This is a genomic window from Mesorhizobium sp. P2_B11, from assembly GCF_056404855.1.
The window spans coordinates 445,792-501,039 of sequence record NZ_JBFUDF010000005.1 but is presented as its reverse complement, the minus strand read 5'-3'; the positions used below and the strand labels follow the sequence as shown (position 1 = coordinate 501,039).

General features: G+C 64.0%; 53 protein-coding genes and 1 pseudogene (2 of these 54 cut by a window edge). 30 read left to right on the top strand and 24 right to left on the bottom strand.

The window, feature by feature from the left end:
• A protein-coding gene (locus tag AC1DYJ_RS19090) for an ATP-grasp domain-containing protein (RefSeq protein ID WP_477288089.1) crosses the window boundary here: on the top strand, window positions 1–960 show its 3' portion. The gene continues 201 nt to the left of window position 1, outside the view; the window shows 960 of its 1,161 coding nt (coding positions 202–1,161); its start codon lies beyond the left edge, outside the window; its stop codon occupies window positions 958–960.
• A 212-nt stretch (window positions 961–1,172) separates the two neighbouring features.
• Here the strand turns inward: AC1DYJ_RS19090 and AC1DYJ_RS19085 are convergent, their stop codons facing one another.
• The 6 genes from AC1DYJ_RS19085 to AC1DYJ_RS19060 are packed head-to-tail and all read right to left on the bottom strand — an operon-like array spanning window position 1,173 to window position 7,368.
• A complete protein-coding gene (locus AC1DYJ_RS19085; protein ID WP_477288091.1) occupies window positions 1,173–2,177 on the bottom strand; it encodes a Rieske 2Fe-2S domain-containing protein in 1,005 nt (334 codons plus the stop codon).
• The gene (locus AC1DYJ_RS19080) at window positions 2,174–3,307 is read right to left on the bottom strand and encodes a GNAT family N-acetyltransferase (RefSeq protein ID WP_477288093.1); all 1,134 of its coding nucleotides are present in this window, start codon (window positions 3,305–3,307) and stop codon (window positions 2,174–2,176) included. The genes AC1DYJ_RS19085 and AC1DYJ_RS19080 overlap by 4 nt, the downstream gene beginning before the upstream one ends.
• Window positions 3,304–4,560: a F390 synthetase-related protein gene (locus AC1DYJ_RS19075; protein ID WP_477288095.1), complete on the bottom strand. Its 1,257-nt coding sequence runs from the start codon at window positions 4,558–4,560 to the stop codon at window positions 3,304–3,306. The genes AC1DYJ_RS19080 and AC1DYJ_RS19075 overlap by 4 nt, the downstream gene beginning before the upstream one ends.
• The gene (locus AC1DYJ_RS19070; protein WP_477288097.1) at window positions 4,557–5,381 is read right to left on the bottom strand and encodes an MBL fold metallo-hydrolase; all 825 of its coding nucleotides are present in this window, start codon (window positions 5,379–5,381) and stop codon (window positions 4,557–4,559) included. Before AC1DYJ_RS19070 ends, AC1DYJ_RS19075 begins: the two co-directional genes overlap by 4 nt.
• A complete protein-coding gene (locus tag AC1DYJ_RS19065) occupies window positions 5,378–6,376 on the bottom strand; it encodes an NAD-dependent epimerase/dehydratase family protein (protein ID WP_477288099.1) in 999 nt (332 codons plus the stop codon). The genes AC1DYJ_RS19070 and AC1DYJ_RS19065 overlap by 4 nt, the downstream gene beginning before the upstream one ends.
• Window positions 6,377–6,378: 2 nt before the next feature.
• Complete coding sequence (locus AC1DYJ_RS19060; RefSeq protein ID WP_477288101.1) at window positions 6,379–7,368, bottom strand: 3-oxoacyl-[acyl-carrier-protein] synthase III C-terminal domain-containing protein; 990 nt, start codon at window positions 7,366–7,368, stop codon at window positions 6,379–6,381.
• 324 nt (window positions 7,369–7,692) lie between these two features.
• On the opposite strand from AC1DYJ_RS19060, the gene AC1DYJ_RS19055 reads away from it, so the two are divergent.
• On the top strand, window positions 7,693–8,115 hold the full coding sequence (locus AC1DYJ_RS19055) for a hypothetical protein (RefSeq protein WP_477288103.1): 423 nt from the start codon (window positions 7,693–7,695) through the stop codon (window positions 8,113–8,115).
• A gap of 66 nt (window positions 8,116–8,181) precedes the next feature.
• Here AC1DYJ_RS19055 and AC1DYJ_RS19050 read toward each other — a convergent pair whose 3' ends face one another.
• Together AC1DYJ_RS19050 and AC1DYJ_RS19045 are read right to left on the bottom strand one after the other, a co-directional pair.
• Window positions 8,182–8,631: a DNA polymerase III subunit chi gene (locus AC1DYJ_RS19050; protein ID WP_477288106.1), complete on the bottom strand. Its 450-nt coding sequence runs from the start codon at window positions 8,629–8,631 to the stop codon at window positions 8,182–8,184.
• 8 nt (window positions 8,632–8,639) lie between these two features.
• Complete coding sequence (locus AC1DYJ_RS19045) at window positions 8,640–10,130, bottom strand: leucyl aminopeptidase (protein WP_477288108.1); 1,491 nt, start codon at window positions 10,128–10,130, stop codon at window positions 8,640–8,642.
• 373 nt (window positions 10,131–10,503) lie between these two features.
• Between AC1DYJ_RS19045 and lptF the strand changes: the two genes are divergently transcribed.
• The 8 genes and pseudogenes from lptF (at window position 10,504) to AC1DYJ_RS19005 (ending at window position 18,792) form a co-directional block, all read left to right on the top strand.
• Window positions 10,504–11,703, top strand: coding sequence for an LPS export ABC transporter permease LptF (gene lptF / locus AC1DYJ_RS19040; RefSeq protein WP_477288110.1), 1,200 nt, complete (start codon window positions 10,504–10,506; stop codon window positions 11,701–11,703).
• A gap of 2 nt (window positions 11,704–11,705) precedes the next feature.
• On the top strand, window positions 11,706–12,788 hold the full coding sequence (lptG, locus tag AC1DYJ_RS19035; RefSeq protein WP_477288112.1) for an LPS export ABC transporter permease LptG: 1,083 nt from the start codon (window positions 11,706–11,708) through the stop codon (window positions 12,786–12,788).
• Window positions 12,788–15,226 (top strand): LPS-assembly protein LptD, encoded by a 2,439-nt coding sequence (locus AC1DYJ_RS19030; protein WP_477288114.1) that lies wholly within the window; start codon window positions 12,788–12,790, stop codon window positions 15,224–15,226. The genes lptG and AC1DYJ_RS19030 overlap by 1 nt, the downstream gene beginning before the upstream one ends.
• A gap of 75 nt (window positions 15,227–15,301) precedes the next feature.
• A complete protein-coding gene (locus AC1DYJ_RS19025; RefSeq protein WP_477288116.1) occupies window positions 15,302–16,231 on the top strand; it encodes a SurA N-terminal domain-containing protein in 930 nt (309 codons plus the stop codon).
• 14 nt (window positions 16,232–16,245) lie between these two features.
• Window positions 16,246–17,274 (top strand): 4-hydroxythreonine-4-phosphate dehydrogenase PdxA, encoded by a 1,029-nt coding sequence (pdxA, locus tag AC1DYJ_RS19020; RefSeq protein WP_477288118.1) that lies wholly within the window; start codon window positions 16,246–16,248, stop codon window positions 17,272–17,274.
• Window positions 17,275–17,298: 24 nt separating this feature from the next.
• A complete protein-coding gene (gene rsmA, locus AC1DYJ_RS19015) occupies window positions 17,299–18,138 on the top strand; it encodes a 16S rRNA (adenine(1518)-N(6)/adenine(1519)-N(6))-dimethyltransferase RsmA (protein WP_477288120.1) in 840 nt (279 codons plus the stop codon).
• A 63-nt stretch (window positions 18,139–18,201) separates the two neighbouring features.
• Window positions 18,202–18,510 (top strand): type II toxin-antitoxin system RelB family antitoxin, encoded by a 309-nt coding sequence (relB, locus tag AC1DYJ_RS19010; protein WP_477288122.1) that lies wholly within the window; start codon window positions 18,202–18,204, stop codon window positions 18,508–18,510.
• Window positions 18,507–18,792, top strand: a pseudogene (locus tag AC1DYJ_RS19005) (type II toxin-antitoxin system RelE/ParE family toxin). The gene relB and the pseudogene AC1DYJ_RS19005 overlap by 4 nt, the downstream one beginning before the upstream one ends.
• Window positions 18,793–18,825: 33 nt before the next feature.
• Here AC1DYJ_RS19005 and gmk read toward each other — a convergent pair.
• The 7 genes from gmk to fabD all read right to left on the bottom strand — a co-directional run bounded on the left by gmk (window position 18,826) and on the right by fabD (window position 25,601).
• Window positions 18,826–19,500 carry a guanylate kinase gene (gmk, locus tag AC1DYJ_RS19000; protein WP_162712060.1) on the bottom strand — a complete coding sequence of 225 codons (675 nt, stop codon included), beginning with the start codon at window positions 19,498–19,500 and terminating at the stop codon, window positions 18,826–18,828.
• Window positions 19,501–19,506: 6 nt separating this feature from the next.
• The gene (locus AC1DYJ_RS18995; RefSeq protein ID WP_477288124.1) at window positions 19,507–20,397 is read right to left on the bottom strand and encodes a YicC/YloC family endoribonuclease; all 891 of its coding nucleotides are present in this window, start codon (window positions 20,395–20,397) and stop codon (window positions 19,507–19,509) included.
• Window positions 20,398–20,659: 262 nt separating this feature from the next.
• On the bottom strand, window positions 20,660–21,898 hold the full coding sequence (gene mltG / locus AC1DYJ_RS18990; RefSeq protein ID WP_477288126.1) for an endolytic transglycosylase MltG: 1,239 nt from the start codon (window positions 21,896–21,898) through the stop codon (window positions 20,660–20,662).
• Between the two features lie 202 nt (window positions 21,899–22,100).
• Window positions 22,101–23,363, bottom strand: a complete 1,263-nt coding sequence (gene fabF, locus AC1DYJ_RS18985; RefSeq protein ID WP_477288128.1) for a beta-ketoacyl-ACP synthase II — start codon at window positions 23,361–23,363, stop codon at window positions 22,101–22,103.
• Between the two features lie 34 nt (window positions 23,364–23,397).
• Window positions 23,398–23,634, bottom strand: coding sequence for an acyl carrier protein (locus tag AC1DYJ_RS18980; protein WP_006203723.1), 237 nt, complete (start codon window positions 23,632–23,634; stop codon window positions 23,398–23,400).
• 221 nt (window positions 23,635–23,855) lie between these two features.
• The gene (fabG, locus tag AC1DYJ_RS18975) at window positions 23,856–24,593 is read right to left on the bottom strand and encodes a 3-oxoacyl-[acyl-carrier-protein] reductase (protein ID WP_477288130.1); all 738 of its coding nucleotides are present in this window, start codon (window positions 24,591–24,593) and stop codon (window positions 23,856–23,858) included.
• A 60-nt stretch (window positions 24,594–24,653) separates the two neighbouring features.
• On the bottom strand, window positions 24,654–25,601 hold the full coding sequence (gene fabD / locus AC1DYJ_RS18970) for an ACP S-malonyltransferase (RefSeq protein ID WP_477288132.1): 948 nt from the start codon (window positions 25,599–25,601) through the stop codon (window positions 24,654–24,656).
• 279 nt (window positions 25,602–25,880) lie between these two features.
• On the opposite strand from fabD, the gene AC1DYJ_RS18965 reads away from it, so the two are divergent.
• Entirely contained in the window at window positions 25,881–27,809 is a 1,929-nt protein-coding gene (locus AC1DYJ_RS18965) for an LTA synthase family protein (protein ID WP_477288134.1), read from the top strand.
• A gap of 32 nt (window positions 27,810–27,841) precedes the next feature.
• On the opposite strand, the gene AC1DYJ_RS18960 is transcribed toward AC1DYJ_RS18965, so the two are convergent.
• Window positions 27,842–29,488 (bottom strand): TadE/TadG family type IV pilus assembly protein, encoded by a 1,647-nt coding sequence (locus AC1DYJ_RS18960; RefSeq protein WP_477288136.1) that lies wholly within the window; start codon window positions 29,486–29,488, stop codon window positions 27,842–27,844.
• Between the two features lie 477 nt (window positions 29,489–29,965).
• On the opposite strand from AC1DYJ_RS18960, the gene rpsF reads away from it, so the two are divergent.
• From rpsF to AC1DYJ_RS18900, 12 genes are all read left to right on the top strand, one after another.
• Window positions 29,966–30,466 carry a 30S ribosomal protein S6 gene (gene rpsF / locus AC1DYJ_RS18955; RefSeq protein ID WP_023805666.1) on the top strand — a complete coding sequence of 167 codons (501 nt, stop codon included), beginning with the start codon at window positions 29,966–29,968 and terminating at the stop codon, window positions 30,464–30,466.
• The gene (gene rpsR / locus AC1DYJ_RS18950; protein ID WP_006203718.1) at window positions 30,466–30,714 is read left to right on the top strand and encodes a 30S ribosomal protein S18; all 249 of its coding nucleotides are present in this window, start codon (window positions 30,466–30,468) and stop codon (window positions 30,712–30,714) included. Before rpsF ends, rpsR begins: the two co-directional genes overlap by 1 nt.
• A gap of 272 nt (window positions 30,715–30,986) precedes the next feature.
• A complete protein-coding gene (gene rplI, locus AC1DYJ_RS18945; RefSeq protein WP_477288139.1) occupies window positions 30,987–31,571 on the top strand; it encodes a 50S ribosomal protein L9 in 585 nt (194 codons plus the stop codon).
• A 176-nt stretch (window positions 31,572–31,747) separates the two neighbouring features.
• Window positions 31,748–33,082 (top strand): class I SAM-dependent methyltransferase, encoded by a 1,335-nt coding sequence (locus tag AC1DYJ_RS18940; RefSeq protein ID WP_477288141.1) that lies wholly within the window; start codon window positions 31,748–31,750, stop codon window positions 33,080–33,082.
• Window positions 33,083–33,247: 165 nt separating this feature from the next.
• Entirely contained in the window at window positions 33,248–34,216 is a 969-nt protein-coding gene (locus AC1DYJ_RS18935; RefSeq protein WP_477288143.1) for a small ribosomal subunit Rsm22 family protein, read from the top strand.
• Between the two features lie 187 nt (window positions 34,217–34,403).
• Window positions 34,404–35,894, top strand: coding sequence for a replicative DNA helicase (locus AC1DYJ_RS18930; protein ID WP_477288145.1), 1,491 nt, complete (start codon window positions 34,404–34,406; stop codon window positions 35,892–35,894).
• 222 nt (window positions 35,895–36,116) lie between these two features.
• Window positions 36,117–37,520, top strand: coding sequence for a DNA repair protein RadA (gene radA / locus AC1DYJ_RS18925; RefSeq protein ID WP_477288147.1), 1,404 nt, complete (start codon window positions 36,117–36,119; stop codon window positions 37,518–37,520).
• A 48-nt stretch (window positions 37,521–37,568) separates the two neighbouring features.
• A complete protein-coding gene (locus AC1DYJ_RS18920; RefSeq protein ID WP_477288149.1) occupies window positions 37,569–38,243 on the top strand; it encodes a CvpA family protein in 675 nt (224 codons plus the stop codon).
• Between the two features lie 129 nt (window positions 38,244–38,372).
• Entirely contained in the window at window positions 38,373–39,854 is a 1,482-nt protein-coding gene (gene purF / locus AC1DYJ_RS18915) for an amidophosphoribosyltransferase (protein ID WP_112397309.1), read from the top strand.
• Between the two features lie 30 nt (window positions 39,855–39,884).
• Complete coding sequence (locus AC1DYJ_RS18910; RefSeq protein WP_477288151.1) at window positions 39,885–40,640, top strand: SDR family NAD(P)-dependent oxidoreductase; 756 nt, start codon at window positions 39,885–39,887, stop codon at window positions 40,638–40,640.
• 77 nt (window positions 40,641–40,717) lie between these two features.
• Window positions 40,718–41,347, top strand: a complete 630-nt coding sequence (locus AC1DYJ_RS18905) for a hypothetical protein (protein ID WP_477288153.1) — start codon at window positions 40,718–40,720, stop codon at window positions 41,345–41,347.
• A gap of 138 nt (window positions 41,348–41,485) precedes the next feature.
• Window positions 41,486–41,707, top strand: a complete 222-nt coding sequence (locus AC1DYJ_RS18900; RefSeq protein WP_023689120.1) for a hypothetical protein — start codon at window positions 41,486–41,488, stop codon at window positions 41,705–41,707.
• 208 nt (window positions 41,708–41,915) lie between these two features.
• Here AC1DYJ_RS18900 and AC1DYJ_RS18895 read toward each other — a convergent pair whose 3' ends face one another.
• Window positions 41,916–42,422: an OsmC family protein gene (locus AC1DYJ_RS18895; protein ID WP_477288155.1), complete on the bottom strand. Its 507-nt coding sequence runs from the start codon at window positions 42,420–42,422 to the stop codon at window positions 41,916–41,918.
• 146 nt (window positions 42,423–42,568) lie between these two features.
• Between AC1DYJ_RS18895 and AC1DYJ_RS18890 the strand changes: the two genes are divergently transcribed.
• Window positions 42,569–44,074 carry a S10 family peptidase gene (locus AC1DYJ_RS18890; RefSeq protein WP_477288157.1) on the top strand — a complete coding sequence of 502 codons (1,506 nt, stop codon included), beginning with the start codon at window positions 42,569–42,571 and terminating at the stop codon, window positions 44,072–44,074.
• Window positions 44,075–44,116: 42 nt separating this feature from the next.
• On the opposite strand, the gene AC1DYJ_RS18885 is transcribed toward AC1DYJ_RS18890, so the two are convergent.
• The gene (locus AC1DYJ_RS18885) at window positions 44,117–44,587 is read right to left on the bottom strand and encodes a hypothetical protein (protein WP_477288159.1); all 471 of its coding nucleotides are present in this window, start codon (window positions 44,585–44,587) and stop codon (window positions 44,117–44,119) included.
• Window positions 44,588–44,744: 157 nt separating this feature from the next.
• Between AC1DYJ_RS18885 and AC1DYJ_RS18880 the strand changes: the two genes are divergently transcribed.
• Complete coding sequence (locus AC1DYJ_RS18880) at window positions 44,745–45,632, top strand: DMT family transporter (protein ID WP_477288161.1); 888 nt, start codon at window positions 44,745–44,747, stop codon at window positions 45,630–45,632.
• 52 nt (window positions 45,633–45,684) lie between these two features.
• The gene (locus AC1DYJ_RS18875; protein ID WP_477288163.1) at window positions 45,685–46,587 is read left to right on the top strand and encodes a DMT family transporter; all 903 of its coding nucleotides are present in this window, start codon (window positions 45,685–45,687) and stop codon (window positions 46,585–46,587) included.
• Between the two features lie 134 nt (window positions 46,588–46,721).
• Here AC1DYJ_RS18875 and AC1DYJ_RS18870 read toward each other — a convergent pair whose 3' ends face one another.
• A complete protein-coding gene (locus AC1DYJ_RS18870) occupies window positions 46,722–47,585 on the bottom strand; it encodes a LysR substrate-binding domain-containing protein (RefSeq protein WP_477288165.1) in 864 nt (287 codons plus the stop codon).
• A 112-nt stretch (window positions 47,586–47,697) separates the two neighbouring features.
• Here AC1DYJ_RS18870 and AC1DYJ_RS18865 point away from each other — a divergent pair, with 112 nt between their 5' ends.
• Window positions 47,698–48,105: a tautomerase family protein gene (locus AC1DYJ_RS18865; RefSeq protein WP_477288167.1), complete on the top strand. Its 408-nt coding sequence runs from the start codon at window positions 47,698–47,700 to the stop codon at window positions 48,103–48,105.
• Between the two features lie 167 nt (window positions 48,106–48,272).
• Window positions 48,273–50,495 carry an AMP-binding protein gene (locus AC1DYJ_RS18860; protein ID WP_477288169.1) on the top strand — a complete coding sequence of 741 codons (2,223 nt, stop codon included), beginning with the start codon at window positions 48,273–48,275 and terminating at the stop codon, window positions 50,493–50,495.
• A 24-nt stretch (window positions 50,496–50,519) separates the two neighbouring features.
• Here the strand turns inward: AC1DYJ_RS18860 and AC1DYJ_RS18855 are convergent, their stop codons facing one another.
• From AC1DYJ_RS18855 to AC1DYJ_RS18845, 3 genes are read right to left on the bottom strand one after another with little or no spacing between them, the layout of a single operon-like run.
• The gene (locus AC1DYJ_RS18855; protein ID WP_477288171.1) at window positions 50,520–51,335 is read right to left on the bottom strand and encodes a CDP-alcohol phosphatidyltransferase family protein; all 816 of its coding nucleotides are present in this window, start codon (window positions 51,333–51,335) and stop codon (window positions 50,520–50,522) included.
• A gap of 3 nt (window positions 51,336–51,338) precedes the next feature.
• The gene (locus AC1DYJ_RS18850; protein ID WP_477426189.1) at window positions 51,339–52,121 is read right to left on the bottom strand and encodes a phosphatidylserine decarboxylase; all 783 of its coding nucleotides are present in this window, start codon (window positions 52,119–52,121) and stop codon (window positions 51,339–51,341) included.
• A gap of 52 nt (window positions 52,122–52,173) precedes the next feature.
• Window positions 52,174–52,398 (bottom strand): hypothetical protein, encoded by a 225-nt coding sequence (locus AC1DYJ_RS18845; RefSeq protein WP_477288175.1) that lies wholly within the window; start codon window positions 52,396–52,398, stop codon window positions 52,174–52,176.
• Here AC1DYJ_RS18845 and AC1DYJ_RS18840 point away from each other — a divergent pair.
• Together AC1DYJ_RS18840 and AC1DYJ_RS18835 are read left to right on the top strand one after the other, a co-directional pair.
• Window positions 52,382–52,981 (top strand): lysozyme inhibitor LprI family protein, encoded by a 600-nt coding sequence (locus AC1DYJ_RS18840; RefSeq protein ID WP_477288176.1) that lies wholly within the window; start codon window positions 52,382–52,384, stop codon window positions 52,979–52,981. The genes AC1DYJ_RS18845 and AC1DYJ_RS18840 overlap by 17 nt on opposite strands.
• 91 nt (window positions 52,982–53,072) lie before the next feature.
• The gene (locus tag AC1DYJ_RS18835) at window positions 53,073–53,945 is read left to right on the top strand and encodes an SMP-30/gluconolactonase/LRE family protein (protein WP_477288178.1); all 873 of its coding nucleotides are present in this window, start codon (window positions 53,073–53,075) and stop codon (window positions 53,943–53,945) included.
• Window positions 53,946–54,037: 92 nt separating this feature from the next.
• Here the strand turns inward: AC1DYJ_RS18835 and AC1DYJ_RS18830 are convergent, their stop codons facing one another.
• Together AC1DYJ_RS18830 and AC1DYJ_RS18825 are read right to left on the bottom strand one after the other, a co-directional pair.
• Window positions 54,038–54,385 (bottom strand): antibiotic biosynthesis monooxygenase, encoded by a 348-nt coding sequence (locus tag AC1DYJ_RS18830; RefSeq protein WP_477288180.1) that lies wholly within the window; start codon window positions 54,383–54,385, stop codon window positions 54,038–54,040.
• A 160-nt stretch (window positions 54,386–54,545) separates the two neighbouring features.
• Window positions 54,546–55,248 carry the final stretch of an ABCB family ABC transporter ATP-binding protein/permease gene (locus AC1DYJ_RS18825; protein WP_477288182.1) on the bottom strand. The gene runs 1,178 nt beyond the window's last position, so 703 of the gene's 1,881 nt are visible here — the last part of the coding sequence; its start codon lies off the right edge, out of view; the stop codon is at window positions 54,546–54,548.

The following is a 55,248-nucleotide window of genomic DNA, read 5'->3' as shown; positions in this document are numbered from 1 at the left end:
GCCTCTCTTGTCCGCGCGGAAGGTGTCGAGTTGGTCATCCCGACCTGCGAGGAAGTCTTCTATCTTGGCCAGCTCTGGCGCGACCGCGCCATGCCGGCCCGCCTGTTCGCACCCGACATGGCGATGCTTTCCCGCGTCCACGACAAGCACGCCTTCATTCGGCTGGCGCAAAGCCTCGGCCTCGACGTACCGGAGACGACGCTGCTGCAAAGCGATGCCGATCTTGCGAGCGTGCGCGGTCATTCGCGCGAGTTGGTGTTCAAGCCGGTGTGGTCGCGTTTCGCTCGTGACGTGCTGCTGCGGCCATCGCAGGGCGAACTCGACGTCGTCCGCCCCTCACCTGCCGCTCCTTGGGTGGCGCAGCGCTTTGTCGCCGGCGACGAGATCAGCGCCTATGCGGTAGCGCTGAACGGCAAGCTCAAGGCGCTGGCGCTTTACCGGTCGCTCTATCGCGCCGGCAAAGGCGCCGGCATCTGCTTCGAGCCGGTCGAGGATGCGGCCGCGCGACACTTCGTCGAAACCGTCGTCGCCGGCACCGGCTGGACCGGCCAGATGTCCTTCGACCTGATGCGCGAGAAGGACGGCAAGGTGCTGCCGCTGGAGTGCAATCCGCGTGCCGTGAGCGGGCTGCATTTCTTCCGCGATCCGCAGCGCTTCGCCGACGCCATGCTGGATGACGGTCCGGACGTGAAGCCCGATGTCGCCAGGCTACAGACGGTGCGGCTGGCGATGTGGATCTTCGGGCTGCCTGCGGCGCTGCGATCGGATGGTCTTGGCCGCTTCCGCCAAACCATGCGCGAGGCCGATGAGCTGCTCGACTGGCCTGGCGACCCCGCGCCCAAAAAAGCGCAATGGCGCGCGCTGGCCGAGATCGCCGGCACCGCACTGCGCCAGCGCATCAGCCTGCAAGCTGCGTCGACGCGAGACATCGAGTGGAATGGGCCGGCTGATCGTATTTGAGACAAAGGTTGGCGGGTCAGCGCCCCCCTCTGTCCTGCCGGACATCTCCCCCACTTGGGGGGAGATTGGCAGCTTCGGCGCCTCGCTCATCCTACAACGTTGATGATTGGCGAAAGCCGTAGCGACATCTGATCTCGCCCCTTGTGGGCGAGATGTCCGGCAGGACAGAGGGGGGCGCGAAGGAACGCGACGCACCTTTTCCGCAGACACGATTACAGCTCGATCTGGTACGCCCGCGGTTCCGCCGCCGCCGGTGGCATCTTGCCGTCCATGATCGCCGCTATGTCGCGGCGCAGGAAGTCCAGCGGGCCGATCGCCGGCTGGACTTGTGGCGGGATGCGGGCGTTGTCGCTGGCCGATTTCAGCACCCGGCGATCCTGCTGTAAGGCGAAGGCGAAGAGCGGCCGGAAGGCAAGCGCCTTGAGTTCTCCGAACAGGCCCTGGCGTGGGCCGATGAGCCAGCCGACGCCTTCGACGGTCCGTTCGTCCGCCTGGCGCAAATGGAAGGTCGTCGCCAGTGCCAGACCGCCCTTGCCCCAATATTCCAGCTCGACGATGCCTGGATGGCGGTAGCGGCCGATGGTCCTGGCGCGCTCGCCTTCCAGGAGCCGGCTGACCAGCCCCTGCTGGCGGTCCTCGCCGGTGTAGCAGCTTTCGACCCAGCCCTCGCCGCCGGTCACCTCGACGCGCACGAGATGGCGCTTTGCGGTGAGGCCGCGCAGCACGCCCTTGTGGGTGAAGTGGGTGTGGGTGGCGTCGAGAATGTTCTCGGCCGCGTCGAGCACCGTCGATTGCGCCGAACTGCGCACGCGCTTCACGACGACGTCCTTGCCCTGCATGCAATGGAGATAGGGCTCGCCCTCGGGCGTACCTGCCGAGACGAAGACGACGCCGTCGCGCTCGATCGCGGCATAGCGGCGGACGCGATAATGCGGCATGTCGCCGACATGGCCGGGAATGGCGGTGCAGCGGCCTTCGCCATTGTAGCGCCAGCCATGATAGGGGCATTCTATCTCACCGCCGATGACCTTGCCGGTCGACAGTTCGACCAGCCGGTGGGCGCAGCGGTCGAACAGTGCTGCTATGCCTTGCGCCGAGCGGAACAGCACCAGCGGCGCACCGTCGAACAGGATGCGCTTCGGCTTGGCTTTGATATCGGCGGACCGCATCACCGCCTGCCAATAGTCCTTCTGCTTCTGCTGCCTGGCTTCGCTCAAAGTTCAAATCTCCTGAGCAGGGGAATGCCTATCTTCGCCAGCACAAATTCCATGATCCGCACCGCCACACGTTGGCGGCGCGACAGATGGCCGGCATAGACGGCGTTGTATTCCACTGTCGCCACGGCACCGCGCAAGCGTTTGAAGGCGGCCGCACCGGCGCTCATGTTGAAGAACAGGCTATGCGCGGTGGCATGGTCCTGCGCCAGCGCCATCATCATGCGATAGAGCCCCTCATTCACCGGCAGGCTGGTGTCGTAACCGACGATCGGCTGCGTCAATGTCCTGCCATTCTTCGACAATGCGGTGACAGCGACCAGTTCACCGCCGGGACGACGCAGGCCTGCCAGTTGCAGAATTCCGCGACGGTGCATCTCGCCGATATAGCGGGCGGTGTAGTGCGGGTTGAGCGGCGTGTATTTGTCGAGATAGAGCATGCGATAAAGCGCTTCGCAGCGCGCATAGTCGGCTTCGGTGAAATCGGCGTCGCCAACTCTCTCGAAGGACGTGGTGCGCAGCCGCTTGCGGTCGCGCTTCATGTCGCTGGTCATGGCCGAACCGCGCTCAGTGAAGATGTAGATCTGTCGCGCCGCCAGCAGGCGAAATCCTTCCGCCTTCAGCGCCGCGATGGTCGAGGGATCGGCGATCTCGTTCAGCGAACGGATGAGAACAGCGCGGTCGGGAAAACGCGCGGTGAGATCGTCGCGGGTCGCCGCGACCGACTTGCGGTCGAGCAGCGGCACGGGATTGGTCGAATAGAGCCAGTTGTTGACCTGCACCTGATGGTCGAGGCCGCTGGCTCTCACCAGTGGTGCACAGAGGCCAATCAGCATGCGGATCGCTTTTTGCAGCAAGGGCGATGAGACGAAATTGCGGGTCTCGTCGATGGCATAGTCGATATAGGCGCTGGACGGGCAGCAGATGTAGCAGTTCGGCGCTTCGCTCCTGTCGTTCAGCGTTAGCGGAAAGGAGCGGCCGGCGCTCTCGAAGGTCTCGACGGCCACCGTCAGATTGCGCACGAGGTCGCGCACCGGCACCTCGTTGAAAAGCCGCACGAAAGTGTCGACATCGCGCGGGTTGTTCTCCACCCGGTCCACCTGCTCTCGCGACAATGCGGCAGGCCCGTTCACGGCTTCATCCCCAGCCGGCATTCGACGCGGCGCAGTTTACGGCTGGTCTCCAGCGACATGCCCTTTCGCACCAGGCTGACCGAAGCCGTCGCCTGGCGCGCCGCCAGCAGCGTGCGCACGGCCTGATGCGCGGCGGCGGCGGCTTCGTCGGCAAGCCCGGGCGCGAGGCTGAGCTCAATCGCATCGGGCGCGGTCTGGACCAGGCGGAAATCGTCGATGCGCCGGTCGGCCTTGAGCACCGCATTGCGCAGTATGTCGGGGGTGACCAGGATCTGGCCAAGCGGCGAGGCCAGCCGGAAGGCATCGTCCATGCGGCCGACGATCTCATCCACGGTGCGAAGCGGCGAGCCGCAGCGGCAGGGCGTTTGCGAAAGCCGCAACAGATCGTTCATCCGGTAGCGGGCCATGATCTGGGTCTGGCGGCGAAAGGCGGTGACCAGCGGCATGACCAGGCCATCGCCGGCTGGTTCGAACTCGAAGAACACCGAATCCTCGGCCAGATGCAGCCCACCCTTTCGGCAGGTCACGGCGAACAGGCCTTCCGTCGCCATGTAGATCTGGTCCAGCGATCGGCCAAAGAATGTTTCGATGACCGGCCGGTCGATCGGATCGAGCGTCTCGGCGGCACTGAAGATACGTTGCGGCTTCAGCCGAAAACCCTCGGCCGCGAAATGCCGCAGCATCTTTGGCGGCGCGATGATCACCGTCGGTGCGAAATTCTCGAGTGTGGCGCGCCAGCGCTCCGGCCCGCGCGTCAGTCCGAAGAAGCCGAGATCGATGCGCCGCGATTTGCGGGCGCTTTCGTAAAGCCCGGTGTTCTGCGGCAGGACCACCGCCACACGCTGCCGGCGCCAGATGAGATCGGGCACGGCCTTGGCCAGGATCGTGCCCAGCCAGCGATATTTTTCCGCTTCCGAAATGACGAACAGGCCGCGATTGCCCGACGTGCCGGTGCTGGCGCCGACCGTCAGATCACCGATGCGGCCATCGCCGGCCTGCGCCTTCCAGGCCTCGGCGACCGTGACGCTGCGGATGTTGAAGCGCTCGAAATTGTCCATCAGCGTCGCCTTGTCGGTCACCGGCAGGTCGCCGAGATGGCGTGGCGCCTTGCCGTAGAACGGGGCACGCGGCAGGTCGTGGTCGAGAAAGCGGCGCAAGGCATGCGCCTGCCAGCGCTCGAACCCCTCACGGCTCTTGCGCGAGAGCCATTGCGTCAGCGCAAACGCACGAACCGCTTCGGCCGGCCCGTTCATGCGCCCCCTCCGGCCAGATCGTAGGCCGTCATCGCCGGATCATGGCACAGCATGACCTCGCCGCCAGTTGCCAGAAACCGTCGCAACATCGTGCTGGTCGGCTCAAGCGCGGCGGCATCTTCGGCAAGCAAGGTCGCCGGCAGACCGGGCGTCCGGCTTTCGACCAGCGCTTTGATCAGCCATTGCGCATCGACGGCGTAGAGCAGCGGCCGCTCCAGCTTGGGAAACAGCAGGCCGAACTGGCCGTCGGCATGGCCGGGCAGATCGACGACTACAACGCTGCCGTCGCCGAACAGGTCGGCGCCGCCGGGCACATCACCGCGTGGCTCGACACGCCGCTTCGACGACAGCCCGTCGAGCCGTACCTCGAAATCGGCCGGAAACAGTTCTTTGAAAACGCCGTGGCGCAGATTCTGCCGGGTTGTCTTGGCCTTGGCGCGCGCCCAGGCGGCGTCGTCGGCGATGAAGCGGGCGTGGGGGAACAGCGACAGGCCCGACATGTGGTCGGCATGGAAATGGGTGACGATGACCGTGCGCACGTCCTTTGGCGACAGGCCGAAGCGTGCCAGCAGCGGCAGCGGCTGCTCGGCTTCGTTGAGCTGGGGCCGGAGGATCGCACTGTAGAGGCGCAGCGCGGTGCTGCGCTCGTTGCCCTGCGTCACGTGCGGTGTGTAGCCGGTGTCGATCAAGACCGGGCCAGCCTGCGGATGCAGGATCAGCCCGTAGCGGACCCTGAGCCGCACGCTCGCCCAGCTGCCGCCGCGCAAGATCAAGCGCTCGGCGGCGCTGACCCAGGCGCTGTTGGCGAAGACTATCTTCACGCCGCCTCCCGATTTTCCGTCGCCTTGCCGAAGGTGCGATCGAGCCCTTCCTCGAACGACACTTTCGGCGTCCAGCCGAGCATGCGGCCGGCCTTGGCGATATCGAGGCTTTGGGCATAGGCAAACAGGCCAAGACCGTAGCGCGTCACCGGCGGTTCGGGCCGGCCGGGCAGAAGCTCAGCCACCGTCTCGGCCAGCCCTGCCGCCAGCATCGCGGGCAAAAGCGGCATTTTGCGCCAGCGCGGCTGCACGCCGGCGCGGGCGCAGGCCGCCTCGGCGATATCCCGCACCGGCACCACCTCGCCGCCGGAGACGTTGAAGATCTGCCCCTCGGCAGTGCTGCCAGCGGACAGTGCGGCAAGCACGGCATCGACGACGTCATCGATGTAAGTAAGGTCGATGCGCGCCTTGCCGTCGCGAAACAGCGGCAGCGGGCGCTGCCGCGCCGCCTGCAGGAGGCGCGGCAGCAGCGTGCGGTCGCCGGGGCCATAGATGCCGCGGGGCCGCAGCACCAGCGCGCCGATCTCAGGCGCCGCCAGCACGATCTCCTCGCCCTGCCGCTTGGTGCGGGCATAGTGGTTGACCGGCGGCGGCAGGCCCGCTTCCTCGCTGACGCCGAGTTGGTCGCGATAGGCGAAACACACCGTTGGGCTGGAGATATGGACGAAGCGGCGCAGACCCTGCCGGCGGGCAAAATCGACGAGGTTGCGGGTGGCTGTCACATTGGCCGTCTCGAAATCGGCCAGCCTGCCGAAGGGCGCCGAAAGTGCGGCGCAATGGATAATCGCATCGACAGTGCCGAGCGCGCGATCAGCGGCAGCATCGAATGGTTTGGACAGGTCGAGGCGAACGACCTCGTGGCCATCGGCTTCAAGCGCCGCGCAGCGCTTTGCATCGCGGCCAACCCCAAGGGCCGGCGTGCCCGATGCCGCCAGCCGCGCCATGACATGCGCGCCGAGGAAACCGCTGGCGCCGGTGACGAGCACGCGCCCCATGCTCAGGCTTCCAGCGCCATGCCGCCGAACGACACGCCGGCCGAGGTGCCGAGGAACAGCACTTTGGCGCCTGGCGCAATGCGCCGATCACGGCGCGCGAGATCGAGCGCAAAGGGAATGGAAGCGGCGATCTGGTTGCCGTAGCGGGAGGCGATATCGACCAGCTTCTCCGGGGCAAAGCCGGTCTGGCGCGCCATATGGGCAAGCGCGAAGGGGCTCGCCTGATGCGGCACGACGACATCGACATCGTCGCGCCGCCAGCCGGCGCGGTCGAGCAATTCCGCCACGAAGCCATTGAAATGGCGCGACGTCACGCGGAACAGTTCCTTCCCGTCCATATGGAACAGGCTGTGGCCAGCAAATTCCTCGGGCTGGCGATGAAAGTCGAAACGCGTGCCGCCGGCGCCGATGCTGCAGGCGTCATAGGCAGAGGGATAGGTTCGCATCAGATTGGCCACCACCCTGCCCTCGCCGGGTGCTGCCAGCTGCAGGACCGCGGCCGCGGCGCCATCGCCGAACAGGGCCGCGATTTCCGGCTGGTCCTGCCATGGCAAGGCGCGCGAGGCGATCTCGGAAGAAAACACCAGCGCGGTGCGGCATTGGCCGGCCTCAAGCAGGCGCGATGCCGTCTCGAACGCGGTGAGGAAGCCGAGGCAGGTGCTGTTGACGTCGAAGGCGGCGGCCGATCCATCGGCAACGCCGAGGCGTTGCATGACCAGCGGTGCGGTCGCCGGCAACGGCTGGTAAGGCACGCCGCAACCGCCGATCACCAGATCGATGCTGCTGGCCTCCAGGCCTGCATCGGCAAGCGCCAGACGCGCCGCCGCACAAGCAAGATCAACCTGCGATTCGGCCTCGCAGACATAGCGCTCGATAACCCCGGTGGCAGCTTCGAGATGGCCTTCGCCAAGCCCCAGCCGCGAGTCGAGACTGCGCGACGTCACGCATTGAGCCGGCACGGCTCGCCCGGTTCCGATGATCTTGACCCGCATTCTCAGCCCGCCGCGTGAGTTGCGCTTTTCGCAATCCTTAGATCGGATCGTTCGGAGATAACAGCGTCGTTTTCAAGACGCGCCGGCGCTCCCTCCACTATTTCCGCACGTACTAATGCACGAATTATCATGACCGCGCCAAATTAGCGCCTATTCAACGCCGTAGTCTCAACCAACTTCTTTTTGATTTTGACTTGATCAAAAAACTAATGGTTAGAATAGATGCGTCGGTGGCCAATTCTTCTCGCAGTAGTAATCGTCGCCCCCTATGCGGGCTGTAAAGTCCTGGAGCGAAACCACCATTTGAGTTTCGCGCCATGCGGGATGGAAGTCAGCAGTATTGCCTATGTGACCGAAGAATCGTGGGGCATCGGAATGCCAGGCGACAATGAAACCGGCGTCATCGCCTACAACCTTCCGGATCGAGCCATGCAGGGGATCGACGCCCAGGGAATCGGGTATTTTCGTCAGCTGTCCTGTGCCAAGGGCTGGCATGATTGGCATGGCCGTTACGACGAATGGCAAGAAACTCCCATTCTCGCCGATGAAAAATGGGGCACCCCTGGGCCATCAAGGCTTGCCAACTATCTAAACCGCTATGGTTTTGGCATTCCGGTTTCTGGACCAATCGGAGCTGCCATAGATGGCGCGATCTCCGGTCCGGGCAGTTTCTATGCCTATGGCCGGATTGGTATGATCCTCGTCGTTCCCCGCAAACGTCAGGCTTTCTTTGTGTATACAGGTTAAGAACAAATTGCATCGCCGGTGTTCGGCATTCTGTTTCCTGCGGATCCCGCTCTGGGACACGCCAGTCTACGCCTTGCGCTCCCAGCGCCGGTCGGGCGTTTGCTGCCAGTAGGTCACGGCGTGGCCGGCCTCTTTCAACGTCTTCCAATGCGTGCGGGCGCCTTCGACCTGGGCTGCGTCATGGCCGTCGAACAGGAAGACGGCGCGTTCGTAGCCGGCGAGATCCGCGGGGGCGGCACCGTCGACGAGGAAGCGTATCTGCGCCTGGTTGGGATTGGCATCGCTGGTGGTCAAGAGGATCGGCTGCTCGGCGGGATAGGCTTCGCGGTCGGTCGCGTGGGCCAGGAAGGAATCGTCCCGGAATGTCCACAGATGCTGGTCGAGCGCGTCGCGCCGCTCTTCGGTGCCGGTCTGCACCACGGCGCGCCAACCGCGATCGACGCTGCGCTCGAGCAGGCCGGGCAGCGCATCCTCCAGCGTCGATTCGGTCAGGTGGTAGAACAGGACGTCGGCCATATCAGGCCTTATGCCTCGTAATTGTCGCGCACCAGGCGGTCGAGCAGCCTGACGCCGAAACCCGAGCCCCAGGACTGGTTGATCTCGCTCGGCGGCGAGCCCATCGCGGTGCCGGCGATGTCGAGATGCGCCCACGGCGTTTCCTTGACGAAGCGCTGCAGGAACTGCGCGGCGATGATGGCGCCGCCGTAGCGGCCGCCGATGTTCTTCATGTCGGCGTTCTTGGAATCGATCAGCTTGTCGTATTCGGCGCCGAGCGGCATGCGCCACAGCCGCTCCTGCGTCGCCTGGCCGGCCGCCGTCAACCTGTCCGACAGTTCGTCATTGTTGGAGAACAGGCCGGCATAGTGCTGGCCGAGCGCGACCATGATGGCGCCGGTCAGCGTCGCCAGATTGACCATGAATTTCGGCTGGAAACGGTCGTTGCAGTACCACAGCGCATCGGCCAGCACGAGGCGGCCTTCGGCGTCGGTGTTGAGCACCTCGATGGTCTGGCCCGACATCGAGGTGACGATGTCGCCCGGGCGCTGGGCATGGCCGTCGACGGCATTTTCCACCAGCCCGATGATGCCGACGACATTGGCCTTGGCCTTGCGCGCGGCCAACGCATGCATCAGCCCGGTAACGGCGGCGGCACCGCCCATATCGCCCTTCATGTCTTCCATGCCGGAGGCCGGCTTCATCGAATTGCCGCCGGTGTCGAAGGTGACGCCCTTGCCGACGAAGGCGACCGGCGCATCCTTGGCCTTGCCACCCTTCCATTGCATGACGGCCATGCGGGCGCCGCGCGGCGAGCCTTGCGCGACACCGAGCAGCGAGCCCATGCCGAGCTTCTTCATTTCCTTCTCGGTGAGGATTTCGACCTCGACGCCGAGCGCTTCCAGTTCCTTGGCACGGGCCGCGAATTCGACCGGGCCGAGCGCATTGGCCGGCTCGTTGACCAGGTCGCGCGCGAGAAGCACGCCGTCGACCACCGCCACTTCGTCGGCGAAGGCCTTTTTCGCGGCGGCCGGATCGGCAGTGTGGATGGTGACCTTGACCGGCTTCTTCGGCTCGGCGTCGTCCTTGTCCTTCCTGGTCTTGTATTTGTCGAAGGCGTAGCTGCGCAGGATGATACCGGCAGCCAGATTAGCCGCTTGCTTGCCGCTAATTTTTGCGCCCGGGACATCGAGAATGACGGCCACTTCGGTCGCCTTGCGCAGGGACGCGGCAACGGTGCCGCCAAGCTTCAGCCAGGCAAAGTCATCGAGGCTGGAGAGTTTGCCGGTGCCGACCGCCACCAGCCGGTCGAGCGATGTCCCCTGCGGCGCCAGCACTTCGACCACGCTGGCGAATTTTCCGGAAAACTCCGCCACCGGAAACGCCCGCGCCAGCGTTCCCTCCGGATCGCACGCCCTTGCCGGCTCGCCAAGACCGCCATCGTCGGCCGCCAGCACGAAGACGCTGCCCTTTTTGGGCGCGGCAAATTTGGCGAAGGCAATCAACGGTCTCAAAGTCATCAGGTCCTGCTTTCGGAAACGGCTCGGATTTTCAGGGAAGATGCGTTTTCAGGGAAGATGCGCGACATTTGGTCGTTTTCCTTCATTTGGCAAGACTTTGCCGGAATCGGGGCCCATATGCGCTGTGGAATCGATGACGATTCGTCGCGGCACGGCCCCGCTTTCCTGCCGCAACCTGTTGTTAACCATCGATGTTCTCGCTTTCTTATCCATTGCCGCCGACACTCCGGCCCGCGGGGCGGACGATGTGGGACGGAAATCGGATCGATCCGCTGAGATGGAAAGGCTTTGCAGACCCAGTTGTACAGGCGCAGCCGGACGACTACCTTGTCTGCGGGCATGATGCCGTTCGGCAAATCGAGAAAAGCCTTACATGAAGGTCGTTGAACGCTACATCATGCGTCGCGCGCTGGCGGTGTTTCTCGCTGCGCTGATCTGGACGCTGGCCATTGTCTGGACGACGCAGGTGCTCGCCCGCATCGACCTCGTCACCGACAACGGCCAATCGGCGCTGACGTTCTTCGAGGTCGCCGCCCTCATCATCCCCACAATCATCCCGATCGTGGTGCCGTTCGCCCTGGTGGTGGCGGTTGCCCAGACGCTCAGCGTCATGAACTCCGATTCGGAACTGGCTGTCATCAACGCCGCCGGCGCCTCGCGCTGGACGATCGCGCGACCAATCCTTTTGCTCGCGCTGGCCGCCAGCGTCTTTTCCTTCGCCGTCGACAATGGCATCGAACCCTATGCCAGGCAGAAGAACCGCCAGCTGATCGCATCCTCGCGCGCCGATCTTCTGTCGCTGATCATCCAGGAAGGCACGTTCCGCAAGATCGACGACGGGCTGTTCCTGCAGGTCGGCGAGCGGCTGCCGGACAACCGGCTCGGTGGCATCTTCGTCGCCGATTCGCGCGAGGAAGGCGCCAATCTGATCTATTATGCCAAGAGCGGCAGCGTCGTCGAAAAGGGTGACGAGAAGGTGCTGATGATGAATGACGGCGTCATTCATCGCAAGTCGCTGACCGGCGACCTTTCGGTCATCCGCTTCACCTCCTACGCCTTCGATCTGTCCGCCTTCATGTCGGCGGCGAACGATATTCTGCTGCTGCCCAAGGACCGGACGACGCAGTACCTGCTCAACCCGGACCCCAACGACAAGATCTTCCAGCGCCGGCCCGGCGCCTACAAGGCCGAGCTCGACCAGCGCTTTTCCGAATGGTCATACTCGTTGGTGTTCGCGCTGATCGCGCTGGCCGTGGCAGGCGATGCGCGCTCGCACCGTGAGGCGCGCATCCATCCGCTGATCACAGCCATCGCCATTGCGCTGTTCGTGCGCTGGCTGGGCTTCTTTGCCGCCGGGAAAGCCGACAAGATCCCGCAATACGCCTACATGGTCTATGGCGTGCCGATCGTCGCCTCGGCGGTCGCCACCTGGTTCATCGTCACCTCGCGAAGCATGGAACTGCCCGGCAGCTGGGCCGACTGGCTGACGAATTTCGCCGGCCGTGTCAGCGATGGCTGGACGGCGCTCAAGCTGCGCCTGACCCGGCGCTACACATCCGGCCAGGGAGCCTGACGATGGGCTGGACCCTGGGCCGCTACTTCTTCTTTCGCTACGTGTCGATCACGATCTGGTTCTTCATCGGCCTTCTGGCGCTGGTGTTCCTGATCGACTTCACCGAACTGTCCGGCCGCATCACCGGCCTGCCGGGCTTCACCTACGGCACGGCGGTCGCCATCTCGGCGCTGCGGATGCCGATGATCATGCTGCAGACGGTGCCGTTTGTCGGGCTGTTTTCGGCGATGGCGACGCTGGTGTCGCTCAACCGCAAATATGAGCTGGTGATTGCGCGTTCGGCCGGCGTGTCGGCCTGGCAGTTCCTGTTGCCCTGCTGCATCGGTGCGTTGTTATTCGGCGCGCTGTCGGTCGGCGTGCTCAATCCGATCGCCGCGCACGGCTTTTCCTGGTCGGAGCAGTTGGAAAACCAGCTGCGGTCCGGCAATTCGAACACGGTGGCGGCCGATGCCACGCCGTGGATCCGCCAGAAAACCAGCTCCGGTGACACCATCATCGGCGCCCGCGCCATTCTCAACCAGGGCCTGGAAATGGCCGACGCGGTGTTCTTCGTCCTCGATCCGCAAGGCAATATCGTCGAGCGCAAGGACGCGGCGCGGGCTTTCCTGCGCGACGGCTACTGGGAATTGCAGGACGTCAAGGTGTTCAAGGACGGCAACATCCGCTCGGAAGCGACCGACCAGTTGCCGACCAACCTCAAGCCGGAATTCGTGCAGGAACGGCTGGCGCGCCCCGAAACCATCCCGTTTTACGAGCTTCCCGGCAAGATTGAGGTTGCCCGCTCCTTCGGCCTCAAGGCAAATGCCTTCGCCATGCAGTTCGATTCGCTGGTGGCGTTACCGTTCCTGCTTGTGGCCATGACGCTGATTGCGGCAACAGTTTCAATGCGATTTGCGAGGATGGGGCAGTCAGCAACGATGATTCTGGGTGGCGTCCTCGCCGGCTTTCTGCTTTATGTCGTTTCGGTATTGGTCAAGGCATTCGGCGTGGCGGGATTCGTGCCCACAGCCGTGGCTGCATGGGTTCCGGTTGTCGTGGCTATGTTCTTCGGGGTGACATTCCTGCTATACAAGGAAGACGGCTAGTGAGGGAGGCGGCTTTGCGCAGCCATAGGCAGGCCGGTTTGGCGCGCCTTTATTCGGCGAGCGCCTTGGCATGCCTGCTTGCTTGCGGCGTGCTGACGGCCCCTGCGCTGGCGCAGGACGTCACCGACGTGGCAACGAAAGTTCCGTCCGGCACCCAGATGCTGCTGGCGGCAGATACGCTCGTCTATAACAACGACAACCAGACGGTCACCGCCGTCGGCGGCGTCCAGATCGACTATGGCGGCAACAAGCTCGTCGCCCAGCGCGTCGTGTATGATCGCAACACCAAGCGACTCCTTGCCAGCGGCAATGTCGAGATCGTCAACAGCGACGGCACCAAGATCAACTCGCAGCATATCGACATTACCGACGATTTCGCCGACGGTTTCGTCAACGCGCTGCGCGTCGAAACCCCCGAAAAGGCCTATTTCGCCGCCGAAAGCGCCGAGCGCATGGGCGGTGTGCTGACGACGTTCCACAACGGTGTCTATACGGCCTGCGAACCTTGCGAGGACAAGCCGGACAAGGCGCCGACCTGGCGGGTCAAAGCCAGGAAGATCATCTGGAACGGCGAAAAGAAGACGGTTCGCTTCGAGAACGCGAATTTCGAATTCTTTGGCTTCCCGCTGGCCTATCTACCGGCATTCGAGATCGCCGACCCGACGGTCAAGCGCAAAAGCGGCTTCCTGATCCCCAGCATCTCCTTCAACAAGGATCTCGGCGTCGGCGTCCATGTCCCCTACTATTTCGCCTTGTCGCCGACCTACGACCTCACCGTCACCGGCAGCGGCTATACCAAGCAGGGTTTCCTCGGCGAGGCCGAGTGGCGCCAGCGCTTCAACAATGGCCAGTACACGCTGAAGATCGCCGGCATCCGGCAAGAGGATCCCAACGGCTTCATCGACGCCGCTGCCTTCCCCTCCACGCTTGGCCACAATGTCAATTCGGGCGAGCTGGGCGATCCGAACAAATTCCGCGGCATGATGGGCACCAAAGGCCAGTTCGCGATCAATCCGCGCTGGGACTTCGGCTGGGACATCCTGCTGCAGAGCGACAAGAATTTCTCGCGCACCTATACGATCGACGGCTACAACGATTACGTCCACCAATCCAATGTTTACCTTACCGGTCTCAACGGCCGCAATTACTTCGATCTCAGGGCAATGCGCTTCCAGGTTCAGGAAAACGCCCCGGATGGCTACATTTCGGCGCGCAGCGACAAGCAACCCTGGGTGCTTCCGTCGCTCGACTACGCCTATATTCCCGACATGTCTGTGGCCGGCGGCCAGCTGTCGTTCAACGTCAACGCGCGGGTGATCCGCCGCGACGACCTCGATCAGGCCTTCAAAACACCGTATGATGATACCACGCCGGTTCAACGTGTGCGTGGCATTGAGGGAGAATCCGGCCGCCTGACTGCCGAGAGCGAATGGAAACGCACATTCACCACCGATGGCGGTTTGCAGTTGACGCCGCTTCTGGCGCTGCAGGGTGACGTCGACTACGTGAATGCTTCCTCGGCTTCCTTGGCTGCAATCGACGAGATGGCGAACACTGTCGGCACCACGAACGACATGCGGTCCTCCTTTGCCCGCTTCATGGCGACCGCCGGACTTGAAATGCGCTGGCCGGTGTTGTTCTCGATGGCCAGCTCCAGCCACATCGTCGAGCCGATGGCGCAGGTGTTCGTGCGCCCGAACGAGCAATATGTCGGCGGGCTCGCCGTTCCCAACGAGGACGCGCAGAGCTTCGTCTTCGACGCCACCACGCTGTTCGAGCGCGACAAGTTCTCCGGCTACGACCGCGTCGAAGGCGGCAGCCGCGCCAATGTCGGGTTCCGCTATTCCGGCGCCTATGACAATGGCTGGGGCACCAACGCCATCTTCGGCCAATCCTACCAGCTGGGCGGCCGCAACTCTTTCGATTCACCGGATTTGGTCAATGCGGGTGCCGATTCAGGGTTGGAGACGTCGACCTCCGATTATGTCGGCCTCGTCGGCTTCAGCAGCCCGAGCGGCTTCTCCGGCTCGTTCAGCGGCCGCTTCGACGAGCAGAGCTTCGAAGTTCGCCGCGCCGAGGTGAAGGCCGCATATTCCGGCCTGCCGGTTTCGCTAAGCGCCAAATACGCTTTCATCCAGGCGCAGCCGCTCTACGGTTTCACCACCGATCGCCACGAAGTCACGCTCGGCGCCTCGACGCACCTGGCCGAAAACTGGCGCGTGTTCGGCACAGGCACCTACGACCTGCAGCAAAGCGTGCTGGTCAAGGACGGCGTCGGCTTTGCCTACAATGATTCCTGCTTCACCTATCTGATGACGTTCTCGGAATCGCGCGACATCAACACCAGGGAAGTGTCGCAGAATGTCGGCTTCAACCTGTCGTTCCGCACGCTCGGCGATTTCGGCTCGTCACAAAGCTCGATCGACACCATCCAGTAGAGCCGGCTGACGACATCGTTTTGCCGCATAAAGCGGGCACGGCATTCGCTCATCCAGAACCGGGCTAGAATTGGGATGCTTTCGATGAGGAAATACCTGTTTTCGGCAGGATTCGCGCTCCTGGTAGCGGCGACCTCGGTCTCGGTCACCATGATGGCGCCGCCGGCTTTCGCCGTCGAGATCAAGTATGTCGTCAACGGCTTACCGATCACCACCGGCGACATCGCGCACCGGGCTGCCTTCCTGAAACTGCAGCGCAAGAAGGGCGATGCAGGCCAGGAGATGATCGACCAGACGCTGCGCCTCGCCGAGGCCAGGCGCCTCGGCATCCGCATCACCGACGCCCAGGTCGAGGCCGCCTATCAGCGCTTTGCCTCGACCAACAAGATGCAGCTCAAGCAATTGGACGGCGTCATGACGCAGTCCGGCGTGACCAAAGACCATTTCAAGGAATTCATCCGCGCGCAAATGGCGTGGAACCAGGCGCTGAGCGCACGCTATAGCGGCGGCGGCGGGCAGATGAGCGAACAGGACCTGGTCAAGCACATGCTCGAAAAAGGCGGCGCCAAGCCGAGCGCCACCGAGTACATGCTGCAGCAGGTGATCTTCGTGGTGCCGAAAGCCGAGCGCAGCGCCACACTCGCCAAACGCAAGCGTGAGGCCGAGGCCATGCGCGCCCGTTTTAATGGCTGCAACACCACGCGTGAATTCGCCAAGGGCCTCATCGACGTCACCGTTCGCGATCTCCCCCGGGTGCTGGCGCCGCAGCTTCCGCCGGACTGGGCCGAGCAGATCAAGGCCACCAAGCTGGGCGGCGCCACGGCCGTGCGCGAGACCGATCGCGGCATCGAATTCATCGGTATCTGCTCGTCGCGCGAGGTCTCCGACGACAAGGCTGCCCAGATGGTGTTCCAGAGCGAAAGCACCGGCGACAAGAACGCCGACGAACTCTCGGCCAAATATATCGAGGAGCTGAAGGCGAAAGCCAAGATCGTCACGCGCTGAAAACCGGCCTGGCCGTGCGTGACATAGAGCTTCCGCTGGCACTGAGCGTCGGCGATCCGTCCGGCATCGGGCCGGAAATCGCCATTGGCGCGTGGCAGAGCGCCCGCGGTTCGGGTGCGGCGCCCTTCTACCTTCTCGCCGATCCGGCGCTGATTGCCGCGCGGGCGCGCCGGCTCGGCGCCGAGGTCGCAATTGCGGAGACGGTGCCGGCGCAAGCAGCTGATGTCTTTCGGCATGCTTTGCCCGTGGTGCCGCTGGCGGCCCGCTTCACCGACGATCCCGGCCGGCCCGATGCGGCCAATGCCGCCGGCACCATCGAGGCGATCGACCGCGCCGTCGCCGACTGCCTTGCCGGCCACGCCGCTGCCGTCGTCACCTGTCCGATCGCCAAGAAGCCGCTCTACGATGCCGGCTTCGGCTTTCCCGGCCACACCGAATATCTGGCGCATCTGGCCTCTCTGCACACCGGTGGCGCGGTGACGCCGGTGATGCTGCTCGCCGGCCCCGAATTGCGCACCGTTCCGGTCACCATCCACATTGCGCTGGCCGAGGTGCCGAAGGCGCTGACGACGGAGCTGATCGTCGCGATCTCGCGCATCACCGCCGCCGATCTTGCTAGCCGCTTCGGCATCGCCAGGCCGAGGCTCGCGCTTGCCGGCCTCAATCCGCATGCAGGCGAAAGCGGCGCGATGGGGACGGAGGATGAGCGCATCATCCGTCCGGCGGTCGACATCTTGCGCGCGCAAGGCATCGACGCCTTCGGGCCGCTGCCGGCCGATACGATGTTTCATGCGCGCGCCCGCGCCGGCTATGACGTGGCGATCTGCATGTATCACGACCAGGCGTTGATCCCGGCCAAGGCGCTGGCCTTCGACGAGGCGGTCAACGTCACGCTCGGCCTGCCGTTCATCCGCACTTCGCCCGATCACGGCACAGCCTTCGACATCGCCGGCAAGGGCATCGCACGTCCCGACAGCCTGATCGCGGCGCTGAATTTGGCCCGCCGGCTGGCCGATACCGACACAAAGGTCGCAGCCGCATGAGCCCAAAACCATGAGCCTAAAGCCATGAGTATCGATGGGCTGCCGCCGCTGCGCGAGGTGATCGAACGCCATGGGCTGCAGGCGAAGAAGGCGCTTGGCCAGAATTTCCTGCTCGACCTCAATTTGACCGGCAAGATTGCGCGCGTCGCAGGCGACCTGACCAACAGCACGGTGATCGAGGTCGGCCCCGGGCCTGGCGGGCTGACCAGGGCGCTGCTGCTTGCCGGCGCCCGGCGCGTCATCGGCATCGAACGCGACGAACGTTGCCTGGCCGCACTGGCCGAGGTGTCCAACCACTATCCGGGCAGGCTTGAGGTGATCAGCGGCGACGCGCTGAAGACGGACTTTGCCGCTCTTGCCAGTGCCGCGTCGCAAGGCGGCGGCCCGGTAAGGATTGCCGCCAACCTGCCCTACAATATCGGCACCGAGCTTCTGATCCGCTGGCTGACCGTTGCCGACTGGCCGCCCTTCTATCAATCGATGACGCTGATGTTCCAGCGCGAGGTGGCCGAGCGCATCGTCGCCGGCGCGGGCAGCGACGCCTATGGCCGGCTCGGCGTGCTGGCCGGCTGGCGCACTGAAGCGAGGATCGCCTTCGACGTGCCGCCGCAAGCATTCACGCCGCCACCCAAGGTGACTTCCTCGGTGGTGCATCTGGTGCCGCGTGCCAGCCCGCTGGCCACCGACGTGAAAAAACTCGGCCGCGTCACCGAAGCCGCCTTCGGCCAGCGCCGGAAGATGCTGCGGCAGAGCGTGAAGAGCCTGGGGGGCGAGGCATTGCTGATGCGCGCCAATATCGATCCGACCCGACGGGCGGAGACGCTCAGCGTCGAGGAATTCGTAAGGCTGACGAACGCGGTTTGACCGCCGACGCCAGTCTAGCAATCGTCATTCAAACGCATTACATTGATGTTGAAGGAGATTGCCATGCCTGCAAATGCACTGGTCCAGACGCGTATCGACGCCGACATCCGGGATCGGGCTTCGGCGGTGCTCGAAAGCATGGGGATGACGGTCTCGGATGCGGTGCGGATATTGCTCACCCGAACCGCCAACGAGGGCGCGCTGCCCATCGATCTCGTCACAAACAACGAGGCCTATGACGCGTGGTTTCGCGCCAAAGTGCGCGAGGCGCTCGACGACACCCGACCCGACATTCCCGACGATCAAGTCGAGGCGCATTTTGCCGAGAGACGCGCAGCGGCGCGGCGCTCGGCTGGTGAACCTAAACCTTGAAAATAGTCTGGTCGCCATTCGCGCTTTCAGATCGCGACGGCATCTTCACGCATATCGAGGCTGACAATCCTGCGGCCGCGATCGCCGTCGATGAGCGGATCGTGGCCGCGATCAGCCGTCTTCGAGACTTTCCCCAAAGCGGCCGGCAAGGCAGGCTTGCAGGGACACGAGAGCTTGTCATCGTCGGCACGCCATACCTATCAGTTGACCGGCAGCACAATTCGAATCCTGCGCGTACTTCACGGAGCGCAGCGTTGGCCGGACGATCTGCCAGACAGCTGATGTGGCTGGATTACCCGGCGGTGAAGGAGCTACTTACTCCGTCTTCTCGTCCAACAGTCCCGATACGAAATCGAACAGTCCCGGCCGCCTGTCGCGCCGAAGCCGCTCTGCCGTCACGATGCCGCGCACTTCGGCGAAGGCGCGGTCGAGATCGTCGTTGACGATGACGAAGTCGTATTCCTTCCAGTGCTCGATCTCGTTGCGGGCGTTCTTCAGCCTGGTCTCGATCACCTGCTCCTGGTCTTCGGCGCGGCGCTTCAGCCGCGCCTTCAATTCTTTCATCGACGGCGGCAGGATGAAGATCGAGACGATGTCGGCGCGCATCTTTTCCTTGAGCTGCTGGGCGCCTTGCCAGTCGATGTCGAACAGCATGTCGCGGCCTTGCGCCAGCGCCAGTTCGGCCGGCTCGCGCGGCGTCGCATAGCAATTGCCATGCACCTCGGCCCATTCGAGCAGCGCGTCGGAATCGCGCAGCCGCTCGAATTCGCGCATGGTGCGGAAGTGGTAGTGGACGCCTTCGATCTCCGAGCCGCGGCGTGGCCTGGTGGTGACCGAGACCGACAGTTCCAGGCTGCCATCGCTTTCCAGCAGGTTGCGCGCGATCGTCGACTTGCCGGCGCCGGACGGCGACGACAAGACCAGCATCAGCCCGCGGCGGCGAATGCGGGACCCCAGATCCCTGGCAACCATCGGCTCCTTGGCACCCATGTGGGGTTACTCCAGATTCTGGACCTGTTCGCGAAACTGGTCGACCACCGCCTTGAGTTCCAGCCCTATGGCGGTGACGGCGGCGGCGTTCGACTTCGAACACAGCGTATTCGATTCGCGGTTGAATTCCTGCGCCAGAAAATCGAGCTTGCGGCCGATGGCGCCGCCATTTGCCAGCAGCGCCCTGCCCGACGCCACATGGGTCTTCAGCCGGTCGATTTCTTCGCGGATATCGGCCTTGGTGGCCAGAAACGCCGCTTCCATGTGCAGCCGGCCGGCATCGAGATTGGCCGACGCATCCATCAGCAGCCGCACCTGTTCGGCGATCCGCTCGCGGATTGCCGCCGGTTCGCGCGACGGGTCGGCCTCGGCCTTGAGCGTCAGCGCCTCGATGGCAGCGATGTGGCCGGAAAGCAGCGAGCGCAGCGCTTCGCCCTCGCTCTGGCGTGCATGCTCGAGACCGGCAAGCGCCGTTTCCAGCGCCGCCAGGATTGCCGTGTCGAGCGCTGCCCGCACCTCTTCGGTTTCGCTGGTTTCAGGTATATCCAATACACCGCGCAGGGAAAGCAGACCGTCGGCAGTTGCCGGTGCAACACCGAACTGCTCCTGCAGCCGCTTGGCCAGGCCGGCCAGATCCCGCAGGAAGACTTCGTTGACCACCGGCTGCACCTGCTGGCCGGCAGCGCGGCCGACGGTCAGCGTCGCCTGGAAATTGCCGCGCGAAAAGCGCTTCTGCAGCGTCTGCCGGACCGCCGGCTCGAGCCGCTCAAAACCTTGCGGCAGCCGCAGCCTGACCTCGACGCTCTTGCCGTTGACGGACTTGACCTCCCAGGCGATCGAGGCGCCGTCGTGCTCGGCGACGGCGCGTGCAAATCCGGTCATGCTCTGCAAATTCATGATGCGGCTCGTATCTCCCTGATGGCCCGATTCTGAAATTCCGCTCGCGTTCGATATCACGGGCAGCGCGAATGTCAGAATCGCAATACCGGCAAGGTGTTGATTTCCGGTGTCGATTTGATCTCGCTATGCCGAAATCAAACGAAGCAGAGGCAACTGAGCAAGGCCGAAGACGCGTCGAACCGAGCTGCTCGTTCAGAGCAGCCGCGCGGCGCCTGTGTCCGCAATGCGTAAGGTCAATCCGTCAAAAAGCGCCGGCCTGTTACTGGGCGGCCCCCGCATCGCCGCCGGCATCGCCACTGGCGTCACCGCTGTCGTCGTCATCCGCCGGCGCGTCAGTCTGGCCTGGGGTCTTGGCGCCCTTCGCGGCGTCTTCAGCTTGCTTCTTCTGCATTGCCCGGTAGCGAGCAACGTTCTCGTTGTGCTCGGCAAGCGTCGTGGCAAAGACATGGCCACCGGTGCCGTCGGCGACGAAGTAGAGGTCGTCGGTCTTCGACGGGTTGGCGACGGCTTCGAGTGCCGCGCGGCCAGGATTGGCGATCGGCGTCGGCGGCAGGCCGTTGATCAGATAGGTGTTGTAAGGTGTCTGCTTCTCGATGTCCGACTGGTAGATCGGTCGGTCGGCGGGTTTGCCCTTGCCGCCGAACAGCCCGTAAATGATGGTCGGATCCGATTGCAGCCGCATGCCCTTGGCCAGACGGTTGAGGAAGACGGCGGCAACGCGCGAGCGCTCGTCGCCCCGGCCTGTTTCCTTTTCGACGATCGAGGCCAAGGTGACGAAGTCGTCGACATTGGCCAGAGGCAGGTCGGGCGCGCGCCGCTGCCAGACCTCGTCGACGAGCTTCTTCTGGTCGGCGAGCAGCTTGTCGACCATCTGCTGGCGCGTGGCGCCGCGGGTGAAGCGCAACGTATCGGTGGCAAGGCTGCCTTCGGCCGGCTTGGTCGCCGGCATGTCCCCGGTCAGCGCATCCTGCTCGGCGACGCGCTGCAGCGCCTGCTCGACCGTCAGGCCCTCGGGAATGGTCAGCGAGTACATCACCGACTTGCCGCTCTTCAGAAGCTCCATGATGTCGCGCATGGAAGCGCGCGGCTTGACCTCGTATTCGCCGGCCTTCAGCGCTGAATCATTGCCATAGACGCGCACGCCAATGCGGAAGATGCGGGCGTCGCTGATCAATCCACGCCGTTCGAGCTGGTCGGCGATGTCCTGGACGCCGGTGCTCGGCTTGACCAGGAAGGTGTCGCCGGCGACCGACGGGCCCGGTTCGTTGAAGGCCTGCTTGCCGAAATAGAGCGAGACGCCGGCGGCGAGGATCATCAACATAACCGCGGAGATGACGAAGTTCATGAACACCACGACCTGGCTGCGCGAGGCGCGGGAGCGCTTCGGCGGCGGCGTGCCGGCTTCCGGCCGCAAGGCCTCGGCCGCAGTCTTCGGCACAATCGGGCCGGTCTGCTGGTTTTGTCCGAATTGTCCGCTGCCGCCCGGATTGGTGTTCATAAGCGCCCTACCATCTGATCTCTTAGAGCGACCATGCGTCCGGTTGGACGCACAGCGTGCCCTAACATTTCAAGCCTACGCATCGTGCTTTTAAAAAAAGCGCCTTCGGTTTCAGGCCGATGCGACGAATCCCCAGCGGCAGAGTAGGCTCGAATATGGCAAAATTGACGACAGACCGCTGGCGCGCCGGTCGATACCGCAATCAGCCGACATACCGCTGGAAGACCAGCGAAGCGTTGGTGCCGCCAAAGCCGAAGGAGTTGGACAATGCCACGTCGATCTGGCGGGGTCGTGGCGTGTTCGCTACCAGATCGATCGCGGTTTCGCGTTCCGGGTTGTCGAGATTGATGGTGGCGGGCGCGATGTTGTCGCGGATGGCGAGGATCGAGAAGATCGCCTCGGCGGCACCCGCGGCACCCAGGAGATGGCCGATCGACGATTTTGTCGACGACATCGAGATCTTCGAGGCGGCATTGCCGACCAGCCGCTCGACGGCGCCGAGCTCGATCGTGTCGGCCATGGTCGAGGTGCCATGCGCGTTGATGTAATCGATATCTGCGGGCGTCAGCTTGGCCCGGTTCAGCGCCGCCGTCATGCAGCGGAAGGCGCCGTCGCCATCTTCGGCAGGTGCGGTGATGTGATAGGCGTCGCCGGTCAGGCCGTAGCCGGTGACCTCGGCATAGATCCTGGCGCCGCGCGCCTTGGCGTGTTCGAGCTCTTCCAGCACGACCACGCCGGCGCCCTCGCCCATGACAAAGCCGTCACGGTCGCGGTCATAGGGACGCGAGGCCTTTTCAGGCGTGTCGTTGCGCTCGGTGGACAGTGCCCGGCAAGCGGCGAAGCCGGCAAGCGAAAGCCTGGTCACCGGCGATTCCGCACCGCCGGCCAGCATCACGTCGGCATCGCCGAAGATGATCAGCCGGGCGGCATCGCCGATGGCGTGCGCGCCGGTCGAGCAGGCAGTAACGACGGCATGATTGGGGCCTTTCAGCCCATGCCGGATCGACACCTGGCCCGACACCAGGTTGATGATGTTTCCAGGAATGAAGAACGGGCTGATGCGGCGCGGTCCACGCTCGTGCAGGATCAGCGCATTCTCGGCGATGCCCTCGAGGCCGCCAATGCCTGAGCCGATCATGACGCCGGTGGCGCAACGCTCGGCTTCGGTGCTCGGCTCCCAGCCGGAATCCTTCAGCGCTTCGTCGGCGGCCGCAATCCCGTACAGGATGAAGTCGCCGATCTTGCGCAGTTCCTTGGGCTCAAGCACGGCTTCGGGGTTGAGCGTGCCGTTGGTGCCATCACCGCGCGGAATGACGTGGGCGATCTTGCAGGCAAGATCTTCCACTTCAAACTCGGTGACGCGCTTGGCGGCGCTGCGGCCGGTCAGCAGTTCCTTCCAGCTGTGCTCGAAGCCCATGCCGAATGGCGAAACCAGGCCAAGGCCCGTGACGACGACACGCCTCATCGCAGGTCCTCCCTGGTGATGACTGCGGATAGCGTCAGGCCGAAGCCTTGTCGATGTACTTCACGGCGTCGCCGACGGTCAGGATGGTCTCGGCCGCATCGTCCGGAATCTCGACGCCGAACTCTTCTTCGAACGCCATGACGAGTTCGACCGTGTCGAGGCTGTCCGCGCCCAGATCATCGATGAAGCTCGCCTGCTCCGTCACCTTGTCGGCATCGACGCCAAGATGTTCGATGACGATCTTCTTGACGCGCTCTGCGGTGTCACTCATTTGGGGCATCCTCGTCTTTTGTTTGTCTGTCTTCGTTAGCGGGCAGAATGCCGCTAATCAAGCTGAAAGATGGTCCTGCCGGAAACGCAACGGCGCCGGACCGGTTTTTGCCCGAACCGCCGGGTTGCGGGCCGCATTACACGAAAATTGGCTAAGGTCCAAGGCGAAATGGTCACTTTTCACAAGCCGGCCATGTCTTGTCCTAAGCCGGCCCTATCCCCTCAAATCATCGCCATGCCGCCGTTGACATGGATGGTCTGTCCGGTGACGTAAGCGGCCTCGTTGGAGGCGAGATAGGCGACTGCAGACGCCACTTCAACGCTCGTGCCCATGCGGCGCGTCGGAATCGCCGCCATGATCGCGTCTTTTTGCTTGTCGTTGAGCTTGTCGGTCATGGCCGATTCAATGAAGCCCGGGGCGACGCAGTTGACGGTGATGTTGCGGGTGGCGATCTCCTGCGCCAGCGACTTGGAAAAGCCGATCATGCCGGCCTTGGAGGCGCAGTAATTGGTCTGGCCGGGATTGCCGGTGACGCCGACCACCGAGGTGATGTTGATGATGCGGCCATGCCGGCGGCGCATCATCGGATGAGTAAGCTCGCGCGTCAGCCGGAACACGGCCGTGAGGTTGACCTCAAGAACACTGTCCCAATCGGCATCCGCCATGCGCACGAACAGTCCGTCCTTGGTGATGCCGGCATTGTTGACCAGTATGTCGACGCCTTCGAGTTCGGCTTCCGCCTTCTGGCCGAGCGCCTTGACCTCGTCGCGGTTGGCCAGATTGGCCGGGAACAGCTTTACCCGGTCGCCGAGTTCGCCGGCCAGGGTCTCCAGCTTTTCGATGCGGGTGCCGTGCAGGCCGACAATGGCGCCTTGCGCATGCAGCACGCGGGCAATCGCCTCGCCAATGCCTCCCGATGCGCCGGTGACAAGCGCCTTGCGGCCGGTCAGTTCGAACATTTTCGTCTCCTGATCTTAAGAGAACACCCTTCCCACGGGAGGGGTCAAATCGCCAGTGGATTATGCAAGCGCGGCCAGCGCAGCCTCGATATCGGCCGGGGTGCCGACGGCCGATGTGGCGATATGGCGGTTGATGCGCCGCGCCAGGCCCGACAGCACTTTGCCGGCGCCGATCTCATAGAGCGTGGCAACGCCGTTGGCGCCGAACCACTCCACCGTTTCGCGCCAGCGCACGCGGCCGGTGATCTGCTCGACCAGGCGCCGCGCGATCTCGTCGGGATCGCTGGTCGGGGTCACGGTGACGTTGGAAACGACGGGAACCACCGGCGCATGCTTGGCTACCCCGGCCAGCGCCTCGCGCATGACATTGGCCGCCGGCGCCATCAGCGCCGAGTGGAAGGGGGCGGAGACCTGCAGCATCAGCGCCCGCTTGGCGCCCTTTTCGGTGCACAGTTTTGCGGCGAGTTCCACCGCCGCCTTGGCGCCGGAGATCACCAGCTGTCCGCCACCATTGTCGTTGGCGATCTGGCAGACCTTGCCGGAGCCTGTTGCAGCTTCGGTGCAGGCGGCTTCGACATCGGGCTGTTCCAGTCCGATGATCGCCGCCATCGCACCCTCGCCGGCCGGCACTGCCGCCTGCATGGCATTGCCGCGGATGCGCAGCAACCGGGCCGCATCGGCGACCGAGACGAAGCCGGCCGCCGCCAGGGCTGAATATTCGCCGAGCGAGTGTCCGGCGACGAAAGCCACCTTGCCCTTCAGCGAAAAGCCGCGCGCTTCCAATGCTCGCACCGCGGCCAACGACACCGCCATGAGCGCCGGCTGGGCATTGGCGGTCAGGGTGAGCGTCTCTTCCGGGCCTTCCCAGATCAATCTCGACAGCTTTTCACCCAGCGCGTCATCGACTTCCTCGAAGACCCTGCGCGCCTCGGGGAAGGCGTCGGCGAGGTCCTTGCCCATGCCGACAGCCTGGCTGCCCTGTCCCGGAAAGGTGAATGCGATGGCCATTTGGGCGCTCTCCAGCGGCTGATTTTTCCTGCCTGTGACGCAAGGCGGACCGCCAAGTCAAGCCCGCAAGCGGCATTTCGGCCCTTGTCCGAGGTGGAAGCCAGCCTTGAGTCCCTGTTCCGAAAGGCTTTTTGCCGATCACTCCTGATGAAAACCGCTCACGAATCGTTTGCTGGCTCTTCTTATTTTCGCCACAGGCGCTAGCTTTTGGATGACAGTTCTATGACAGAACGGTGACGCGAGTGGAAAAACGCGTTGCTTGGGCCGGGGGAAAGAGAAGTGGCAAGGATCAGGAAGGGCGCGGCAGTACCCGCGCCACAATTCTTGGAAGACGATCCGGCCACCGGCTATCTGCCGGGGCGCAGATGGCCTGTCATCCGCTACGGCCTGGTCACGCTGCTTGCCTCCGCCGTCCTAGTATTCGCCATCGAATGGATCGTGCGCGGCGACTTCTTCGGCACGGTCGACTTCTTCCTGCAGCCGTTCAAGCCGGGCTGGACCACCATCATCGTCTTTGCACTGGTGCTGATCGGACTGGACGCGGTGCTCGGCCGCAGCCACCAGAGCCTGATGATCGTGGCGCCGCTGACACTGGCGCTGGCCTTTGTCGGGCACCAGAAGTCGCACTATCTCGGCGATCCGCTCTACCCGACCGATTTCCTCTATTCGCGCCAGATCATGGCATTGATGCCGCTTCTGGTGCGCGAGCGGCCCTGGACGGCGGTCGCCATGGCGGCCGGTATTGTCGCCGGCCTGTCGCTGCTGGTCTATGGCTGGCGGCAGTGGCGCCGCAAGGTGCCGATCCTCAGCCGCAAGGGGCGCCTGGCGCGGCTGACGCTGGCGGTGCCGCTGCTCGCCTTCTTCGTCTCGATCATGGATTACGCCACCTTCTCGTGGACCCGCGACCGGCTGCAGATCATCCCGATCATGTGGGACCAGAAGGAAAACTATGCCTCCAACGGGTTTGCGCTGGCTTTCGCGCTCAACGTGCCGATGGCGCATGTCTCGGCACCGGCCGGCTATTCCGACAAGGCGATCGATGCGATCGACAGGCCTGATGTGACGGCCTCGGTGCCGGACGAGAAACCCGACATCATCGTTGTCATGAGCGAATCCTTCTGGGATGCGACGAAACTGCCCGGCGTCACCATCACGCCGGACCCGATCCCCAATGTGCGCGCTCTGCGCTCGGGCTACATGTTCTCGCCGGAATTCGGCGGCATGACCGCCAACATCGAATTCGAGGCGCTGACCGGCTTTTCCAATGCCTTCCTGCCGGCGGGCTCGATCCCCTATCAGCAATATGTGCGCACGCCGACGCCGTCGCTGGCGACATTCCTGAAAAGCGAAGGCTATCGGGCGCGCGCCATCCATCCCGGCACCAACTGGTTCTGGAACCGCGGCGCCGTCTATGCCGATTTCGGCTTCAACGATTTCCGCTCGGAAGAGACGCTGCCGCCGCTGGAAAAGCGCGGGCCGCTGGCCTCCGACTCGGCAATGACCGACGAGATCATCGCAGAGGCCGACGCCAGCGAGGACCCGGTGTTCTTCTTCGCCGTCAGCCTGCAGAACCACGGCCCCTACGAGCCGTACCGCTATTACAATCCGACCCACAAAATCGCGGCACCGATCAGCACATGGGCGCGGGAATCGCTGCTCAGCTACGCCGAGGGTTCGGCCGATGCCGACCGTGGCCTCGAACGGCTGATCGAATGGGCAAAGAAGCGTGAGCGGCCGACGGTCATCGCCTTCTTCGGCGACCATCTGCCGCCGCTCGGCCCTGTCTATGTCGAGACAGGCTTCCTGAAAGACAATGTCGCGCCGCGCAGGGAGGCTACGCCGGAGGCGGCACTCGAGCACCACCAGACGCCGCTGATCATCTGGTCGAACCGCACCGGTCCGGCGCAGGATATGGGCGCGGTCAGCCCGGCCTTCCTGCCCTACCACATCCTGACCACGGCCGGCATCACGCACCCTTACTACACCGGCTTCCTCGGCGCGCTGCGCGAACGCTACCGCGTCGTCGACCGCAATCTTCTGCTGACACCGTCAGGCGAAGCGACGCCCGACTGGGCGCGGCAGAAGGACGTCGATCCGGCGATCAACGATTTCCGCCTGCTGCAATACGACATGATGTTCGGCAAGCGTAAGGCCGCGCCCGACTTCTTCCCCGAAACGGTGGACAAGGTCGTCGCCCATACAAGTTGAGCAGACGGGCCGCCTGAGCGGCCGGCGGCCGCTCAATTGGTCAGTTGCAGCTTCGAGAACTTGTTGGCGATGGTCTGGAAGACATTGGGCAGTTTGGCCGGGTCGCTGACGGCATAGTAGTCGCCCGGATCCGAAGCGCAGGCGCTGTAGAGCGTGCGGTTGGCGGCGGTGTCGGACTGCAGCGTCATGGTGTAGATCTGCACGCCCTGGTTCTTCAGCTGCGTGCAGACGCTTTTCGTCCATCCGTCTACATTGCGCGCCGCCGTTGTCTGATTGTCCGAGCCGAAGCGACCGCTGGAAAGATAGCCATAGGATGTGTAGTCGGATTTCTGCTGCGTGTTGCTCGCGCCATAGACGACATTCTCGCCATCGGTGAGAAGCATAACGACCTTGGTCACGCCCGGCGTCTTGTAAGGCGACGCATCGGTATAGGGCGGCTGCGGCGACAACACGCGCTGGCCCCAGGCTAGTCCCTCCGAGACGTTGGTGCCGGAGCCATTCCACTCGGTCATCTGTGCGGCGGCGGCTCGCAGTACGTCGAAATCGTCGGTCAGCGGGACGATAGGCGTCGGACAGGCGCGGTTCGGGCCGATGGTGATCGCGGTGCCAGTCTCGGTGACCAGCTTGTTGGTCGAGGCGACATATTTTCCGATCTTCTTCAGATCCGCGCTGAGCAGCGCGTCAACCAAACCGGTCAGCAGGCCGCTCAGATCGACACCCAATATGTTGTCGCCCAGCTTGCCATTGTCGATGCTGTCGTCGAGATAGGAATTGTTGTAGCCGGTCGACGAGTTGCCGTAGGCGGAGGATGGCTTCTTGGCGACGTCTGGATCGTCCGGCGCGAAATAAGGCACAAACAGCGTGTCGGGGTTTGACGGATCGGGCGGCGTGTCGGCGATGTTCAGCGCGCCGGGCCGCGCTTCGACGCAGCCTTTCCAGCCTGTCCCCTTCCACCCGGTGTACTTCAAGGCCGGGATGTCCTTCTGAAGCTGTTTGAATAGGGACATGTGGTCGGGCCGCTTGCCTTTGACCACCGGGAAATTGACGCCATTGGTCGACGACTTGCCGTTCATGTCGATCCACGACGGATCGAATTCGGAACCGTTGACATTGACGGCAGTGACGAATGGAACCAGCGAGACATGGACCTTGCGCGTCGGCGACTTTACCGCTTCGAGATGGTCAAGCAGCGACTTCGTCGCCGTTCTCAATGACGACATGCGCGCGCCGGCCATCGAGCCGGTGTTGTCGAGCACCAGCACCACTTCGAGTTGGTTGTTCGATTCCATGGCGGAGGCATCGACGGCGATGTGCCGCTCGTTGCCGAACAGGAAGGCGAAGTTCAAATTGACGTCGGCCGAGGCGGTCGCCTTTGTGGTGATGTAGTTGATGCCCTTGTCGACGGTGAGCGTGGCGCGGGCGTTGGACAGTTCGCCATGGGTTGCGACATTGGCCTGGAAATAGCTGTTGAAGACGTCGTTGCGCGAGGCCTCGGCATCGCCGAGATGCGACGAGGCGAGGTTTGCCGCGTCGAGTGCGTTCTGAAGACTGCTCTTGGCCTTCATCAGGGTCGAGACGTCGGTGGCCAGGGCGACGGCCGTCAGCATGGCCGGCACGCCCAGCGCCAGCATCAAGGCGAAATTGCCGCTTTTCGAGCGCCAGAAATTCGTGAGAAGCATTCCAAACCCCCGAGGAATTGCTTAAATCTTCCGCCTGCCACGCGGTCGCCTGGGTCTCATGCGCTCATCATGCTGAATCGATGGTTGATGACCGGGTTGCAACGCCCGGCAACCTGAAGTGGTGGTTAAGGATCGGCAAAAAATCGATAAAATTGCCAACCGTGACATATTGGCGTTTTTCCAAGCGACGCGTGTCAGGCGATCCGCTCATCGGTGTCCTACCCTTGCCTTCCAGCCAAATTGCTGTATAGACGCCCGCAATCTGCCGGTCCTTGCTGGGGGCTGAACGGAGGGCCGGAGGTTTTACCCAAAACCTTCGTGTGAAGCCAGAAGCGCTTCCGCCTCCCGTGTCTCCGCTCTCGACCGTCTCGAAATGCTCCTTTCTTCCCCGCCCCTTCGGGACCAGCGGGTCAGCGAAGTTGCAGAGGCTTTTGCCGCGAGGTCCGGGAGAGAAACGAAGAAAGGCACTGAACCACTATGGCTCTATACGAACATGTGTTCCTTGCCCGGCAGGACCTCTCGCAGCAGCAGGTCGATGCGCTTGTCGAACAGTACAAGGGCGTCATCGCTGCAAATGGCGGGTCCGTCGGCCGGGTCGAGAACTGGGGACTGAAGTCCCTCACCTACCGGGTCAACAAGAACCGGAAGGCTTACTACACGCTTATGGACCTCTCCTGCCCGCCGGCAGCGCTCAACGAGATGGAGCGCCAGATGGGCCTGTCCGAAGACGTGCTGCGTTTCCTGACCGTCAAGGTCGAGGCGCATGAGGAAGGCCCGTCGGCCATGATGCAGAAGCGCGAAGAGCGCTCGGAACGCGGCGGCTTCGGCGACCGCGACCGTGGTGATCGTGGTCCGCGCTCGTTCGGCGACCGTGATCGCGGCGACCGTGGCGATCGTCCGCCGCGCTCGTTCGGCGACGCCGGTGGCGATCGTGGTCCGCGCCGTCCGCGCGAAGGTGTTGAAGGGGGTGCAGAATAATGGTCGACATCAATCAGATCCCGACCCGGCGCCCGTTCCATCGCCGCCGCAAGACCTGCCCGTTCTCCGGCGCCAACGCGCCCAAGATCGACTACAAGGACGTGCGTCTGCTGCAGCGCTACATTTCCGAGCGCGGCAAGATCGTGCCGTCGCGCATCACCGCCGTCAGCCAGAAGAAGCAGCGCGAACTCGCCAAGGCGATCAAGCGCGCCCGTTTCCTCGGCCTGCTGCCCTACGTGGTTCGCTAACACTTTCGAGCGGGCGGTTCGCCGCCCGCTCTATTCTCCCACGGCGACGGGCGCCGCAGGGATATTTTGATGATGCATGTCGTTGTCCCAAAACCGGGACCCACTTTTGGGCGACATGCATTGAAAACCCGAGTTGAGGTGAAAAGCCTCTAACTGCCGCGACAGGCAGGACAGCGACACCGGCGCCAAGGCGCGCGCCCCAAGCTTCCTGACCTGTTCCATTCAATTCGGCGCCGATCCCGCGGTCGGTGCCCAGACGAAGGAACAAGACCATGCAAGTGATTCTTCTCGAACGCGTTTCCCGCCTCGGCCAGATGGGCGATACCGTCAAGGTCAAGGACGGCTTTGCCCGCAACTTCCTCTTGCCGCAGGGCAAGGCGTTGCGCGCCAACGAAGCCAACAAGAAGAAGTTCGAGGGCCAACGCGCCCAGCTCGAAGCCCGCAACCTCGAGCGCAAGTCGGAAGCCAGCCAGGTTGCCGAAAAGCTCGACGGCAAGAGCTTCATCGCCGTGCGTTCGGCCGGCGAGACCGGCCAGCTCTACGGTTCGGTGTCGACCCGCGACATCGCCGAGCTGCTGACGGCGGAAGGCTTCTCGGTCAACCGCAACCAGATCCAGCTCAACCAGCCGATCAAGACCATCGGCGTCACCAATGTGGCGATCGCGCTGCATCCGGAAGTCGAGGTCACCATCAGCCTCAACATCGCCCGCACGGCCGAGGAAGCCGAACGTCAGGCCAAAGGCGAGACGCTGACCACCGCCGAAGCCATCTATGGCGACGACATCAACGACAATGCGCGGCCGGAGAACTTCTTCGACCCGAACACCGAGTTCGAAGGCGGCGAAGACAACGCCTGATCGCTTAACGACAAGCGAAGGAGCGCTCGCTCCAATCACATTGTCGTCATCCACCCGTTGTGGACCAATGCCCGGGCCTCTCGCCCGGGCATTTTTGTACCAAATGGAACTTTTCGAGCCCCTATATATTGAGGCAGAATTGTGCAGCCAGTCTGACCGTGAGGGGACATTTGGTGATGAATATTCTGTTGAAGCGCGTTCTCGACCGCCTGGTGCGCACAGGCAATCTCAGAGTTACCGGCCCCAAGGGCGCGACCGTGGTTTTCGGCGACGGCAGCGGCGAGCCGGTGCACATGCACATCAAGACCAGGCACGCCGAGCGCGCCATCTCCTTCGACCCGATGCTGGCGGTGCCGGAAGCCTATATGGACGGCGAACTCGACATTCTCGAGGGCGGCGTGCTGGGTGTGATGCGCATCGCCTTCCAGAACATGGGCAGCGGCGGCATCGACGCCACCTGGTCGAAGGCGATCGAGGGCCTGCGCCACGCCTTCCGACGCCTGCATCAGATCAACACCGCCTCGCGATCGCGCCGCAACGTGCAGCGCCACTATGATCTGTCGGGCGACCTCTACCGGCTCTTCCTCGACGAGGACATGCAGTACTCCTGCGCCTATTTCGAGCAGCCGGACATGACGCTCGACGAGGCGCAGGTCGCCAAGAAGCGCCACATCGCCGCCAAGCTCAGGCTGAAGGCCGGCCAGACCGTGCTCGACATCGGCTCCGGCTGGGGCGGACTCGGCCTCTACCTGGCCAGGGCCTTCGATGTCGACGTGCAAGGCGTGACGCTGTCGACCGAGCAGCACGGCGTCGCCACCGACCGGGCGCATGCGCAAGGCCTGCAGGACCGCGTGCATTTCGAGCTCAAGGATTACCGCGAACTCAACGAACGCTTCGACCGCATCGTCTCGGTCGGCATGTTCGAGCATGTCGGCGTCAACCACTTCCGCACCTTCTTCGAAAAGTCGGCGACGCTGTTGAAGCCCGATGGCGTCATGCTCTTGCACACGATCGGCCGCTCCGGCGTGCCGTGGGCGACCAGCGCCTTCATCCGCAAATACATCTTCCCGGGCGGCTACATCCCGTCGCTGTCGGAAGTGATGCCGGCGATCGAGAAGTCGGGGCTGGTGGTTACCGATATCGAGATCCTGCGGCTGCACTACGCCGATACGCTGAAGCATTGGGGCCAGCGCTTTGCCGCCAACCGCGACAAGGCCAAGGCCATCTATGACGAGCGCTTCTGCAGGATGTGGGAGTTCTATCTCGCTGCCTCGGAAGCGGCCTTCCGCTGGCAGGATCTGGTGATCTTCCAGATCCAGATCGCCAAGAAGAACGACACGCTGCCGATGACGCGCGACTACATGGCCAAATGCGAAAAGGCGCTGGAAATGCGCGAGATTGGGCATCGCCAGGAGACGGCGGTCGCCGGGCCTGCCGTTACCCGGTCGGTTGCAACAAGGTCTGTGGCCGCCAAGCCGGCGCGCCGCCGCAAGGTGGCGGATCGGGAATAACGCCTCGATTGTGGATTGCCGCTTGCCATTGCCGGCTCTGACACTGAAAAAAGGTCTCGTTTTCGCGAGGCCTTTTTTGATGACCACCCTCCTCTCCATCGTAGCCGTCTCTGCCGGGATCGCCGGCGCTTCGGTCATCCTGCTCGCGCCGCGCGGAGCCTGAGCATGGAACTGCCCGCCGCGCTCAGACAAGGTGTCGAGCGCCTGCTCGAGACGATACCGCTGCCGGCATTGCGCCAGGCGGCGAAGACGCTGTCCGACCGCTACCGCGCCGAACTGCGCGACGGCCGCCTGCACATGGCCGAGGAGATGGCGGTCAAAGCCTATCTGGCGACGCGGCTGCCGGCGACCTATGCCGCCGTGCGCGCCAGCCTCGATGCGCTCGCCGATGCACGACCCGATTTCCAGCCAACAACGTTGCTCGATATCGGCGCCGGCCCTGGCACGGTGCTTTGGGCCACCACGGACCAGTGGCCTGACCTCCAGCAGGCCGTGCTGGTTGAAGCCAGTGCGGCTGTGCGCAAGGTCGGCCAGACGCTCGCTCTCGATGCCATCGCCGCCAGCACCGACTGGCGCGCCGGCGACGTCACCATCGACGTTCCCGACCTCAAACCAGCCGATCTCGTCACCTGCGCCTATGTGCTGGACGAGATCGCGCCGGCGTCGCTGCCGAAGCTTGTCGGCCGGCTCTGGCAATTGACCGGCGACACGCTGCTGATCGTCGAGCCCGGCACGCCGGCCGGCTGGCAGCGCATCCTGGCAGTGCGCCGGCAATTGCTGGAGGCCGGCGCGCATGTGCTGGTGCCTTGCCCGCATGAAGCGCCCTGCCCGCTCGAGCCGCCCGACTGGTGCCATTTTTCGCGCCGCGTCGCCCGCTCGCGCCTGCACCGGCTGGCCAAGGACGCCGACGTGCCGTGGGAGGACGAGAAGTTCATCTACGTCGCGGCGTCGCGGCAGCCCGCCCCCACACATCAGCCGCGTGTCATTGCGCTGCCGAAAGCCGGCTCCGGCAAAGTGCTGCTCAAACTGTGCCAGCCGGACGGCAGCGCCGGCGAGACGCTTTTCACCAAGCGCGACGGCGAGTTGTTCAAGACAGCGCGGCGGCTCGACTGGGGTGACGTGCTGGCGGAATAGTCCGCCGCCGATTTTCTTGTTTTGTTCCGTTTTCAAATCGGCTAGACTCCTCACCCCGAGTCGAGTCAACCGGGATTCTTTCCACCGAAATTTTTTGCGCTGTGAACAGCGTGAAACAATGACGATTCTTCACCCGCCGTTAACACGGTCTGATAGGGCAAGGAGAGGCAGGGCAACCGGGGACATCATGGCAGAGGCAGCACGAAAATTCGGCGTGGCGGAGCAACCGCTTTATCGTGAGGCGCCCAACAACATCGAGGCCGAGCAGGCGCTGCTCGGCGCCATCCTCGTCAACAACGATGCCTTCTACCGGGTCTCGGATTTTCTCAAGGCCGGCCATTTCTATGAGCCGCTGCACCGGAAGATTTTTGAGGTCGCAGCCGAACTCATCCGCATGGGCAAGGTGGCGACGCCGATCACGCTGAAAACCTTCCTGCCGGCCGACGAGAAGGTCGGCGACATGACGGTGGCGCAATATGTGGTTCGTCTGGCGGTCGAGGCCGTCACCGTCGTCAACGCCACCGACTATGGCCGCGCCATCTACGATCTGGCCACGCGCCGCGCGCTGATCACCGTCGGCGAGGACATGGTCAACATCGCCTATGACGCGCCGGTCGACATGGCGCCCTCCGAGCAGATCGAGGATGCCGAGCGGCGGCTGTTCGAGCTGGCCGAAACAGGCCGTTATGATGGTGGCTTCGAAAGCTTCACCGACGCCGTCAAGACTGCCGTCGACATGGCCAACGCCGCCTATATGCGCGACGGCCACCTGTCAGGCCTCGCCACCGGCATGCGCGATCTCGACCGCCGCATGGGTGGCCTGCAGGCGTCGGATCTGATCATCATTGCCGGTCGTCCGGGCATGGGCAAGACATCGCTCGCCACCAACATCGCCTTCAACATTGCCGAGATGTATGTACCGGCGCAGCAGGCCGACGGCTCGTTCAAGGCAGCCAATGGCGGCGTCGTCGGCTTCTTCTCGCTGGAAATGTCGTCTGAACAGCTGGCTACCCGTATCATTTCCGAGCAGACGGAAATTTCGTCGTCAAAAATCCGCCGCGGCGAGATTTCGGAGATGGATTTCGAGAAGCTGGTCGCCTGCTCGCAGACCATGCAGAAGATCCCGCTGTTCATCGACCAGACCGGCGGTATTTCCATTGCCCAGCTGTCCGCCCGCGCGCGCCGCCTAAAACGCCAGCGCGGCCTCGACCTCATCGTCATCGACTATATCCAGCTGATGCAGGGTTCATCCGCCAAGGCCTCGCAGAACCGCGTGCAGGAAATCACCGAGATCACCACCGGCCTCAAAGCGCTGGCCAAGGAACTCTCCGTGCCGATCATCGCGCTATCGCAGCTGTCGCGTCAGGTCGAAAGCCGTGAAGACAAGCGCCCGCAGCTCTCCGACCTTCGCGAATCCGGCTCGATCGAGCAGGACGCCGACGTGGTGATCTTCGTCTATCGCGAGGAATATTATCTGAAGAACCGCGAGCCCAAGCCCGGCACCGACGAATACATCAAGTGGGAACACGAGATGAACGAGATGCGCGGCAAGGCAGAAGTCATCGTCGCCAAGCAGCGCCACGGCCCGACGGGCTCGGTCAGCCTTGCCTTCCATGGCGAATTCACCCGCTTCTCCGATCTCGCCGAAGAGCACCATATTGCGGAGAGGTTTGAGTAGGTTTGGGAAACGCCTCACTCTGTCGCCCCCCTCTCTGTCCTGCCGGACATCTCCCCCTCAAGGGGGGAGATTGGCTGTCGCGTCGGGTTTCGCCAATCGTCGACGTTGGAAGATGTGCGCCGACGACAAAGCTGCTGATCCCCCCCTTGAGGGGGAGATGGCCGGCAGGCCAGAGAGGGGGGCTGTCCCGCCGACCTATCCGGTTGTCGCAGGCCACGCCTGATGGCTAAATCCCGCGTCCAGTTCATCTGCCAGAATTGCGGTTCGGTGCATCAGCGCTGGGCCGGTAAATGCGATGCCTGCGGCGAGTGGAACACACTGGTCGAGGAAGGCACGTCGGGCGGTATCGGCTCGGGTCCGGCCAACACGCGCAATGCCCGCAAGGGCCGCGCCGTGGTGCTGACCAGCCTGTCCGGCGACATCGAGGATGCGCCGCGCATCATTTCGGGTATTGGCGAACTCGATCGCGCCACCGGCGGCGGGTTCGTGCGCGGCTCGGCGCTGCTGGTCGGCGGCGATCCCGGCATCGGCAAGTCGACGCTGCTCACCCAGGCGGCCGCGGCGCTGGCGTCAAAAGGCCATCGCATCGTCTATGTCTCGGGCGAGGAAGCCGTCGCGCAGATCAGGCTGCGGGCGCAGCGGCTTGGCGTCGCCGACACGCCGGTGGAGCTTGCCGCCGAAACCAATGTCGAGGACATCCTGGCAACAATCGCCGACGGCAGAAGGCCGGATCTCGTCATCCTCGATTCGATCCAGACGCTGTGGACCGACATGGCCGATTCGGCGCCCGGCACCGTCACCCAGGTGCGCGCGGCCGCCCAGGCGATGATCCGCTATGCCAAATCCACGGGTGCTGCCATCGTGCTGGTCGGCCATGTCACCAAGGAAGGCCAGATCGCCGGCCCCCGCGTCGTCGAGCACATGGTCGACGCGGTGCTCTATTTCGAAGGCGAAGGCGGCCACCACTACCGCATCCTGCGCACGGTGAAGAACCGTTTCGGGCCGACCGACGAGATCGGCGTCTTCGAAATGTCCGACAAGGGTTTGCGCGAAGTCGCCAACCCGTCGGAGCTGTTCCTCGGCGAACGCCATGCAAAGTCGCCGGGCGCCGCGGTTTTCGCCGGGATGGAAGGCACGCGGCCGGTGCTGGTCGAGATCCAGGCGCTGGTTGCACCGTCGTCGCTCGGCACGCCGCGCCGCGCCGTCGTCGGCTGGGACGGCGCGCGGCTGTCGATGATTTTGGCGGTGCTCGAAGCCCATTGCGGGGTTCGCTTCGGCACCCACGATGTCTATCTGAACGTTGCCGGCGGCTACCGGATTTCCGAGCCGGCCGCCGATCTGGCGGTCGCGGCTGCACTGGTTTCGTCGCTTACCGGTCTTGCCCTTCCCGCCGATTGCGTCTATTTCGGCGAAATCAGCCTGTCGGGTGCAGTGAGGCCGGTTGCGCATGCGCAACAGCGCCTTAAAGAGGCCGAAAAGCTGGGTTTTGGAAGTGCGGTTCTGCCTTTGGGCAGCGAGGAAGTAGTCGGGGGGATCGGAGCCGGCGCTTTCCAGCCAACCGAACTTGCCGATCTCGTGGCGCGCATAGCCGGCTCACGGCGCAGCCGTGTCGACGAGGAAGACTAACGCGGCTCGCCCGAGCCGTGAAAAGAGAATCGGAGTGGGGCGAACAACATGCCGATTACGCTGCTTGACGGAATTCTCGTCGGCTTCACCCTGGTCTCGGCGATGCTCGCCATGGTTCGCGGCCTGTCCCGCGAAATCCTGTCCGTCGTCTCCTGGGCGGCTGCCGCCGCGGCGGCGTTCTTCTTCTACAAGCCGGTGCTGCCTTACGTTCAGCCCTATGTCGAAAGCGACAAGATCGCCATGGCGGCGTCCGCCGGCATCGTCTTCATCATCGCGCTGATCGTCGTTTCCGTCATCACCATGAAGCTTGCCGACTGGATCATCGATTCCAGGATCGGCGCGCTCGACCGTACGCTCGGCTTTCTCTATGGCGCGGCGCGCGGCATCCTCGTCGTTGCGGTGGCGCTTCTGTTCTTCAACTGGCTGGCCGGCGCCAAGGCGCCCGCCTGGATCGCCAACGCCAAGTCGAAGCCGCTGCTCGAGACCATCGGCGCCAAGCTGGAAAGCCTGCTGCCCGAGGATCCGGAAAACGCCATCTTGAAGAAGCTCAATCCGAATCAGCCGGCAGCACCCGAGACGCCTCCGGCAGCCGCCGACGCACCGGCGGCGGATGCGCCGGCAACAGGTGAGGATGCTCCGGCGCCCGACGACGAGACCGACGCTCCGGCCGACAATGCGCCGGCACAGCCCGCCGCTCCGGCGCCGGCCGCACCGGCAAACTGAGCTGGAACGGTATGGCGCCCACTGGGCGGGCGCCATTCATGAGCTGACTATGGTGTGAACGGCGCACGGTGTGCGTTGCTTTCGCGGCGCTCTCGCCTTATATGGCCATTTTAGCGGAGCTTGAGCCCCATGGCAGTTTCGAAGGCAGACGCAGACGACGTGCTTTCCGCCGAAGCAGACGATCATTTCCACGACGAATGCGGTGTGTTCGGCATTTTCGGCCGGCAGGACGCCGCGGCCATCGTCACGCTTGGCTTGCATGCGCTGCAGCATCGCGGCCAGGAAGCGGCCGGCATCGTCTCCTATGACGGCACGCAGTTTCATGTCGAACGCCATGTCGGCCTGATCGGCGACACCTTCACCAAGCAGCACGTGATCGACAGCCTGCAAGGCAACCGCGCCATCGGCCACACGCGCTATGCCACGACAGGCGGCGCCGGCATGCGCAACATCCAACCCTTCTTCGCCGAGCTCGCCGATGGCGGCTTCGCCGTCGCTCACAATGGCAACCTCACCAACGCCATGACCGTACAGCGCGCGCTGCAGAAGCAGGGCGCGATCTTCTCGTCGACCTCCGACACCGAGACGCTTTTGCATCTGGTTGCGACCAGCAAGGAGCGCGATTTGAACTCGCGCTTCATCGACGCGGTGCGTCAGGTCGAAGGCGCCTTCTCGCTGGTGGCGATGACCTCCAAGAAGATGATCGGCTGCCGCGATCCGCTTGGCATCCGCCCGCTGGTGCTCGGCGACCTCGACGGCGCCTGGATCCTCGCCTCCGAAACCTGCGCGCTCGACATTATCGGCGCCCGCTTCGTGCGCGACCTGAAACCCGGCGAGATGGTCGTCGTGACCTCGAAAGGCATTGAAAGCCTGTTCCCCTTCGAACCGCAGAAGACCCGATTCTGCATCTTCGAATATGTCTATTTCGCCCGGCCGGACTCCTCGGTCGAAGGCCGCAATGTCTATGAGGTGCGCAAGCGCATCGGCGCCGAACTGGCGCAGGAAAGCCCGGTCGAGGCCGATATCGTCGTGCCGGTGCCGGATTCCGGCACGCCGGCGGCGATCGGCTTTTCCCAGGCCGCGGGCATCCCCTTCGAGCTCGGCATTATCCGCAACCACTATGTCGGCCGCACCTTCATCCAGCCCGGCGATTCCATCCGCCACATGGGCGTCAAGCTGAAGCATAATGCCAACCGCCGCATGATCGAAGGCAAGCGCGTGGTGCTGGTCGACGATTCCATCGTGCGCGGCACCACCAGCCAGAAGATCGTGCAGATGGTGCGCGATGCCGGCGCCCGGGAAGTGCATATGCGCATCGCCTCGCCGCCGACGAGCGCGTCCTGCTTCTACGGCGTCGACACGCCGGAGAAGTCGAAGCTTCTGGCCTCGCGCATGTCGATCGAGGAGATGGCCGAATTCATCCGTGTGGATTCGCTCGGCTTCCTCACCATCGACGGGCTCTATCGCGCCGTCGGCGAGGCCGGCCGCGATAATGAGCAGCCGCAATTCTGCGACGCCTGTTTCACCGGCCAGTACCCGACCCGCCTGCTCGACTTCGAAGGCCACGACAATGTGCGCACGCTGTCGCTGCTGGCGAACAACGGGGCGTAAAGCCCAACTGCCATCCTTGAAAGCGCTCGCATGACCCTCGACCTCTCCGGCCGCGTTGCGGTCGTCACCGGCGCCTCGCGCGGCATCGGCTATTTCATCGCGAAAGAACTTGCCGCCGCAGGCGCGCATGTCATCGCGGTTGCCCGCACCGTCGGCGGGCTGGAAGAGCTTGACGACCAGATCAAGGCTGAACGCGCCAGAACCGGCAAGGGCGAAGCGACGCTGGTGCCGCTCGATCTTGCCGACATGCCTGGTATCGACCGGCTGGGCGGCGCCATTCACGAGCGCTGGGGCAAGCTCGACATCCTCGTGGCCAATGCCGGCGTGCTCGGCGTCATCTCGCCGATCGGCCATGTCGAGGCGAAAACCTTCGAGAAGGTGATGACCATCAACGTCACCTCGACCTGGCGGCTGATCCGCTCGGTCGACCCGCTGCTCAGGCTGTCGGACGCCGGCCGCGCTATCCTTATGTCCTCCGGGGCTGCTCATTCTGCGCGCGCCTTCTGGGCGCCCTACGCGGCATCCAAGGCGGCGGTGGAAGCCATGACGCGTTCCTGGGCGCATGAGACGCAAAGCCTGCCGCTGCGCATCAATGCGGTTGACCCCGGCACCACCCGCACCGCCATGCGCGCGCAGGCCGCGCCCGGCGAAGATCCGGAGACGCTGCCGCACCCTTCGGAAGTGGCAAAACGCATCGTGCCGCTGGCCAGCCCCGAGTTGAAAGAGACGGGGCTGATCTTCCAGGTCAAGAACAACCGCTTCGTCGCCTACCGGCAGCCGGAATAAACCGGGTTGAAGCGGGATTAAACAGGCCTCCAGTTACGTTTCTTCGAATGTAGGACATTCGAAACCGGAGGACCGACATGCGTAGACTTCTTCTCGTTGCCGCCGCTGCGATCGCCGCCACGGCTGGCGTGGCGCTGGCGCAAGACGCCAAGATGAGCTTCTTTGTCACCAGCGTCGGTTCCGGCAAGGGCGCCGATCTCGGCGGACTCACGGGCGCCGATGCGCATTGCGCCTCGCTGGCGGAAGCGGCCGGGGTTGCCGGCAAGGAATGGCACGCCTATCTCTCGACCGCCGATGTCGACGCGCGCGACCGTATCGGCAAGGGCCCGTGGCTCAACGCCAAGGGCGAAAAAATCGCCGACGACGTCGCCTCGCTGCACAGCGACGCCAACGCCATCACCAAGCAGACGGCTCTCACCGAAAAGGGCGACGTGGTCAACGGCCGTGGCGACAAGCCGAACCGGCACGATATTTTGACTGGCTCGAAACCCGACGGCACCAAGATCGCCGACCAGACCTGCGGCGACTGGACCTTGAGCGGGGCGGAGGGCGCGGCAATGATGGGCCATCACGACCGCACGGGTCTCGACGAATCGGCGGCGGCCAAATCCTGGAACTCCTCGCACGCCTCGCGCGGCGGATGCAGCCAGGAGGCGCTGAAAGGCACCGGCGGCGACGGCCTGTTCTACTGCTTTGCCACGAACTGAGCGCAAGCTAAGGGCGCGGTTCGTTCACGGGTCTGTGATGGTCCGGCGCGCCGCTCCCCCCTCGCCCTGCTTTCGCCATCAGCCGGGAGTTGCTAGGGTCGATCCGACTCCGACAATCCAGCAAAGCGAGGAATTCCCATGGCTGCTCCCAGCGTAGCATTGGTCTGGTACCTGGTGATCGCCGGCCCGCAAGGCGGCATGGTGGTGCTGCCCAGCACCTTCGACACCCGCGAACAGTGCACCAACGCCATCACCGAATACCAGAAGCAGCCGACGCCTGCCGGCTGGGCGGTGAACTGCGTGCCAAGCGCCTCGCCGTTTACGGATGAGGGCGATGCGGAAGAGCCGGCGGCGCAGTAGCGCGAGGCGTCGACGCTGCTGATCTCCCCCCAAGTGGGGGAGATGGCCGGCAGGCCAGAGGGGGGCGCGAAGGAACGCCAACCTTGGCAGTGTGTGCGGCCAGCGCGAGCCTGTGAAGAATTCGTCTGGATCTATTGAGAGGTCGGCGGGACAGCGCCCCCCTCTGCCCTGCCGGGCATCTCCCCCACAAGGGGGGAGATCAGCAGCTTCAGCGCCGCGCGCTCACCGTCAGTTCCGGCTTGCTGTTAATCGTCTGGAAGACCACGCAATAGCGTTCGGTCAGCTTGATGAGTGAATCGATGCGCTCCTGCGGCTCGTCCGTGTCGAGGTTGAAATTCAGCCTGATGGCGCGGAAGCCGACCGGGGCATCCTTGGCCACACCCAGCGTGCCGCGAAAGTCGAGATCGCCCTCGGCCTCGACGGTCGCCGCGCCGAGTTTGAACTCCAGCGCCGTCGCCACCGCCTTCAGCGTCACACCGGCGCACGCCACCAGCGCCTCGAGCAGCATGTCGCCCGAGCACAGTTCGAGCCCTGAGCCGCCGGTTGCCGGATGCAGGCCGGCGACAGCCAGCGCCCTGCCCGTCTCGACCTTGCAGGCGATCGACTGGTCGTCGATCGAACCCCTGGCCCGAAGCGTGATCAGCGCCTGCGCGGCATCGCCGCGATAGGCCTCTTTGAGCGGCGCCTGCATGGCTTTGAGTGCGGTGGCGTCCATGGTCTGTCCTTTCAACGATCTTCGGCGCCTTGATAGCACCGAAATGCTGGCGGGACAGCGGTGGGAAGGAACAGAGGCTCGCGAAGAGTTATTTTGACTTCGACCACCCAGACCATACCTATGCGGGAGCGATTTCCGGAGGTGTCATGCGTGCCAAGCTGAAGCTCATTCCCGCAATTCTTCTTGTGCTTGGCATGCTGTCGCAGCCCGGCCGCGCCGAGACGCCCGAGCGCCCCGCGCCGACCGGCGGCGTGCTGTCGCTGCTGCCGGCGCCGCAGACAACCAGCCATTCGATCACCATTGCCGGGCGCTCGCTGGACTACCAGGCCAAGGCCGGCACGCTGTCGCTGCTGTCCGGCAAGGCCGATGTCACGGCGGAAATCTTCTATGTCGCCTACACGCTGCCGCCAGCGGCGGGTGCACAGAAGGCTCGCCCCATCACCTTCGTCTTCAATGGCGGCCCGGGCGCAGCGTCCGCCTATCTGCATCTCGGCGCGCTCGGTCCGCGCGTCATCGCGACTGGCGCCGACGGGCAATTCCTGCCGCCGCCGCAAAAGCTCATCGACAATCCCGACAGCTGGCTCGACATGACCGATCTCGTCTTCGTCGATCCGGTCGGCACCGGCTACAGCCGCGAAGCGCCCGGCCAGGACACGAAAGATTTCTGGGGCGTCAGCCAGGACGCCAGTTCGATCGGCGCCTTCATCCGGCTCTATCTCGCCCAGAACGGCGGCACCGGATCGCCGCTGTTCCTTGCCGGCGAAAGCTATGGCGGGTTCCGCGCAGCACTTCTCGCCCGAACCCTGCAGGAGGATGTCGGCCTGAGCCCGAACGGCATCGTGCTGATCTCGCCAGCACTGGAATTCACGCTGGTGCTGCCGGACGAATTCCAGCCGCTGCACTGGGCGCTGGAACTGCCCTCGCTGGCGGCGGTGCGTCTGCGCAGCGAAGGCACCAGTGGCGAGGCCCTGCGCGAAAAACTCGCCGAGATTGAGCACTATGCGTTGGGCGACTATCTCACCGCTCTGACCAGCGGGCTGGAACAGGGCGGGCGGCTGGCCAGCCAGCGTGTGGCCGAGATCACCGGCCTGCCGCTTGAGCTCGTGCAGCGCAATTTCGCCCGCATCCCGACCAGCCTGTTCGCGCGCGAATTTCAGCGCACCGGCGGCAAGGTGCTCAGCCCTTATGACGGCACGATCGCCACCAGCGACATCGCCCCGGAGAGCGCCCGCAGCGCCGGTCCGGATCCGGTGCTCGACCGCAGCGTGCCGGCATTGACCTCGGCCTTCGTCTCCTATGCGCGCGATGAGCTGAATTTTCGCACCGATGTCAGCTACCGGTTGCTCAATGGCGACGTCACCCACAATTGGGACTATGGCAGCGAGCGGCAAGGCTATGCCGGGGTGATGGACGACCTGCAGCGCGCACGTTCACTGAACCCGGCGCTGGGCGTGGTGATCGTCAATGGCGACACCGATCTGGTCACTCCCTATCTCGCCTCGCGCTATCTGGTGAACCAGCTCCCGACGCTTGCCAACGCCAAGCCTATCCGTCTCGACATCATCGAGGGCGGCCATATGATGTATTTCAGGCCCGACGGCCGGCGCGCGCTGAAGGAGGCTGCTTCGGAGCTTTATCAGGCGACGCAGTGACGGCGCAGCAAGGCCTCGCGGATTTGGTCACAGGCGTTTGCCTTAGTGGTTGGCATTCCACTCCTGACCGTTCGTGAGGGTCCAGCTTATCAAACAAGCGAAAGCCCTGATGCTGCCTTTTGGTCGCGTCAGCAAGGGATCATCGTCGTAGCCAGAAAGAACCCGGCTGTAGACGTAGCTGTCGTCGGCGCCGATTGGCTCTCTCGGGTCTTCGATGCTGAAGCCTTTAGTTCCCAACACTACAAGGCCCGACAACTTGGCCACTTTTTCAGTTTTGAAAATATCGAGACCCCAGAAGTCATTCAGTCCAACGGTTACCTCGACCTTTAATTTTGCGTTTGGCATCGCTTCAGCTGTCCATGATTTCACATCGAGGATGTAGTTGTTCGCTAAATAGCAAGGTCTGGCTTTAGGGCCTGAGGGCTGGCGCGCCAGAACGATGAGCGATGATAGCGCTACGGTTGCAGCTATCGCGGCGAATAGGGTTGCTGCTGCTATTGCCACGAAGCGCATTCGACCTCCTGCGTTGCCGCGACCTACCTGCAGCCCCTGCCCCAACGCAAGCTTGGCGCTGGCTTAGCGCCGCGCAGGCTTTCGCCCGTATAGCCTGTAACTGGAGCCTGATTGGGGCGGGCTTCTCATTCGTCTCTGACAGCGTCGGACCCGCCGCATGGCCGATATCGCCATTCTGGAAACCCGCGAAAGGGTGCTTGCCGGCATTCTGTTCACAGGGGCGGCCTATTTGCTGTTTTCGACGCAGGACGCCGCGATCAAGCTTCTGGTTGTCGGCATCAGCGTCTGGCAGATCATGTTCTTCCGCTCGATCACCGTGCTCCTCGGCTGCGTGGCAATCGGCGGGCCGCGCATCTTTGCCGAAACCGCGCGCTCGTCCATCGTGCGGCCGATGCTGCTGCGCAGCGCTTTCACCCTTGGCGCCTGGCTCTGCTATTACAACGCCGCCCGCTCGCTGCAACTGGCCGAACTCACCACCATCTATTACGCCGCGCCGATCATCGTCACCGTGCTGTCGGTCGTGATGCTTGGCGAAAAGGTGCCGCTGCTGCGCTGGCTGGCGGTGTTCATCGGCTTTGTCGGCGTGTTCATCGCCTGCGACCCGGCCCATCTCGGCCTGTCCATGCCGATGCTGCTGGTGCTGGCGGCGGCGGTGCTGTGGGGCGTTGCGGTGGTGCTGATGCGCAAGACGGCGATGGCCGAGCGCACACTGATCCAGCTTGTGCTCAACAATTTCTACTTCCTGGTGTTTTCGGCGGTGCCGGCGCTGCTGGTGTGGCAGATGCCGGACTGGCGCCAGCTGCTGCTTTTGATCAGCGTCGGCGCGCTCGGCGGCGTGGCGCAATTCATGCTGTTTGAAGGCATGAAGCGGGCGCCGGTGTCGATCGTGGCGCCGTTCGAATACACCTCGCTGGTCTGGGCCTTCGGGCTTGGCTTCGCCATCTGGGGCGACGTGCCGCGCCGCGAGGTGTTTTTGGGGGCGGCGCTGATCGTCGGCGCCGGGCTGCTGATCATCGGCAACGAGCATTTCCGCAAGCGGCTATGAGTATCCCTGTGCTGACAGAATGGTGGCAGGAGAAGACGGATAGGCTGCCGACATGACGGAAGCCCTCGACCGCCCTAACGACACCGCTGCCGAGCGTACGCTCGGCATCACGCTGGTGTCGGCGTCGGCTGCTTTCTTCGCCCTCACCGGCGTGCTGACCAAGTCGATCCATGCCGACCCGCTGACCATCACTTGCTGGCGCGGTTTCGTCGGTTCGATCCTGATCACCGTCTATGTGCTCTGGCGTCGCCGCCGCTCAGGCGGGCGCGAGAGCCTGCGGCTCGGCTGGCGTGGCTGGCTGCTGGCGGTCGAGGGCGCGGCGGCCAGCATCGCCTTCATCTCGGCGTTCAAGTTCACCTATGTCGCCAATGTCGCGGTCATCTATGCCACCGCGCCCTTCATCACCGCGCTGCTCGCCTTCGTGCTGGTGCGCGAGCCGTTCCGGGCGCAGACGCTGGTCGCCGCAGCCGTTTCGCTGTGCGGCGTGGCAATCATGGTCGGTTCCGGCTTCGGCAGCGGCCATCTGTTCGGTGACGGGCTCGCACTGCTGATGACCACCGGCAGCGCGCTCTACATGATCATGGTGCGCGCCTTCCGCGACACGCCGGTGGTGTGGGCGGGCGCGGTGTCGGCGTTCCTTTTGTTCGTGTTCGGCTGGTTCGTTACAGACCCGCTAGCGGTTTCGAGCCGCGACGCGGTGCTGCTGGTTGCCTTCGGAGGGTCGTTTGCAATGGCCTCGATCCTGTGGACGGAGGGCTCGCGGCTGATCCCGGCGCCCGAATCCGGCCTGCTCGGCGCCGCCGAAGTGCCGTTCGCGATCCTGTTCGCCTTCCTGTTCCTGGGCGAGATCGCACCGGCCGCGAGCCTGATCGGCGGCGCCATCGTGCTGTGCGCGGTTTTTGCCCATGCCGGGCGTGACTGGCTGGTGGCGAGAAAAAATGCGGCAACCCCATAATTATTTTCAGAGTCATGGAACCATCATTCGGTTCAGGCATTATTGGTGCGACGGGTCACCCCCCAAGTCCCCCCAAACCCCTCGACCCGTCTTCCTCAAAGCCGACCGTAAAGGTCGGCTTTTTCTTTGGGATTTCAGCCGGTAAGGCCGGGCAAGGCGAGATTGTCGCTGAGCAAGGCGACAAGGTCGCGCGCCGGCCGTTCGGCGCCCTGGCCGAGCCGGATGGCGAATTGTGCAATCGGCACCGGCGGCAGGCCGAGCTCGCGCGGTGCTTCGACGATGCCGGAATGGGCAAAGCGCGCCGTTCGCAAGGTCAGCGCTATGCCGGCATTGACCGCGGTGCGCAGGCCGGCAAGGCTGGCGCTACCGGCGGCGATGCGATAGCGCCGACCGGCAGCATCGAGGGCTGCGAGTGCCGCTTCGCGAAAGCCGCAATACGGGTCGAGCAGCGCCAGCGGCAACTCCTCTTCCCGTACGGCAAGGCCCTTTTGCGAGCACAGCCACAGCATCGGCTCGCTGAACAGCCCGACTTCGTCATTGGCCGGGGTTTTGCGCATGATGATGGCCAGATCGAGTTGCCCGGCCTGCAGCGCGTCACCAAGCTCCGCCGAGCGGCCAACGCGCAGTTCGATCCTGACGCGCGGATGGCTGATTGCAAAGGCGCGCAGCAGCTCCGGCAGGCCACTGTCGGCGAAATCCTGCGTGGTGCCGATGGCAACGCGGCCGGCGGCGCGCGCGCCCTTCAGCGCCAGCCAGGCTTCGCTGTGCACCGCAAGGATGCGACGGGCATGGCCGACCAGATCCTCGCCAGCCGGCGTCAGCCCGCGCCCACGCCCCTGCGCCACCAGCAGCGGCTCGCCGACGATCTCCTCCAGCCGCTGCATCTGGGCGGTCACCGCCGAGGGCGAGCGGCCGACAACAGACGCAGCCTGGGCCAGCGAGCCGCCATCGACAAAGGCGAGGAAGGTTTTGAGCAGATCGGGATCGAGCGCTTGCATACTTCGATAATACAGAACCTTTCATTCGAAACAATTCGATTTTTTTGATGAGACTATGATGGCATGGTCTCTCCAACGGCAAACCGACGCCGCCCAAACGAAGGAGAGAAAAATGCCCATCATCAACATCAGCGTCACCGGCACGCCCGACGCCAAGCTGTCGGCGACAATTGCCAAGGAAATCACCGGCCTGACGGCGACCCATCTGCGCAAGGACCCGACGATCACCGCCGTCGCCGTCAGCTATGTCGATCCGCAGCACTGGTTCGCCGGCGGCAAGTCGCTGGCCGAGCATGGCGCCAACACCTTCTGGCTCGACATCAAGGTGGTCGACGGCACCAACACCAAGCTGGAGCTGGAGGCCTATCTGAAGGCGATCTTCGACGCCTTTGGCAGGTTGCTGGGTGGCGTGCATGAGGAAAGCTACGCTTTCGTGCACGAGGTACCGGCCGCGGCTTACGGCTATGGCGGCAAGAGCCAGGAGTTTCGGTTCATCAGTGGTCGGCTGAAGGCGGCTTGATGAAGCCACGAGGGTCAGCGCCGCCCCTCATCCGCCCTCCGGGCACCTTCTCCCCGTGAACGGGGAGAAGGAAAAAGGCGCTACATTGACCTTGCCTCCCATTGCGTTACCCTCTCCTGCGAAGCGGACGAAGAGCTGCGATACTGGAACGTTGGGAGAGACGCGGCATGATCCTGACACTGGCGCTGCTTGCAGGCCTTGTGCTGGCCTGGCTGCTGATTGCCGCGATCGAGACCTTTCGCCTCGACCTGCGCTTCACCCAGGCGCTGCTCTATGTGCCGTTCAAGCTCGCCTACCGGATCGAGGATAGCCGCATCCGCATTGCCCGTAACGCGCCGACGCCGGTGATCTATGTCGTCTCGCACCAATCGCGTTTCGAGCCGGCACTGATGCTGTCGCTGCTGCCTGACGACACGCTGCATATCCTGGACGAGGCCTCGGCGCGCTCGCCCTGGCTCGAGCCATGGCGCGAGCTTGGCCGCACCATTGCCTTCAACGCCGAGCATCTTTTCGTCAGCCGCCGGCTGGTCAGGGTGCTGAAGGGCAAAGGCCGGCTTGCCGTCTATCTGCCCGATGATGTCGAACCCGATGTGAAGGCGTTCCGGCTCTTCCGCGCCGTCACCCGCATAGCCATGCAGGCAGACGCCCGCATCGTGCCGATCTTCGTCGCCGGCGCGCGGGATCTGCCGGTGTCCTTGACGCCAAAGGACCGGGCGCCCCGCCACTGGTTCCCAAAACTGTCGATCAGCGTGCTGGAGCCGATGACGATTGCCGAACTGGTGGCGCGCAATCCCGACCAGGCTTCCAACACCAATGCGCTGTTCGACCGCATCGCCGAGGCCAGGCTGTTCGGCAGCAACCTCAATCGCGGGCTGTTCCTGGCCATGCGCGATGCAGCCGATCGCACCGGCGCCTCGCATCCGATCATTGAGGATGTGATCAGCGGCTCGCTCAGCTATCGAAAAATGTTCATCGGCGCACGCGTGCTCGGCCGCCGTTTCGAGGCGATCACAGCTCCGGGCGAAGCCGTCGGGGTGCTCTTGCCCAACGCCAATGGCGTGGTGCTGTCCTTTGTCGGCCTGCTCTCGGCGGGCCGCGTGGCGGCGATGATGAACTACACCGCCGGGCCAGCGAGCGTCACCGCGGCGGTGCGCACGGCGGTCATCCGCACTGTCGTTTCCTCCCGCGCGTTCGTCGAGAAGGCCGCGCTTGCCGACATCATCGCCGCGGTCGAGGCCGGCGGCGCCAAAATGCTGTGGCTGGAGGATGTGCGCGCAAGCGTCACCGCATTGGAAAAGATCAGCGCGGCCGTGCTGTGGCGGTTCCCGCTGCAGCGGCAGGATGCGGCCAAGCCCGCGGTGATCCTGTTCACTTCGGGCTCGGAAGGTACGCCCAAGGCCGTGGTGCTGTCGCACCGCAATCTTCACGCCAACGCCATGCAAGCCGAGGCGCGCATTACCATTTCGCCGTCCGACATCCTGCTTAACGTGCTGCCGGTTTTTCACTCTTTCGGCCTGACCGGCGGCACCATCCTGCCGCTGGTGACCGGGGTAAAACTGTTCCTCTACCCCTCGCCGCTGCACTACAAGATCATCCCGGAGATCGCGCGCAAGGTGAAGCCGACCATCATGTTCGGCACCGACACGTTCCTCGCCAATTATGCCCGCACCGCCAAGGACGGCGATTTCTCCAGCCTGCGCTTCGTCGTTGCCGGCGCCGAAGCGGTGAAGCCGGAGACGCGTCGCGTCTACCGCGAGCGCTTCGATGCCTCGATCATCGAGGGGTTCGGGCTGACCGAGGCCGCGCCCGTGGTTGCTGTCAACACCGCCATCCACGGTCGCGACGGCACGGTCGGGCGGCCGCTGCCGGCGATGCGCATGAAGCTCGAACCGGTCGAGGGCATCGAAGACGCCGGCAGGCTGTGGCTCGACGGGCCGAATTTGATGATGGGCTACATGACGGCGGACCGGCCCGGCGAATTGCAGCCGCTGGACGGCTGGCACGACACTGGCGACATCGTCTCGGTCGACCGCGACGGCTTCATCACCATTCGCGGTCGGGCCAAACGCTTCGCCAAGATCGCCGGCGAAATGGTGTCGCTGGGCGCGGTCGAAATGCTGGTGCAGTCGCTATGGCCGGAACAGCGCCATGCCGCGGTGGCGGTACCGGACAAGAGGCGCGGCGAGCGCATCGTGCTGGTCACCACCGCCGGCGACGCCGATCCGGAGGAACTGCGCGCCTTCGGCAAGAAAGCGGGCGCGGCCGAACTGATGGTCCCCAACGACATAGTCAAGGTCGAGGAGATCCCGGTGCTGGGCTCGGGCAAGACCGATTATGTCTCGACGCGGAAGCTGGCGATCGAGAAACTGGGGCTGGGTGTAGCGGCGTAATCTCCCCCTCAAGGGGGGAGATACCTACCCGATATCAGAAGGCGGCACCTTCTCGCCCTCGCGCAGGGCGCGCTTCGAATAGGCGCGCACCGAGAACGGCAGGAAGATGAGATAGCCGGCGACCGAGGCGGTCAGCGTGTACCAGGGATAGGTCATCAACAGCAGCACGTAGAGCACGACCGCGAGGATGATCGGCAGCACCTTGTCGCCCGGCACTTTCAGGCTTTTGCCGGAGTAGACCGGCAGCCGGCTGACCAGCAGGAAGGCAACCAGGATGGTGAAACCGCTGGCGACGAAGGCGGCGGTACGGCTGGGTTCCACGCCAACGCGCAGGAACGACAAATAAAGCGGCAGCATGACCAGCACGGCGCCCGCCGGCGCCGGCACGCCGACGAAATACTCGCTCTGCCAGATCGGGCGATCATGGTCCTCGTCGAGCACGTTGAAGCGCGCGAGCCGCAAGCCACAGGCGATGGCGAACAGCAGCACCGCGATCCAGCCCGGCGATCCTGCGCGGTCGAGCAGGAAGGCATAGAGCACCAGCGCCGGGGCGACACCAAAGTTGACGATGTCGGCCAGCGAATCCATCTGCGCGCCGAATTTGGACGTCGCCTTCAGCATGCGCGCCAGGCGCCCGTCTATGCCGTCGAGGAAGGCGGCGAGCAGCACCATCACCACGGCCGGCTCGAAGCGGCCCTCGAAACCGAAGCGGATGCCGGACAGGCCGGCGCAGATGGCCAGCACGGTGACCAGATTGGGCAGCACCATCCGCATCGGAATTTCGCGGATGCGCGGACCGCCGCTGCCGTGAGCCTCGAACTTTTTGAACGGCGCGCCCACCGCTTACGAGATCCTGACCAGTGGCGTTGCGGCGATGCCGCCGAATTCGGCAAGCACGGTTTCGCCGCCGACCGCCGTCTGGCCGACGGCGACGCGCGGCACAGCCGTCGAGGGCAGGAAGACGTCGACGCGCGAGCCGAAGCGGATCAGCCCAAAGCGTTCGCCAATGGCGATCGAGCCGCCGGTCTCGGCCCAGCAGACGATGCGGCGTGCCACCAGGCCGGCGATCTGCACGGCGGCAACGGTACCGTTGGGACTATCGATGACCAGCCCGTTGCGCTCATTCTCCGAGCTCGCCTTGTCGAGTTCGGCATTGAGGAACTTGCCCGGCCGGTGCTCTATTTTCGTGATGCGGCCGCGCACGGGGGCGCGGTTCACGTGGCAGGAAAACACGTTCATGAACACCGAGATGCGGGTCATTTCGGTGTTGCCAAGGCCAAGCTCGCGCGGCGGCACCGCCGGCCCGACTGCCGAGATGATGCCGTCGGCGGGACTCACCACCAGCCGGTCGTCGACCGGCGTGATGCGCTCGGGATCGCGGAAGAAATAGACGCACCATGCCGTCAGGATCAGGCCGATCCAGAACAGCACCGAGGAGAAATAGCCGAGGAACAGCGTGCCCGCGCCAAAGGCGGCAATGAACGGATAGCCCTCGCGGTGGATCGGAACGAAGGCATTCTTGACCGAGTCGACAAGGCTCATCGGATGGCGCTCATGGGATGGGGGCAGTCCCTGTTTCAGGTCCGGCCTCAATACCGGAAAGGCTCCGTCGTCGCAACGCAACATTGGGCAAGGCTGCATCGGCCGCAGCCGTTGGGAAGGGTGACGTGCTTGCCTGTCAGCGGCTTTGCCGCCAGAATTCCAGCCACCGCTGGCTCAATGCGCGGCGAAAAGGCCGACCGTCCATGATGCCGAAATCAGGGAAAGCGCCGCTCACTGCCACGCAATTGGCAGCGATGGTTGCTGTTTTGACCGCCTTTTTGGCAACGAGCGATCCCGCAACGGCCCAGGGTAAGCCATCGTTCGACTGCGCCAAGGCCGCCAGCGTGGCGGAAAAGGCCATCTGTGCCGACCCGGTTCTGGCGCAAGCCGATGCCGATGTGGCGAAGGCCTATGCCGCACTGCTGAGGACGCTCGATGCTCATGCCGGCAAAGCGCTGAGGGACGACCAGAGCGATTTCATCGCCTATCGCGACCAGATCGCCGGCTTCAACGAAAATACGCCCAAGGAGCAGCAGACGTTCGATCTCGGTGAATTCCTGCGCGACCGCGCGACCTTCCTGGCCGGCATCCGCAAGCCGTCGGATGCGGGTTTGATCGGCACATGGAGCAGCGTGCGTGGCTCGGTTGAGATCAAGGCAGCGGACGCCGGCAAGCTCGAGATTTCAGCAGAGACCGTCACCAACCCTGTGTCGGGAAGCGGTGCCTGCGACATCGGTGGCACCGTCGAGAAGCACAAGACGTTGCAGCTTGTCGACACCGACGACAACGACAAACCGACCGGATTTGTCTTCACCTTTCGCCGCGATGGCGATGCGCTTGCCGTCGAGCAGAGCGGCACCGGCAAGGATGATAGATCCGAACCACCGTCATGCGGTGCCAACGGCCATGCCGACGGCACGTTCTTCCTAAGCGAAAAACGTTAGGCTTGCTGTCGGGGAGACACCCCCTCGCCCGTCCTTGGTGAGACGGCGCCGACCTTTGCCATGACGGCGCTCCAACAAGGAGTTTCCCCCAATGCAGAACCAAACGCGTCTCGTTGCAGCCGGCCTCGCTTTCGGGGAGTCGCCGCGCTGGCATGACGGACGCCTTTGGGTCTGCAATTGGGGCACCGGCGAGATCGTCACCGTCGATGGAGACGGCAACAGCGAGGTCGTGCTCACAATACCGGCCGTCCTGCCCTACTCCATCGACTGGCTGCCGGATGGGCGGCTGCTGGTCATCTCGGGCCGTGAGGGGGTGCTGTTGCGGCAGGAGGCGGATGGAACGCTCGCCACCCATGCCGATCTTCGGCCGCTGTCGAACAGCCCGTGGAACGAGATCGCCGTCGACGGGCGCGGCAACATCTACGTCAATGGCGGCGGACCTGCGCCTGCGCCGGGAGAGCATTTCGGCCCGGGCACCATCGTGCAGGTCACGCCTAACGGCTCAGTTCGGCAGGTGGCCGAGAACATCGCTTTCGCCAATGGCATGGCGGTGACACCGGACAACAAGACGCTGATCATCGCGGAATCGCATGCCAACCGGCTCACCGCTTTCGATATTGCCGAGGATGGTGGTCTCTCCGATCGGCGGATATGGGCCGATCTCGACGGCTTTCCCGACGGTATCTGCCTCGATGCCGAAGGGGCGGCCTGGTATGCGGATGTTCCCAACAAACGCTGCGTGCGGGTGCGCGAAGGCGGTGAGGTCCTGCAGACCGTCAATGCCGATCGCGGCTGCTTTGCCTGCATGCTGGGCGGACTGGACGGCAGCACCCTGTTCATCGTCGCCGCCGAATGGCGCGGCTTCGAGCATATGGTCAGCGATGCCCGCAGCGGCCAGGTGCTGAGCGCCAAAGCGCCAGCACCTGGCACGGGCTGGCCCTCTTGGAGCAGTACAGTTGCCTGAACCGCTCCAAGTCTTTCTCTGCGCAATTCCCAAGGGAAAGCGCTTCACGCTTTTCCCGGGAAAACCGCAGCGCACTTTTCCTGGAATTGCTCTTATAGTTCGGGCAGACGCTGATAGTTGGCGATGTCGGCCTTCACACCCAACCGGGCGATGGTCTCCTGCGGGTTGAAGCCAGCCCTTTCATGCGCCGTCTTGACGATCGGCACGACATTGTCCACCGCCGCCTGGTTCTCCCATTCGACAATGGTGACGAGGTTGAATTCGCCCGGCCCCGAAAATTGCTCGAGCACGAAATCCTGCACGAAGCCCTGTTGCACGCGCAGCAATTCATGTGTCGCCCTGACCTTGCGAAGGATTTCCTCGCGCGCCACGGCGGGGACGACGAATTTGTCGACCCGGAACACGGCTGCATCGGCAAACTGTTGATTTGGTTGGTCCATTCCAATTGTCTCCGTTACTTGAACGACTTGGGTGCGGTGGCTCAGGAACGGTTTTGCGATATCAACTTAGGTTGAGGTCAAGAGGGAAAATCGGGGAGATTGGCGAAATCGCCGGTGACGTCTGATCTCCCCCCTTGTGGGGGAGATTAGTGCTCCACCGCTAACTCACCTCCGACGTCCTTCTGCGCACAATCACCCCAAGCTCGTCGCTCTCGCGCGCAATTCGCAGCCTCTCCTCCGCTTCCGTCGCTTCGCGCTGGCGGTCCCACATCGAGGCGTAGAGGCCGTGTTGGCGCATCAGCTCGGCATGGGTGCCGCGTTCGGCGATCTGGCCGTCCTTGAGCACGATGATCTCGTCGGCGGTGATCACCGTCGACAGCCGGTGCGCAATCACGATGGTGGTCCGGCCCTTGCTGACCAGATCGAGCGCGGCCTGGATTTCCTGCTCGGTGTGGCTATCCAGCGCCGAGGTGGCCTCGTCGAGCATCAGGATCGGCGGCGCCTTCAAAATCGTGCGGGCGATCGCCACGCGCTGCTTTTCGCCGCCCGAAAGTTTCAAGCCGCGCTCGCCGACCATCGAGCGGTAGCCTTCCGGCAGGCGTTTGATGAAAGGCCCGATCTGGGCCAACTCAGCGGCCTTCTCGACATCCGCCTCGCTGGCGCCGACGCGGCCGTAGCGGATGTTGTAGGCGATGGTGTCGTTGAACAGCACGGTGTCCTGCGGCACCATGCCGATCGCGCCGCGCAGGCTCTCCTGCGTCACGTCACGGACATCCTGGCCGTCGATCAGCACCTGGCCGCCCTGGACATCATAGAAGCGGAACAGCAGCCGCGAGATCGTCGATTTGCCGGCGCCCGACGGG

What these genes read in the sequence shown, in the direction of transcription:
- AC1DYJ_RS18895 (WP_477288155.1), bottom strand. Translation starts at nt 42,422, where the DNA reads ATGGACGCCACCGCACTCAAAGCCATGCAGGCGCCGCTCAAAGAGGCC.
- AC1DYJ_RS18980 (WP_006203723.1), bottom strand. Translation starts at nt 23,634, where the DNA reads ATGAGTGACACCGCAGAGCGCGTCAAGAAGATCGTCATCGAACATCTT.
- AC1DYJ_RS19055 (WP_477288103.1), top strand. Translation starts at nt 7,693, where the DNA reads ATGGAAGTCAGCAGTATTGCCTATGTGACCGAAGAATCGTGGGGCATC.
- gmk (WP_162712060.1), bottom strand. Translation starts at nt 19,500, where the DNA reads ATGGGTGCCAAGGAGCCGATGGTTGCCAGGGATCTGGGGTCCCGCATT.
- AC1DYJ_RS18875 (WP_477288163.1), top strand. Translation starts at nt 45,685, where the DNA reads ATGACGGAAGCCCTCGACCGCCCTAACGACACCGCTGCCGAGCGTACG.
- fabG (WP_477288130.1), bottom strand. Translation starts at nt 24,593, where the DNA reads ATGTTCGAACTGACCGGCCGCAAGGCGCTTGTCACCGGCGCATCGGGA.
- AC1DYJ_RS18835 (WP_477288178.1), top strand. Translation starts at nt 53,073, where the DNA reads ATGCAGAACCAAACGCGTCTCGTTGCAGCCGGCCTCGCTTTCGGGGAG.
- purF (WP_112397309.1), top strand. Translation starts at nt 38,373, where the DNA reads ATGGCAGTTTCGAAGGCAGACGCAGACGACGTGCTTTCCGCCGAAGCA.
- AC1DYJ_RS18995 (WP_477288124.1), bottom strand. Translation starts at nt 20,397, where the DNA reads ATGAATTTGCAGAGCATGACCGGATTTGCACGCGCCGTCGCCGAGCAC.
- AC1DYJ_RS18935 (WP_477288143.1), top strand. Translation starts at nt 33,248, where the DNA reads ATGGAACTGCCCGCCGCGCTCAGACAAGGTGTCGAGCGCCTGCTCGAG.
- AC1DYJ_RS18900 (WP_023689120.1), top strand. Translation starts at nt 41,486, where the DNA reads ATGGCTGCTCCCAGCGTAGCATTGGTCTGGTACCTGGTGATCGCCGGC.
- AC1DYJ_RS18910 (WP_477288151.1), top strand. Translation starts at nt 39,885, where the DNA reads ATGACCCTCGACCTCTCCGGCCGCGTTGCGGTCGTCACCGGCGCCTCG.
- relB (WP_477288122.1), top strand. Translation starts at nt 18,202, where the DNA reads ATGCCTGCAAATGCACTGGTCCAGACGCGTATCGACGCCGACATCCGG.
- lptG (WP_477288112.1), top strand. Translation starts at nt 11,706, where the DNA reads ATGGGCTGGACCCTGGGCCGCTACTTCTTCTTTCGCTACGTGTCGATC.
- AC1DYJ_RS18860 (WP_477288169.1), top strand. Translation starts at nt 48,273, where the DNA reads ATGATCCTGACACTGGCGCTGCTTGCAGGCCTTGTGCTGGCCTGGCTG.
- AC1DYJ_RS18870 (WP_477288165.1), bottom strand. Translation starts at nt 47,585, where the DNA reads ATGCAAGCGCTCGATCCCGATCTGCTCAAAACCTTCCTCGCCTTTGTC.
- AC1DYJ_RS18850 (WP_477426189.1), bottom strand. Translation starts at nt 52,121, where the DNA reads ATGTTGCGTTGCGACGACGGAGCCTTTCCGGTATTGAGGCCGGACCTG.
- AC1DYJ_RS19050 (WP_477288106.1), bottom strand. Translation starts at nt 8,631, where the DNA reads ATGGCCGACGTCCTGTTCTACCACCTGACCGAATCGACGCTGGAGGAT.
- radA (WP_477288147.1), top strand. Translation starts at nt 36,117, where the DNA reads ATGGCTAAATCCCGCGTCCAGTTCATCTGCCAGAATTGCGGTTCGGTG.
- mltG (WP_477288126.1), bottom strand. Translation starts at nt 21,898, where the DNA reads ATGAACACCAATCCGGGCGGCAGCGGACAATTCGGACAAAACCAGCAG.
- AC1DYJ_RS19045 (WP_477288108.1), bottom strand. Translation starts at nt 10,130, where the DNA reads ATGACTTTGAGACCGTTGATTGCCTTCGCCAAATTTGCCGCGCCCAAA.
- fabF (WP_477288128.1), bottom strand. Translation starts at nt 23,363, where the DNA reads ATGAGGCGTGTCGTCGTCACGGGCCTTGGCCTGGTTTCGCCATTCGGC.
- fabD (WP_477288132.1), bottom strand. Translation starts at nt 25,601, where the DNA reads ATGGCCATCGCATTCACCTTTCCGGGACAGGGCAGCCAGGCTGTCGGC.
- AC1DYJ_RS18930 (WP_477288145.1), top strand. Translation starts at nt 34,404, where the DNA reads ATGGCAGAGGCAGCACGAAAATTCGGCGTGGCGGAGCAACCGCTTTAT.
- AC1DYJ_RS18885 (WP_477288159.1), bottom strand. Translation starts at nt 44,587, where the DNA reads ATGCGCTTCGTGGCAATAGCAGCAGCAACCCTATTCGCCGCGATAGCT.
- rpsF (WP_023805666.1), top strand. Translation starts at nt 29,966, where the DNA reads ATGGCTCTATACGAACATGTGTTCCTTGCCCGGCAGGACCTCTCGCAG.
- AC1DYJ_RS18890 (WP_477288157.1), top strand. Translation starts at nt 42,569, where the DNA reads ATGCGTGCCAAGCTGAAGCTCATTCCCGCAATTCTTCTTGTGCTTGGC.
- AC1DYJ_RS19060 (WP_477288101.1), bottom strand. Translation starts at nt 7,368, where the DNA reads ATGCGGGTCAAGATCATCGGAACCGGGCGAGCCGTGCCGGCTCAATGC.
- AC1DYJ_RS18905 (WP_477288153.1), top strand. Translation starts at nt 40,718, where the DNA reads ATGCGTAGACTTCTTCTCGTTGCCGCCGCTGCGATCGCCGCCACGGCT.
- AC1DYJ_RS18940 (WP_477288141.1), top strand. Translation starts at nt 31,748, where the DNA reads ATGAATATTCTGTTGAAGCGCGTTCTCGACCGCCTGGTGCGCACAGGC.
- AC1DYJ_RS18880 (WP_477288161.1), top strand. Translation starts at nt 44,745, where the DNA reads ATGGCCGATATCGCCATTCTGGAAACCCGCGAAAGGGTGCTTGCCGGC.
- AC1DYJ_RS19075 (WP_477288095.1), bottom strand. Translation starts at nt 4,560, where the DNA reads ATGAACGGGCCGGCCGAAGCGGTTCGTGCGTTTGCGCTGACGCAATGG.
- lptF (WP_477288110.1), top strand. Translation starts at nt 10,504, where the DNA reads ATGAAGGTCGTTGAACGCTACATCATGCGTCGCGCGCTGGCGGTGTTT.
- AC1DYJ_RS18960 (WP_477288136.1), bottom strand. Translation starts at nt 29,488, where the DNA reads ATGCTTCTCACGAATTTCTGGCGCTCGAAAAGCGGCAATTTCGCCTTG.
- AC1DYJ_RS18830 (WP_477288180.1), bottom strand. Translation starts at nt 54,385, where the DNA reads ATGGACCAACCAAATCAACAGTTTGCCGATGCAGCCGTGTTCCGGGTC.
- rpsR (WP_006203718.1), top strand. Translation starts at nt 30,466, where the DNA reads ATGGTCGACATCAATCAGATCCCGACCCGGCGCCCGTTCCATCGCCGC.
- AC1DYJ_RS19025 (WP_477288116.1), top strand. Translation starts at nt 15,302, where the DNA reads ATGCTTTCGATGAGGAAATACCTGTTTTCGGCAGGATTCGCGCTCCTG.
- AC1DYJ_RS19065 (WP_477288099.1), bottom strand. Translation starts at nt 6,376, where the DNA reads ATGGGGCGCGTGCTCGTCACCGGCGCCAGCGGTTTCCTCGGCGCGCAT.
- rplI (WP_477288139.1), top strand. Translation starts at nt 30,987, where the DNA reads ATGCAAGTGATTCTTCTCGAACGCGTTTCCCGCCTCGGCCAGATGGGC.
- AC1DYJ_RS18920 (WP_477288149.1), top strand. Translation starts at nt 37,569, where the DNA reads ATGCCGATTACGCTGCTTGACGGAATTCTCGTCGGCTTCACCCTGGTC.
- rsmA (WP_477288120.1), top strand. Translation starts at nt 17,299, where the DNA reads ATGAGTATCGATGGGCTGCCGCCGCTGCGCGAGGTGATCGAACGCCAT.
- AC1DYJ_RS18845 (WP_477288175.1), bottom strand. Translation starts at nt 52,398, where the DNA reads ATGGCCTTTTCCGCCACGCTGGCGGCCTTGGCGCAGTCGAACGATGGC.
- AC1DYJ_RS18865 (WP_477288167.1), top strand. Translation starts at nt 47,698, where the DNA reads ATGCCCATCATCAACATCAGCGTCACCGGCACGCCCGACGCCAAGCTG.